The organism is Microcoleus sp. (assembly GCF_041354475.1).
Taxonomy (GTDB): Bacteria; Cyanobacteriota; Cyanobacteriia; order Cyanobacteriales; family Microcoleaceae; genus Microcoleus.
In genome coordinates this window covers 1-41,540 of the sequence record NZ_JBGJZU010000055.1, presented here as the reverse complement: position 1 = coordinate 41,540, position 41,540 = coordinate 1, and the positions used below count along the sequence as shown (strand labels likewise).

Sequence of the window (41,540 nt, the reverse complement as noted above, 5' to 3'; positions counted from 1 at the left end):
TACCGAGATTGCCTGTGGAGTAGACAAACCCTCAGAAGTCATTCTGAGACTACGCTGAAACAGGAAATAAGCATCAGAGTAAAAACATCTAACGGTGTCTAACTTTGTCTAAGTCTTATAGAGCGGATTAACGATTATTTTACCCCGGTCATTCCCAAGTCCTACCCAAAGGTGAGGGTTGGGTGGAATTGCCCGCCACTATCGGTGAGAATGTGACTCAAGTCACAAAGAAACTCTATTTGGATCACTTGCCAGCACCCAAAATAATCACCTTCCTATCCTTATCAATGTCACCGCTGTTTTCGGGAAATAGGGAGATGATGTATATATCGAATTCAACCGTACTGCCATGAATCCCGTACAACTCCTCCCCGGCGCTATCTCTGAAATCCTCGCTTCTGTAAGCGACACAGGTGTTTTGACTCTAGCCGATCGCTACGGTTTGATGGCGGCCACCTTTGACGAGTCTCTGAATGAGGAAGAGAGAGGCTGTGTCAACCGCTTGCTACGGGCTGTCAGAAAAGGCAAAGTCAAAATCGTCAACGAATTTTCCGCAGCATTCTGATCGGGATTGACAATTTTGTTCGGAATCCAAAGTCACTCAACGGTAGATCCCAAGGACGGTGAAAATAGGCGGTAACTCCAGCAGCGGTAATTTGAATTCGATTGAAAGTTTTCTCCTGTGACTGAACAACGGTTTTTTTCTATAAGCAGCCTGTAAAGGTTGCTTTTTTTGTGACGTAGAGTTTAACGGTGCGGCCCAAAGATTACAAATTTTCTTGGATCATTCTATAACATTCATCTATAGTGGCTCTTTTTTCCATGGCTGTAACTAGAGATTCGTAGGCTAATTTATGGCTTTCGATGAGATTTTTGGCTTGGAGAGCACCCCAGTTTTGCTTGAGTTGAATTTCGGAACTTGGACGCCGGAGTTGTGTGAAAATTGCATTGATTTTAGTGCGGTCTTCTGCTCCGCCTTCAGCATTGCCATAGACAAAATTTTCAGCGACTATTCCCGCCATCCAAACGGCGCAGTATCGGTCTAAAAGTTGGGCGGAAAGTGTGCCATTTTGCAGTTGCAAGGCTAATTGTTCGTCTTCAAATCGAACGCCTCCTTGGGCGGATTGGCCTTGTTTAAATGCTTCCCAAGCGTTGAGGGCGTAGCCTGTGACGGGAATTCCTAATAGGTGCGCGACTAGGAAGTGTCCGGCTTCGTGATGGAGGATGCGATCGCGCCTTTGTTTGGAAGTGCCCGCGAGCAAGTCTAATAAAATTGTCCCGCCTTGACCTTGCCACTGGAAAGTGTCTAAGGTGGCGAGGCCCAAAAGACAAAAAGTGGCGATCGCCGGTACGGCCTCTGGCAAATTAAAAAGGGGTCCTAATAAGATTGAAACAGTGATGGCAAATATAGAAATAGCGATAATATTCACAGAAGTTTCTTTCATAAAATGGTTATTAGTTATGGGTGATTAGTTATGGGTTATTACTTATTAGTTATTTGTGCTTTATGATTATACCAAAAACCAGCAACTGAGTAGTGACTCATCTTTAGTTTGGTAGGTCGATCGCACTTTTGACCAAAATCGACACCAGCCGGATGGCGCACGGGAGGGGACTTGAGCTTAAAATCCTATATTCCAGTGTGATTGAAAATTACCGCTCCGATGCCACCTATCTTAAAAAAGATATTAAAATAAATCAAAGTCAAATAAAAGCATAATTGGAATCCTTCATGTCAGTTTTGGCAGCGATCGCAGTTTTAGGTATCCTCATTGTCGTTCACGAACTCGGCCACTTCCTGGCGGCGAGACTGCAACACATCCACGTCAACCGCTTTTCCATCGGTTTCGGCCCCATCCTGTGGAAATACCAAGGCCCAGAAACCGAATACGCCATCCGAGCCTTTCCCTTGGGAGGTTTCGTAGGTTTTCCCGATGACGATCCCGAAAGCACTATCCCCCCAAATGACCCGGATTTGCTCAAAAATCGGCCCGTGCTCGATCGGGCGATCGTCATTAGTGCAGGGGTAATTGCCAACTTAATTTTTGCTTACTTCCTGTTAGTAGTGCAATTTGGGACTGTCGGCCTCGCATCCATGGACTACCAACCAGGAGTTAAAGTCCCAGAAGTGGCGCTAGAAGTCAGTTCAGCCGCCGCCAAAGCCGGCATTAAATCGGGAGACATCGTTCTGTCTGTGGACGGTAAGGAATTGGGGGCTTCCAGCGAAGCCATCAAATCTTTAGTCGCGGAAATCCAAAATCATCCCAACCAACCCCTAGCCTTGGAAATTCAGCGTCAAGAACAGAAATTTGTAGTAACAGTAACTCCCGAATTAACCCCTGACGGTAAAGGTCGTATTGGGGTGCAGCTAACTTCCAATGGTACTGTGGTGCGGCAGCGAGTCGGAATAGTCGAGGCCTTAACTAAAGCCTCGGCTGAATTTGAGCGGATTGTGGTGCTGACTTTTCAAGGTTTCGGGCAATTATTGAGTAATTTCAGTCAGACTGCTGAAAAGTTGTCCGGGCCAGTAGCGATTGTGGCGGTGGGCGCAGGAATTGCGCGATCGGATGCAGCGAGTTTGTTTCAGTATGCTGTGCTAATTAGCATCAATTTGGCAGTGATTAATATCTTGCCTTTACCTGCTTTGGATGGCGGTCAGCTAGCTTTTCTGTTAATCGAAGGAATGCGCGGTAAACCTTTGCCAAACCGTATTCAGGAAAACGTGATGCAGACTGGTTTGGTGCTGTTGCTGGGTTTGGGAATTTTCTTGATTATTCGGGATACAGCTAATTTGGCTGGGATAGATTTTAGATTTTTAATGAAACAATAATTCTTAGTTGTTGGTTATTGGTTGTTGGGATCGAATAACCAATAACAAATAACCAATAACAAATAACAAATGATTAAAAAAATAAGTTTAAAAAAGCGATCGCTAGAAATTTTGAATCGCCTCAAATCCCTATATCCAGAGGCTCCTTGCACTCTCGATTACGAAACTCCCGTGCAGTTGCTGGTGGCTACTATTCTTTCGGCTCAATGCACCGATGCGCGAGTTAATCTGGTGACACCAGCTTTATTTGAGCGTTTTCCCGATGCAATTGCTTTGGGAAACGCGGATTTGCAGGAATTGGAGAATTTAGTGCGATCGACTGGTTTCTATCGGAACAAAGCTAAAAATATTAAAGGTGCTTGTTGGGCGATCGCCAATAAATTCAATAATCAAGTCCCGCAGACAATGGAATTGCTGTTAGAATTGCCGGGAGTTGCGCGCAAAACGGCCAATGTAGTTCTCGCTCACGCTTTTGGAATTCATATGGGCGTGACAGTCGATACTCATGTCAAGCGATTAAGCCAGCGCTTAGGCTTGACCAAACATCCAGATCCTGCAAGAATTGAGCGAGATTTGATGCTCTTGTTACCGCAGCCAGATTGGGAAAACTGGTCAATTCGGCTGGTGTATCATGGTCGGGCGGTTTGTAATGCCAGAAATCCAAGTTGTGATGTGTGTGAACTTGCTGATTTGTGTCCTTCTGCTAATGTTTCATAGCGTCAAAATTATCGATCGGTCTTCTCTCTTCCTCTGCGTTCTGGAGCGTTCTCTGCGGTTAAATTATTTAAATTCATCCAAAATGACCAAAACATAGTATAATACTAGATTGTGATTTATCTAAGGATATCAACAGATTATGGCTAAAAAGAGCATGGTCGAGCGCGAGAAAAAACGCCAAAGACTCGTAGACAAGTACGCTGACAAACGCGCAGACCTGAAAGACCAGTTCGACCAAGCTGCGAATCAGATGGATAAAATGGCGATTCACCGCGAACTACAAAAGCTACCCCGCAGCAGTTCCCGGACTCGCTTGCGTAACCGCTGCTGGGCGACTGGTCGTCCCAGAGGTTACTATCGTGACTTCGGGCTGTCTCGGAACACGATGCGAGAAATGGCTCATGAAGGTCTTTTGCCCGGTGTAGTTAAGTCTAGCTGGTAGTAGAAAGAACGAAGGAAGAAGGAAGAAGGAAGAAGGAAGAAGAAAGAAGGAAGAAGGAAGAAAGCCCTTCGACTCTTCGACTGCGCGAAGGGGTACGAAGAAGGAAGAAAAAACTCACAATCAATTTAATGGGCAAGATTGTGTTTTGGGTAGATTCTTGTTTCCTGATTCTGAGTTAAATTTTCCTCTTTCTTGCTTCATTGTCCGCAGCATTTATCGATGCCCAGACTTTCTAGTAATAAGTCGCTGACGGCATTGGCGATCGCAAATTCGCCGTAGAAGCTTTTAGAAAAATCATAGGCTTGCATTTCGGTGACGATCGCAATTACGAGACTGCCCACATCGTTTTCGCCTTCCATGCGTTGGCGGACATAGATTTGGGCTGCTCTTTTGGCTATTTGCTGGTTGGCAGCTTCTGGGATAAACTCAGAGTCCAGCCATGCGAGCAGTGTTTGTTGGAGCCATTCACCTTCCTGTTCTGGGTTTTTGGCTGGTGGTAAGGTGATGGGTGCGATCGATTCTGACATAGTTATTCCTAATTCCTAATTGCTAATGTTGGCGGTTAACGGTCAAGTGACAAACAACAGATAAATTTATGCAATATGATATACAGTCAATTATACAAGGATATGCCCAAGGCTATTTCCTGATGGCAAATGACGGTGAAGATAGTTTGGGCTGGTATTCCAGCAGCCAGCGGGCGCTGATTCCCCTAGATGGAAGCTTTACCTATCCTAAATCCCTCCGCCGTCAAATCAATCAAAATCGGTTTTCCGTGGCTGTAAACCGCGATTTTGGAGCGGTGGTTGAGGGTTGTGCCGATCGCGAAACTACCTGGATTTCTCAAGAACTAAAACAGATATATTGGGCTTTGTATCAGACCGGTTGGGCTTACAGCTTCGAGACTTGGTATGGTGACGAATTGGCTGGGGGAATTCTCGGATTGTCTATAGGCGGCGCTTTTATTGGCGAATCGATGTTTTATCGAATTCCAGAGGGTTCTAAGGTAGCGATGGTGAAATTGGTTGAGAGATTGCGCGATCGATATTATCTACTATTCGATGCTCAAATGAACAATCCTCACCTCGAAAGATTCGGGGCTTATACTGTCAAAGAAAAGCAGTACAATGCTCTCTTGGAAGAAGCTTTGAAACGCAAGTGTTCGCTGTTGTAAATCGCAAATTCCTCGTTCTTCAGCCTGGCTTGGGAACGAAGAATTTTGCAAGCCGATTCACTACTTACCCATAAATATCATCATCTATGAGCTGTTAGTTACTAGCCAGGAGCCAGTATTTAGGTAAGAAAAATTAGGTTTGACATCCACCTAAAACTAGCTACAAAAACTGGAAATCTGAACCATTAATCGCCAAAACAAAAGGACTTGCTGTTTCAAATGAACCAGTCAGATCGAAGTTGTTATTATTCAACACGATTCCCAAAATCTGCCCATTACTGCGGTTACGAATCACCATATCGTTGACAAGTCCGTCATTGTCATAAGCAATCAGATTCTCGTCAGTAAACAGCAAACTTAATTCAGTTAAGCCATCGGTGAGACCAAGGCGATCGCCCTGGTCAAAATTAAAATCAGTAATCACATCAGCTTGAGCAACACTAAATGGTTCATCATTGCTTTTGAGCACAAATATATCACTACCAGGGCCACCAGTCAAGACATCAACACCGCGATCGCCCACGAGGAAATCATTACCTTCATTGCCCTCTAAATCATCATCTCCTTGCCCACCTCGCAGTAGATCGTTGCCACGGCTCCCAAACAAAACATCGTTACCGGCATCACCTCTAATGACATCATTACCCTCATTTCCATCAAGTCTATCGTTACCCTTGCCACCGTAAATAATGTCATTGCCGGGACCACCTGCGATGACATCATTGCCGTTATTTCCTAATAGTCGTTCGTTGCTATCCAAGGAACCTAAAATCGTATCGTTCCCATCTAATCCCCAGACTCCCCACGTAAAAGCAGACAAATCTCCCTCTGTTACATTGATATCATCGTCCGTAGCAAATCCCAAAAAACGTGGTCCCCCCCCAGCGGACACAGGAAATCCTGTTAGATCTCCGAGTAGATTGTTAATCGTTAAAACCATGGATATCTCCTTTTCAAAATGCTGATTATCCTATTATATTTTAAAATTTGCAGAGACGCTCTCAATTTGAGTAAAATTTATTTTGGAACTTTTTGGTGTAAAACCAGTCAAGCGCAACTTGCTTGCCTATTTGCCATTTCCCAGATCAAATATATTGACTAGGGCAGCTAATATTTAGCACGTATCAAGTGTTTAGCACATATAATAAGCTTAACAGGCAATGTGCTAACAACGTTAATGTAACCCTGTAACGTCGAGAGGGAAAGGTTGTTTGTCAAGAAAAGTCAAAGTTTATGGGCCCGATCGCCCTGGGAAAATAGCCAGTTTTCGATTCCCAGACAAAAGCTTTATAAACAGGCTGTAATTTCTTCACAAATCCTTAAATTCCGGCTCACCAAGATTATTATTGGCAAAATTCACTGTTTTCAGGTGTTTTACTCATGTCTACTCCTAAATCCTCATCTCGTCAAAGCAGCAATAACTCCGCCAAGTCACTCATGCCCGCAAATATAGACTCCACCGATCAAGATAATCACAGTTTGCAAAGCGAAGTTAATATGGAACAGCTACTGCAAGCTTTGGCTGCTGGAGTACCGAATGAATCTGCCGAAATTGAACGGTTGAAAACATGGAAACAAGACTTGCAGTGGGTGTTTCAATTTCTCGGCAACCGTCGCGTTTTAATAGCAGTAATCGAGCCGAGGACTTTTGCCCTGCGGTATGCTAACGCAGCTTTCTGTCGTTTGGCTGGCTGGGAAGGAACACCCCTGGGAAATGGGCCACTAGGCGGTTTGTTTGCAGGAATGGGTATTACTTTGCTCGAACTATTCGAGGAGTGGGACACCAAAACAGCGGAAAAATTATACCGCCGCCATCTTTTGCACTGGGTATTTAAACAATCTTATCAAATTGACCTCGCAGCTTTGCGAGTCCTCGACGAACCAGTGATGGCTACTGTAAAAAATCGGGTACACCCTGAACCAAGATTTGTCGAATTTTGGCTGGGTTCGGAACAGTTGCAAATTGCAAGAATTGACCCAAAGATAGATGAATTTGCGGATTTACATTTGAATTTAATGCCAGTAAACGAACGGGAAGCTTGGTTGATGCAGTCGAATCAATTGGCGATTTTAGGCGATCGCTTACAGTTGGATAATTATCAAGTAGAAGGTTTACTGGTACTCGAAGGTTTTGATGTCACCATACAGGAACAAATTCGGCGGCTGACGCAGTTATTAATCGATCGCGATTCCATGCTGCGCCCCGACAAATTTGAAAGAATAGATGGTTGTTTACGATCGCTATTTAATGCAGACGGCACTTTGCTGCTGCGCCCTGACGGCGAACAGGTACAGATATTAGTCGCTAAAGGCGGCCAACATTTGCAGCCCGTAGTTTATTCAATGGACTCCCTAGAATCTTCTCATTTTTTGAAAGCAACGGCGGCAAATCAAGTTTGGAATGTCCCCGATTTACGCCGAGAATGCGATACCGAATGCGATCGGGCTTTGCGAAAAATGGGCGTGCGATCGATGCTACTGGTACCCCTAGTGGTCAAAACTGTCACCCGCGAGGGCTGCGTGCAGCGAATTTTGGGCCTAGTAGGGATGTTGTGCGATCGGCCCAACCACTTCAACCGCATTGACTCCCAGCACGCCCAAGAACTCATTCCCGCCTTCATAGCAGCCCTGCGGCAAGCCATGCAGCAACGGTTTAGCCACATCCACAACATCCACCCCTCCGTCGAATGGCGCTTCATCCAAGAAGCAGAAAGACGAAGTTGGGGACTACCACAGGAAACAATAGTATTTTCTGAAGTTTATCCACTGTTTGGAATTTCCGATATTCGTGGTTCTAGCGAGGAGCGGAATCGAGCCATTCAAACTGATTTACTAGAACAATTTCGCTTAGCTTTAGACATAGTTGATGTCGTTTGTGAAACACAAACTACTCACCTCGGTCAGCAACTACGCCTCGATTTACTAGACTATATTGAGCATTTAAAAGAAAAAATAACAGTTGATATGGAGGTGCGAGCAGCGGAGTATTTGAACGAACATTTAGAAGTATATTTTGACTATTTTTTGCAGTGCGGGCCGAAAGTTCAGGACGCAGTGGAAGCTTACCGAGCAGCTTGTGAAAACGAACACAACTGCGTTTACTGCGATCGCACTCGCTACGACGAAATGCTACATTTAATTACTAGCGAACTCCAAGAAACTTGGACACGCTGGCAAGACCGAATGCAGAAAATTCTCCCCCACTACTGCGACATAGAATGTACCGACGGCATGGATCACATGATTTATGTTGGCAAATCTATAGATAGCAGATTCAGTCAGTTTCATCTCCACAGTTTGCGTTACGAACAACTACGAGCAATTTGCGACTGCGGGCGCACCGTATTTCGCCTGCAAGCAGATTCGCAAATTAATATGGAACTCGCACATTTAGTCTTAGTACAGAATACCACTATCGACATTTTTCACAACGAAAATACAGAAAAAATGTTTGATGTCAAAGGCACCCGCGACATCCGCTACGAACTTGTCAAAAAGCGCATCGAAAAAGCCGTTGACAAAGACGCCCAAGAGCGAATTACCCAGTCAGGAATGTTGACTATAGTTTATTCAACCGAAGACGAATGGGAAGAGTACCAGCAATATTTGCGCTACTTGTCTCGCGAAGGTTGGGTAGAGGCAAAAATTCAAACAGGGATGGTGGAATCGCTGCAAGGAGTCAGCGGTTTAAAATTTGCCCGCGTCCGTATTTTGCCGGAACCCCAATCAATTGTTCATATCAGTGAAGTTACGGTTGTCCAAGATTGAAAATATGCCATTTAAACAGCAATTCCGGTAAAGACCCTGGATGGTGTATGGGGGTCTCATCTAGGGGCAACCGGGTGTGGGATTGCCCCTACAAAAGTTAGTGCTATCTATTATTTGTGACTTAGGGCATAAAAAAAGGCGATCTATATCACATAAATATTAAAGAAATTAGCGATACTCTAGGTAAAATATAATCCTATATTACTTTAAATAAATCTATGCAAATTATTTCAAAATACCAAATTAATTCTAATATCAATGAAGGTGCAGAAACAATTATCTATCGCGCCCATACAATTCTAGACCAGACTTCCATAATTATCAAAATCCTCAAAGCCGAATATCCCACACTCGATGCCATTACTCGCCTCAAACACGAATATCAAATCCGCAAAGATTTAGACAACGAACAAATTGTCAAAGCCATGAGTATCCAAACCTTTGACAATCGATTAGGACTGGTTTTAGAGGACTTTGGTGGCGAATCTCTCGGACAAGTGATCGAAAGAGAAACGCTGAGTGTGCGAGCAATTTTAGACACCGCCATCCAAATCGTCAAAGCCTTAGCATTCCTGCACCAAAATCACATTATTCACAAAGACATCAAACCCAGCAACATCATAATCAACTCCCAAACCAAACAAGTCAAACTCACCGACTTCGGCATTGCTACTAAACTCAACAAAGAAAACCCGCAATTTAACAATCCCAACTCCGTCGAAGGCACATTAGCTTATATGTCTCCCGAACAAACCGGGAGAATGAACCGCACCCTCGACTACCGCACCGACTTTTATTCCCTCGGAATTACCCTGTATGAAATGCTCACAGGTAGTTTGCCTTTTACCAGCAGTGACCCGTTAGAAATAGTCTACAGCCACATTGCAATTCAAGCAATTTCGCCACATCAAATCAACTCAGAAATTCCCCCGTCAGCCTCAGATATCGTGATGAAGTTAATGGCAAAAAACGCCGAATCAAGATATCAAAGTGCAGCGGGATTGTTAGCAGATTTAGAAATTTGTTTGCAGCAGTTAGAAACAACAGGAAAAATAGCAGATTTTCATCCAGGTCGCTTAGATATTCTCAGCCAATTGTTAATTCCCCAAAAATTGTATGGTAGACAACAACAAGTCAACGAACTATTGGCAGCATTTGAACGTGTAGGGGCGGTTTCACCCGAATCTTTGCCACCCAACCCAAATACTGAAAAACCCGCCCTCACCAACCAAAAAAACCTTTCAATCGAATCTTTATCACCCAACCAAAACACCGAAAAATCTGCCCATTCCCAAAGCGAATTAATGCTAGTATCTGGTTATTCTGGCATCGGCAAATCTGCCGTCGTCAACGAAGTTGGCAAACCCATTACCAAGGCAAAAGGTTACTTCATCAGCGGCAAGTTTGACCAATTCAAACGCAACATTCCTTATGCCTCATTAATTCAAGCATTTAACTCCCTGCTGCGCCAGTTGCTAACCGAAAACGCTGCTTCTATAGAAACATGGCGCACCAAAATTTTAACAGCTTTAGGCACAGACGGCAAAGTAATTGCCGATGTAATTCCTGAAGTTGAATTAATCGCTGGAAAACAGCCCAATGTGCCAGAACTGGGCCGTGTAGAATCGCAAAATCGCTTTAATCGCGTATTCAAAGAATTTATTCGCGTTTTTGCCCAAAAAGAACACCCGCTAGTCATCTTTTTAGACGATTTGCAGTGGGCAGATTCAGCAACATTAAAGTTAATGCAAACACTGATAACTGACCCCGACCAACAATCTTTATTGCTAATCGGTGCTTATCGAGATAACGAAGTCAGTCCGACTCACCCGTTAATTCAAACTGTAGAAGAAATTGAAAAAACAGGGACGGTTGTCAACAATATCGTACTGCAACCACTGGATTTGGACAATGTAACTGAATTAGTTGCTGAAACACTTAACAACATCACAGAAAAAGTCGGAAATCTAGCAGAATTAATTTGTAATAAAACTGGCGGTAATCCTTTTTTCTTGACGCAACTACTCCAAGCACTTTATCAAGACAATCTTTTGAAATTCGACTTTAGTCTCTTGGAAGGTAAAGGAGGTTGGAATTGGAGTATCGATGAAATTCAAGCCATTGGAATTACCGATAAAAGCGTTGTGGAACTGGTAGCTAGTCGCATTGAAAAGCTCCCCGCAGCCACGCAAGAAGTGTTGAAATTAGCAGCTTGCGTGGGGGATAAATTTGCTCTGGATGTGCTGTCACTGGTCAGCGAAGAGTCAGCTAATGCTACAGCCACTGAACTTTATTCAGCCTTGCAAGCTGGGTTAATTCTGCCTTTGAGCGATGCTTATCGCATTCCTTTAGTTTTCGACAAATCGGAATCAATCAATCTCAAATTAGATACTTCACGGGTTAGTTACAGATTTTTACATGACCGTGTTCAGCAAGCCGCATATTCGCTAATTCCCGAAGATAAAAAGCAATCCACCCATTTAAAAATCGGTCAATTGCTGTTACAGAATACTCCAGCACAAAAGCTAGAAGAAAACATCTTTGATATTGTCAATCAATTGAATGTCGGAATTGATACGATTAGCCAGCCAGCAGACAAGACGCAGTTAGCAAAATTAAATTTAACTGCTGGACGCAAAGCAAAGGCGGCTAATGCTTATGAAGCGGCTGTGAGGTATTTGCGGGTGGCGATGGAATTATTGCCAGCGGATTGTTGGCAGAGTCAGTATGACTTAACGTTAGCAATTTACGAGTCAACGGCAGAAGCTGAATACTTAAACATCAACTATGAAGATTCAAAAAAACTGGTCGATATCGTCCTAAAACACGCGAAAACTATCCTGGAAAAAGTCAATGTTTATGAACTTCAGATTCAGTCTTTTAACGCTCAAAATAGACTTACAGAAGCATTAAATACTGGACTGGAAGTGCTGAAACTGTTAGGCATTGCTTTTCCTCAAAACCCCAGCCTGTTCAATATTGTAGCGGGATTAATCGATACAAAACTTAGCTTGGGATTGAAACGAATTGAGGATTTAGCTAACTTGCCAGAAATGACAGATCCCGATCGACAAGCAGCCATGCGGATTTTATCAGGGATTCTCAGCACTGCTATTCAAGCCCAGCCCCGACTGGTACCGCTGCTGGCATTTACCATGCTCAAGCTGTGTATTAAATACGGCAACTCGCCTTATGCAAGTATTGCCTACGTTTATTATGGCGTAGTTATGTCCAAGCTAGGGGAGATTAGTTTGGCATACCAATTCGGCCAACTGTCAATTACGATGTTAGACAAATTTCCATCCCGTTCGCTCAAAACTAGAGTTTATGCAATATTTAGTTGTTTTATCAAACATTGGAAATCGGATCTAAACTCAGTATCTGGCTATCTTATGGAAGGTTTTCAAACAGGAATGGAAACTGGGGAATTAGAATATGCAGGTTATGCTATAAGCGAATACTGCAATTACAAACTATTGATGGGAGAGCCTCTAGAGTTGGTTGAACAGGAGAGTGGTAAATATGTGAAATTAATGGATAAACTAAAATTAGAAATCGCTGTACAGTGTATAAGTATATGGAGGCAGACAGGCTTAAATTTCGGCGGAAAAGCTGTCGAATCATGTTATTTAGTCGGCGATAACTTTAATGAAGTCGAAACGCTCCCCGCTTTAATAAAAGCTAAAAATTTTCTTTTAGTTTGTTTGATTTATAACGCCAAAGCTCAGCTTAATTTTTTCTTCAAAAACTACGCCCAAGCCTTGGATAATTCGAGGTTGTTTGAGAAACATGAAGAAGCAGCCGCCGGATTTTATGTAGTTTCTCTCAGTAAGTTCTACTACTCTCTCACTCTCCTCTCTTTGTATCCCCAAGGTGATAAATGGGAGCAAAAACAATATTTAAAAAAAGTGGTAGACAACCAAAAAAAGATGCAAAAATGGGCATTTCATGCTCCGATGAATTATCAACACAAATACGACTTGGTGGCAGCGGAAAAAGCGCGAGTGTTGGGGCAGAATACCGAAGCAATGGATTTGTACGATCGCGCAATTGCTGGCGCAGCCAAAAACGGTTATATTCAAGAAGAGGCCTTAGCCTATGAATTAGCTGGAGAATTCTATCAATCTCTGGGGAAACAGATAGTTGCTCAAGCATATTTGACGAAAGCTTATTACGGTTATATCCGCTGGGGAGCTCTCGCGAAAGTTAAACACTTAGAGTCAATACATTCTTTCTTAGTAGCACAAACGCGGGTGGCAGAAACTCCAACTCTCGATGTCACGCGCACTACCACTGGAAGCACTACCAGCAATGGTTTGGGCGATTTCTTAGACGTGGCTACTTTTATTAAGTCTTCGCAAGCGATTAACAGTGAAATAGTTCTCGAAAAATTGTTGACAAAATTAATTAATATCCTTTTAGAAAATGCGGCGGCTCAAAAAGTCGTGCTGTTGCTGCTTAAAGGCGATGGACTCTGCATTGAAGCAGTAGGTAATTCTACAGATAGCACGGCAACTGTTTTACAATCTATGCCCTTGGAAAACAGTAAAGATTTGCCAATTTCTGTGATTAACTATGTTTTTCGCAGTCAACAGCCTCTGGTATTGGAGAATGGGACTGTTGCTGAATTTTTTCAGGCAGATGTCTATATTAGAGAATTTCAAATTAAATCAATTCTGTGTTTGCCAATTATTTATCAATCCCATCTGCAAGGGATTATTTATCTAGAAAATAAGTTAACAGCCGGAGCTTTTACCACCGACAGGGTAGAAGTTTTAAAGGTTTTAGTTACTCAAGTTGCTATTGCGATTGAGAATGCTAGTTTGTACGCTCGCGAGCAAGAAAAGTCCCAACAGTTAGAAAAGTCTTTTGTGGAACTGCAACAGGCACAGTTGCAACTAATTCAAGGTGAAAAAATGTCTTCTCTGGGCAATTTAGTTGCAGGTGTCGCCCACGAAATTAACAATCCGGTTGGTTTTATTGCGGGGAATATTACCGAAGCTACTAGGGCTGTTGGCGATTTAATTAGCCATTTACAACTGTATCGGGAAGAAGTGGTTATTCCTAGTTCAAAAATTGCAGACGATGCTGAGGATATCGATTTAGAGTATCTTATAGAAGATTTACCGAAAATGCTGGGGTCGATGAAAGTTGGGTGCGATCGCATTCGCAATATTAGCACATCTCTCCGCACCTTTTCCCGTGCGGATACCAGCCAAAAAGTATCGGCAGATATCCATGAAGGGATTGACAGCACTTTAATGATTTTACAGCATCGCTTAAAAGCTAATCCCGACCGTCCCCTGATTCAAGTGGTTAAGGAGTATGGAAATCTCCCAAAAGTTAAGTGTTATTTGGGACAGTTGAATCAGGTGTTTATGAATATTCTGGCAAACGCGATCGACTGTTTTGAAGAAGCAAATAAAGGTCGGAGTTTTGATGAGATTGAACTCGCTCCTAATATCATTACTATCAAAACTCAAATTGATGACGAGCATCAAATAGTTGTCATTAAGATTGGAGATAATGGCAGGGGAATTTCTGAGGAAGTTGTAGCGCGGATTTTTGACCATTTATTCACGACTAAAGGTGTTGGAAAGGGTACGGGGTTGGGTTTATCTATCAGTCGTCAAATTGTGGAAGAAACCCACGGTGGCAAACTGACTTGTGATTCGGTAGTGGGGGAAGGGACAGAATTTGCGATCGCCCTACAGTTGGATTAAGGGAATTGGCGTGTTTTTCAACCCGGAGATCCCCCCTAACCCCCCTTAATAAGGGGGGGACAAGAGCATTCTCTTTCGTCCCCCTTTTTAAGGGGGATTTAGGGGGATCTCTGGGGCAATCAAACACGCAATTGGCGGTTGAAACCGCGTCTACACGAACGAAGTCTGCCTCCGCAGACTAAGAGTGATTAACATATATTTAAAAATTTGTCAATGTCTAATTATCTGGGAAAAAGTCCGCTGTTTACAGTCTAGATTCGGCAGTATGCAGTTACATTGTTAGCTAAATGTCATAAGTGTATTTGATAGGAGTTTTGCCAGTGAACGCTGCCGAACAAGCTAAAAATATTGAACTTACGAGCAAAATTGCTGCGGTTGTTAATTTATTCAAATCGGAATTCCCGGATGTGAAAGTCGATTTGAAACCTTGGATGAATGACGCAGATACTAGAGAACTTGTCGATCCCGATTCCATTGACATTGGCTTTCATTTTCCAGGTAGAAGTCGCTTGTTACAAAGCCGCAGCATCCTGATTCAAATCCGATTTTACCAAGATCCGGTAGAAGGATCTCGGCGGGCGATCGGAGTTGAAGCAGCCGGCTACGATCATACTGGTCAACAGTGGCGTTTTTCTACTGTGGAAAATTGGAGTTTTCTGGGCCAAACCGAACCTGCTGCGGAGTCGGCGCAAAAACTCAAACATTTTTGCCAGGAGATATTTAATCTCTTTAATCCATCTTTTTGAGGACTAAATTCCTGACTACAAACCTGGTTTTTGAGGACTAAAGTCCTGACTAAGAACAGGTTAGTAGCAAGGATTTTAGTCCTTGCTATTATCGCAATTGTCGATCGCCCGACAGCCAATAGCATAAACTGATTTGTAAGTGGTAGAACGCTTGCCAAATAAAGTATAGCGATTATCCCGCACTTGTTCGTAAACGCGATCGCCCATCCACTTCATCCCCGGCATGGCACGGTAAGCAGCCACAAATACCTCACCTCCGGGTAATATTCGCCCGATTTCCTCCGCCGCATCGCTACCTTGCCAACGCCGTTGAGGTGTGTCACTATCTATCAAAATCATCCCCATTTCGCAGTCAGCCGAAGTTATCCCAAAATCCTCTAATTCCTGTAAATCTTGCATAGGAATATACTCAAATATCTGACCTCGATCTAAGTTTTCCAGTAGCTGCACTAAGGTGACGCAGAGATTGCAATTGCCGTCGTAAATTACATGATATTTCATAGAAATTGGGAATGGGTAATTGGGAATTTGGAATTAGTTAAGTGACTAATGACTGCTAACTATAGGAATCTCGATCGCAAATTCGGTTCCTTGACCGGGCGCTGAATAGCAATGCAACTGTCCGCCGTGCTTTTCCACCACAATTTGATAACTAATCGACAGCCCCAAACCAGTCCCTTTTCCCGGTGCTTTTGTCGTGAAAAAAGGATCGAACAGCCTTTGGTGAACTGCTGCTGGAATTCCTGGCCCGTTGTCAGCAATCCGAATTACAATATGAGTGGGATTGCGGCTAGAAGCATCATAAACAACATTGTCTCTCTCCATCAACACGTCCGGTTCATACTTTACTTCCGTACAAATCCGCAACGTTGGCGAAGGACAAGAAGGAATAAATGAATTCACATCCTCAGCCCACTGCCCAGTTTCCATAGCTTCTTCCAAAGCATCAATGGCATTGCCAATAATATTCATAAATACCTGATTCAATTGCCCAGCATAACACTGTACGCAAGGCAAATCGCCGTATTCTTTGACTAGCAAAATTTTAGGATGTCCCGGCGTTTCTTTCAGCCTATGCTGCAAAATCAACAAACTGCTGTCAATACCTTCATGAATATCTACGTGCTTTTGTCCTGCTTCATCCAACCGTGAAAAATTTTTCAGCGAGAGTACAATTTGGCGAATTCGCTCAGCTCCCATTTTCATCGAATTTAAGAGCTTTGGCAAATCTTGAAGCATAAAATTTAAATCGATATCATCTATCTCTTCTCGAATTGCTTCGGTGGGTTCCGGGTATTCTTTCTGATAAAGTAGCAGCATTTTCAACAAGTCTTGAAAGTAATCGTCAGCGTGCATGACATTGCCGTAAATAAAGCTGACTGGATTGTTAATTTCGTGAGCTACTCCGGCTACCAATTGCCCCAAGCTGACCATTTTTTCATTTTGCACCATCAGGCTTTGAGTTTGCTGCACATCCCGCAGAGCCTTGGCCAGTTCTTGATTTTTAGTCCTCAATTCACTTTCAGAAAGTCGCACTGCTTCTTCGGCTTTTTTTCTAGCAGTAATATTTTTGCGAATAGCTACATATTGATGGGGTTCTCCTTTGGCGTTTAAGCAAGGTACAATGGTAGTATCTAACCAAAAATATGTGCCATCTTTAGCTCGATTTTTCATCTCTCCCCGCCAAACATTGCCCTGGCGAATGGTTGACCAAAGCTGCTTGAAAAAATCGGCAGAATGATAGCTAGAATTGACCAGTCGGTGAGTTTTGCCAATCAGTTCTTCTCGATGGTATTTAAAGAGTTCGCAAAATTGGTCGTTGACATAAGTAATAGCGCCGAACTCGTCGGTATTCGAGACGATCGCAGATTGATCCAAGGCAAATTTTTCAAATTCTAGTTCTTGGAGGGTTTGCCACAATTCCGCTTCGGCTTGTTTGCGATCGCTAATATCAGTAATCATCCGCAAAACCCCAGAAAATTCGCCGTTGACATCAAACATCGGTGTCGCAGAGACGATCGCCCACAAGTGAGAGCCATCTTTGCGAGTAAACTGAAAATCGTGGCGTTCCCGGATACCTTGGCGTCGTCGCTGCACGTAAATATTGGCAATTTCCTTAGTATTGTCGTCAATAAATTCAAAGAGCGATCGCCCCTGAATTTCCTCCACTGTATACCCTAGCATTTCTGCCATCCGAGAATTCGCAAAAGTCGTTTTGCTTTCTGAGTCGAACATCCAAACGCCCTCGGAAGCAGTCTCCACAATGCAGCGGTAATAACTCTCCCTCTCCCTGAGTATTTCTTCTGTCTGTCTGCGATCTGTAATATCCAAAATTACCCCGTCAAAACAAACCACTCCCAACTGCGAATTAGGGATTTGGCCAGGGTAGGAAACTAAGGAATCCCGAAATTTTTCTGGTGCTTTTAACTCGGCATTTTTACCATTTTCTATTTCTGTTTTTAAATCTAATTCCCTTGGTATTTCCTGGGAATTAGATACCAAATTCGCCTCTTTTACTTGGCAATAAACAGGTTTGCCTTTTTCATAAACCCAGCTAATACCCCCGTCATGTCTGACAATCCGGTATTCCAGGATGTAGGGAGTTTTAGATACCACACTTTGCAGCAACAAAGCTTCGACATTCTTGCGGTCTTGAGGATGAATAATGCTAGCAAAATCACGGACGCGATCGTTAACAAAATCCGAGGCGGGATAGCCTGATATTTCTTGAATCGCCTCGCTCAAAAAAGCCATCCTCCGTTTACCAGCCGTGGGGCCGCTCAAGTCCCAGATACAACGGTAGATAGCACCAGGAATATTAGCTACTAAAGTTTTATATGTTTCTTCACTGTTTAACAAAAATGAATCTGCTTCACTAGGAGTTGCGCCATCCGTAACTTTAGATGAATTTGAGTAAATTTGCATATTTTTTTACGCTGGTGAGTGCGGGTTGAAATATTAAAGTAGATGGCCCATAAAAAGTGAATTTGATTAAGACAAGAATTCCTTATTAATTAATATAGTATATAATTTGTTGTTTAAACATTCAGAAAATTTGATAGCCGCTAATAGGGAAATGTATAGAGTCGGAAATACAGTGGAGGCTAGGGTTTGGGATAAACAGAGGTTTTGGCACGGGATCGATCGTCTGAGACTGGTAGCAGCGGGAAGACAGGGGTGGGGATCGAGGCAAAAACAGCGATCGACCTAACTTTAGCCTCAGTCTTCCTGATTTTTTGCTTCTGTGAAAATTCATAACTTGTATTGGGTTTAATTACCTCTATCGGGAGGGGGAAGCAGCAATAATCAAAATTATCTCCTCTCTTCCACTCCCCCTCTTTTTCACTCCCCCCCTCTCCCACTCCCCATCTCGTTACAATAAATAAGTTGCCCAGAATCGATCGCCCCTCAAAACACCATGACTCAACAACAACCCCGGATTTGCATTCTTGGCGGAGGCTTCGGCGGACTCTACACGGCCCTGCGTTTAAGTCAGTTACCCTTCCCCAAAGCCGAAAAACCCGAAATCGTCCTAGTCGATCGCCGCGATCGATTCCTGTTCGTGCCCCTGCTGTACGAACTCCTAACCAACGAACTACAAAGTTGGGAAATTGCCCCACCCTTTACCGAACTATTAGAAAACACAGGGGTGCGCTTTTGTCAAGGCACTGTCTGTGGCATCGACTTAGAAACAAAACGAGTCCAATTACACAACGGCCCAGAATTTGCGTGCGATCGCCTCGTGTTAGCTTTAGGAGGTGAAACCCCTCTAGATATGGTCAATGGTGCAGTTGAGTATGCTTATTCATTTCGCACACTCAAGGACGCTTACCGACTAGAAGAAAGACTGCGATTTTTAGAAGCCAAAAATACCGACAAAATTCGGGTGGCGATCGTCGGTGCCGGTTATTCTGGAGTAGAATTGGCTTGCAAACTAGCCGATCGACTCGGAGAAAAAGGTCGCGTGCGGTTAGTCGAACAAAGCGACATGATTTTGCGGACATCGCCGGAGTTCAACCGAGACGCAGCCACAAAAGCCTTAGAAAAACGACAAGTTTGGACCGACTTAGAAACCAGCGTAGACTCGATCGGATCAGACAGAATTTCCTTAATGTACAAAGGACAATTAGATATTCTGCCAGTAGACATAGTATTGTGGACAGTAGGAACTCAAGTTAGTCAAGCAGTGCGATCGCTCCCTCTCAAACAAAACCAACGCGGTCAACTAATCACTACCCCCACATTGCAAATAGTCGATCGTCCAGACATATTTGCCCTAGGAGATATAGCCGAATGTCACGACGCCAGCGGCCAAAAACTTCCCACTACAGCCCAAGTAGCCTTCCAGCAAGCTGACTACACAGCCTGGAACATCTGGGCTTCCCTCACCGGTCGGCCTTTACTTCCTTTCCGGTATCAGCCGCTAGGAGAAATGATGACATTAGGAATAGACAACGCCACCATGGCAGGTTTAGGAATTCAACTCGACGGACAACTAGCCCACATTGCTCGCCGCTTAGCCTATCTCTATCGAATGCCAACCTTTGACCATCAAGTAAAAGTTGGTTTCAATTGGATTAGCAGACCGATTCAAGATTTGTTAAAAACTTAATGGTTAATTGCTAATTATTAATTTTTGACAATTAACTGTATTCATTAGTCCGCGTAGGCGGACTTTGTTTGTATAGTAGCGGTTTCAACCGCCGAAGTATCTAACAACCAACAACCAACAACCAACAACCAATAACAAATAACAAATGACAAAAGTAATTTTTTTAGATGCCGCCGGTACACTATTTGACGTGCGCGGTAGCGTCGGCGAAGTCTACGGAAAATTTTCCCGCCGTTGGGGAATAACTGTTTCTAACGAAGAGTTAAATACAGCATTTTTCCAAAGTTTTGCCAACTCAACTCCGATGGCATTTCCCGGAAGAGAATCAGCCAAAATTCCCCAACTAGAATTTGAATGGTGGCAAGCAGTTTGCGCTAACGCTTTTCAAATAGCAGGCGTTTTCAATCAATTCTCAGACTTTCCAAAGTTCTTTGCCGAACTGTACGCTCATTTTGCCACCGCCGAACCTTGGTTTGTCTATCCCGATGTGTTACCTGCATTAAATAGGTGGCAGCAACAAGGAATAGAATTAGCCGTAGTCTCGAATTTTGATTCACGACTTTATGCCGTATTAAAAGCACTAAATTTAGCAGAATATTTCACATCAGTGACCATTTCCACCGAAGTTGGTGCGGCCAAACCAGACTCGAAAATTTTCACTACCGCTTTGCAAAAACACCACTGCATTGCTGAAAATGTTGTGCATATCGGCGATAGTTTCAAAGCAGATTATTGCGGTGCTATAAATGCTGGCTTAAAATCAATTTGGTTGAATCGAAAACCAGAAGCATTAGAGCTAGTAAAACAACGTTTGACCGAAACAAAAGTAGAGGAATTTTCCCGTTTAGATTTGATTGATTATTAGTTGATGTGACTAATTAATATCAATTCCTATCTTCATCGGAATTATTCATTTCTCTCTGATATCTCTGTGTTCTCTGTGTTCTCTGTGGTTAAATCATTCCGATGCAACCGGAAACGGTATAACAGCCCGCAAGCTAATTAGTTATTAGTTATTTGTTAGTCATAAATAACTAATAACTAATAACAAACAACAAATAACCAATAACAAATAACCAAGTTAAAAAAGATGAGAAAGAAACTTATAAATCAAACGAAATATCGCTGTTGCAGCGATCGCACCTAAAGCCCCCAACCACCCCACAAACAACACGCCCATGATAGTAGCACCAGGATAAATCACAGTTGCCGCCGATCGCAAAGCCGGGAAAAACACCAACAAAGCCAGAGTACCAGCGCCAATAGTCAACATCTCAGTTACTTCGAGCGTTCGGCGATATTGACCATAAATCAGCCCCCCCAGAATCATCCCCAACAATCCCATACTCAGCCCAGGAGAGGGCAGCAAACTCGTCAGGGCGATCGCCAGCAACCCTCCCTCAAAACCCGTAAACGCCGCCCCCGACAACACCTCCCAGATCGAAAAAGACCCTCTCGGCGAAGGTTGCAAGCCTCCCGGAGGAGTCCCAGGAATTACCGTAGGAGGCAGAGGCTGCGGTGCGATCCCAGGGGGCTGCGGAGTCCCTATCGGAGGCGGTGCCACGACGACTGTAGACTGTTGAGAATGTGGTTGAGGCCCCGACTTGAGAGCCACTTCCACCTGGGCCGCAGATTGAAAACGCTGGCTGGGAGCTGATAACAACATTCGATCGAGAACTTGAGCCAAACGCGAGTTAATCTGCACCCGCGAACGCCAATTCCACTCATTTCTGTAACTATCAAACAGCTCCGTCGGCTGCAAACCACTCAACAAAGTAATGCAAGTCACACCCAAAGCATACAAATCCGTTGCCGGATAAACCTCTTGGCCATTCATTTGTTCTGGGGGAGCATAACCCAAAGAATAAATCCCAGTAGAAGCTTTAGCACTTCCAGCACTTTGCGTTACCTGTTTAACCGCCCCAAAATCTAATAGATAAAGCCTACCATTTTTCCCCCGCATAATATTAGCAGGTTTAATATCCCGGTGAATCGAACCGCGAGAGTGAACAAAATCGAGAACCTTCAAAATTTCCCGCAATACTTCCACCGTTTCCGATTCCGAAAACTTGCCTTTTACAGCCAGTTCCTGCTCCAAATTTTCACCATCAATAAATTCTTGAACCAGATAGAAAAACTGATCGGTTTTCCCCGCCTGCAAACTGGGAACAGTCAACTCAAAAAAAGCCAGCAGACTCGGAATTTGCGGGTGTTCGTTGCCCAGTTCTTCCAAAACCGCCGCTTCCCGTTCAAACAGATTCTGAGCGATTGTTAGTTGTGCCGGAGTCAGACTCACCGACGGTTGCAACAGTTTAGCAACGCACTGACGCATCGCCGGAGTATAGCGATCGCGAGCCAGAAAGGCAGCCCCAAAACCCCCTTGACCCAAAAGCCTGACCGGCAAATAGCGGCCGCTCAGAATCAGGGGCATTCCACAGGTTTTGCAATACCTTTGCTGCACAGTTTTCAGCAGCGAACTGTCATCGAGATCGGGAAAATAGTTTTGAGGGCGCGGACATCCTGGGCGCGTGCAGTAAACTTCCATTATCAATTTTAGATTTGAGACAAAAGAATTGAAGAATCGACCCTTAGCTATTCAACCTCATGGTGAGGAGAAGCATTCTCACTACCAAATCAGACCGGGATAGACACAACAATCTAATAGACATCGACCATATTTATTGTGCAACAGACCAGAAAGCCTGTTCAAGACTTACTTTTTTAAAGAAGTCTAATCAACAGTCGCGCCTTTAAATTGTATACTTAAATCCTTGGGGAAAAAAAGTAAAATTCAATCCCCCTCTCCCTTTGTACCCCTGTGTCCCTCCCAAATCAACAAACACTTGAGATGGCTACCCGCCACCCATCGCGCCCCAGTCCACAGATTAACTACCCGCCGAGTTGGGAGATAGAATCTCTCTAGGATCGAACTCAAAGCCGGGAGATTCTTTTATCTCCTTGATACCAGAATAAGTAGCAAAGGAAGGCAAAATTTCATTACTGAAAGCCTCGGCAGCTTTAGAACGATAGCGGTTCGGGTTGCAAATCAGCGACAAAACCCTAGTCACCACCACTTCCTCCATTTGAGATTTGTGCAAAACACCCATCAGCAACTCTTTTTCGATCGCCGAAACCGACACAAATGCAGCACCCAACCCCGACTGCACGGCATTTTTAATCGCCTCGATGGAATTGAGTTCCATCTCAATTTTCAGGCGGCGAGTATCAATGCCGCTGCGAGACAACACCTGATCGATAACTTTGCGGATAGTAGACTGGGAATCCAGGGAAATAAACTGCAATTTGTAAAGGTCTTCCTTTTGGATGGTTTCTTGTTGTACCATCGGGTGAGACGGAGGGAGAATCAGAGCCAATTCGTCCTCAGCATAAGGAACAACATCCAAAGCCTCCAGAAGTTCCGTAGGAATTTCTCCACCCACAATCGCCAAATCGATTTGTCCGTTAGCCACACTCCAAGCAGTACGACGAGTCGAGTGAACGTGAAGTTGTACCGCCACATCCGGGTATTTTTGCCGAAACATCCCGATCATCCGAGGTAGCAAATAAGTCCCAGTAGTTTGAGATGCCCCCACAATCAAGGTGCCACCTTGAAGATTTTGCAAGTCTTCCAGAGCTCGACAAGTTTCTTGACAAAGCGATAAAATTTTCTCGCCGTAACTCAGCAGCAGGTGTCCCGCTTCCGTGAGTTGAGCCCTACGCCCCCCTCTATCGAACAGCGGCACGTCCAACTGTCTCTCTAAGTTTTGCACCTGCAAGCTAACTGCTGGCTGGGATACATAGAGGCTGTCAGCGGCGCGTTTGAAGCTACCTTCAGAAGCGATCGCCTTGAGAATACGTAACTGGTCTAAAGTGAAAGGAAGGTCAGACATATATCTAATTGTCAGTGGTCAGTTGACGGTTGTCAGTTGTCAGTTGACGGTTGTCAGTTGACGGTTGACGGTTGACGGTTGACTGCCATCAGCAAACAGCGAACAGTCAACAGCGAACAGTCAACAGCGAACAGTCAACAGCAAACAGCAAACAGCAAACAGCGAACAGCGAACAGCGAACAGTCAACTGTCAACCGTCAACCGTCAACTGACCACTGAATGCTCCCATAGATACTTTGTGACACAAATTGGCCACGAATCAATAACTTTTCTTAATATTTACATTGACATCCTCCCCGGCGTGAACGCATGGGGATTCCCAAACCTTACGATTTAGGTTTCTGCTTCTGTCCCTGACGGGGTTTCGCACCAGCCTTCACAGATTTACTCTGTTCGGGTCTTACGGTCGCTCCACAGACTGCAACGGCAAGCCCTGCCGCCAAAATGTTCTTTGCTGCATTGATGTCTCGGTCATGGTGCGTCCCGCAATTAGGACAATCCCATTCCCGGATATTCAACGGCATCTTTTCAACGATGTGGCCACAATTGCCACATCGTTTTGAACTCGGAAACCATCGGTCAATCTTGATTAAAGTACGGCCGTACCACTTGCACTTGTATTCAAGTTGTCTGACCAATTCACCCCAACTTGCATCACTGATAGCTAGGGCGAGTTTCCGATTTTTAACCATGTTTTTCACAGCTAAGTCCTCAATGGCAATTGTTTGGTTTTCGCGCACCAGTTGAGTGGTTAGTTTGTGAAGGTTATCTTTTCTTGCATCAGTAATTTCTTGATGCACTCTCGCTACTTTGAGTCGTGCTTTGTGGCGGTTGTTAGACCCTTTTTGCTTTCGGCTTAAAGATTTCTGCGCTCTCCTGAGTTTTCGATACTTTGCCTTAAATCCTTTGGGATTGGTAATTTTTTCACCAGTGTCCAGAGTGAGTAAACTCGCAATTCCTAAGTCAATGCCAACTTGATTGTCGCAGGAGGGTAACGTCTTAATCTCAACATCTACCAAGAGAGAGACTGACCACCTACCAGACGGTGCAAGCTTCACACTTAAGGTTGATGGTGTCGCACCGCTCGGCAGTGTTCGACTCCAGCGAATAGGCAGTGCTTGCGCGCACTTTGCTAAGTAGACTTGTCCGTTTTTAAACTTAAAAGCAGATTTGGTAAACTCTGCGCTACCGCCATTCCGCTTTTTCTTAAAATTGGGGTATTTCGCTCGCCCATCAAAGAAGTTAGTATAAGCTGTTTGCAGGTGTCGCAAACATTGCTGCAATGGCACGCAGCTAACTTCATTAAGAAAATCCAGTTCTTCCGTTTTCTGACCTTCGGTTAACATACTAGAAGTTTCAGCATAGCCGATTCTCTTTTGATCTTCATACCATCCTTGGGTCCTTGCGACTAAAGCACGGTTATAGACCAAACGGGTACAGCCCAGTGTGCGTCGCAACAAACTTTCTTGTTCTGGCGTTGGGTAGAATCGATAGCTGAAGGCTTTTAGTGTCATGCTCACCTTGAGCGCGTTACTTTCACACTCTAGCAAGTCCCGTGTGAAATAGCAGGTTTTAACAAAACTTCAAGTAAAGCCGTCCTAAAAGGACGGGGTTTCTACCCATTTTTCTGATGACGATCGACTTGGCGCTCAACTCCCACTTAATTATTCTCGGACTTTTACTCGGTTTTGCCTCCGCCCACAGCGGTTTAGCAGCCCTCCGCCCCAAAGCTGAAAAGCTCATAGGGGCAAGACTTTACCGCGTTTTATTTGCCCTAGTCAGTTTGCCCCTAGCAGTCATTCTGATTGTCTACTTTTTCAACCACCGCTACGACGGTATACAGCTTTGGCAGCTACAAGGCATCCCCGCTATCAAACCTCTAGTTTGGATACTTTCGGCAATTTCTTTCCTGTTTCTATACCCAGCAACTTTCAATCTCCTCGAAATTGCCGCCATCCAAAAACCCGAAGTTCACCTCTACGAAACCGGCATCATCCGCATCACCCGCCACCCGCAAATGGTGGGACAGGTGATTTGGTGCATAGCCCATACCCTCTGGATTGGCACTAGCTTTACCCTCCTGACTTCCATTGGTTTGGTACTTCACCATTTGTTTGGAGTATGGCACGGTGACAGGCGACTTCAGGCCCGTTTTGGCGAATCCTTTGAAACCATCAAATCTCGGACATCAATTTTGCCATTTTTGGCTATCTTCCAAAAACGTCAAAGCCTTGATTTGCTTGAATTTTTGCGCCCTTCCTATGTAGGTGTAGTCATTTTTACTACCCTGCTGTGGAAAATTCATCCTTTTTTGATGCGTGCGACTGGGAACATATACTGGTAGCATGATCCCTAGGATAGAAAAAATTTATTAATTTTTGAGGGATCATGGTGTTGTCCGTTAGCGAACGCACTTTTGCACAAGAGGTTTTTCAAGCGTCTACCCCCGTTTTAGTTCATTTTTGGGCGCCCTGGTGCGGTCTGTGCCGCGCGATCGACCCTACGCTCACAACATTTGAGACACAGTGGGCAGGAAAAGTCAAGCTCCTAGGGGTGAACGCCGATGAAAGTTTGAAATTAGCCAACACTTATCGCCTGACAAGTCTCCCGACGCTGATTTTGTTTGAAAGGGACAAAGTTCGATTTAGATTTGAACATTACCAAGGACGGGAGGAACTGCGCCGGACTCTCGACTCCTGGATGCTGGCGACCTCTGGGGTATCTGCCCCAACTCAACGGCTGCAACCCCAGGAAGCAGTCAACAGGTAGCATTTTTAAGTGCCATAGCGATTATATCCCCGAATTATTAAAAACTTCGGGGATATAATTTCTATTGTGCAGTTAATATCAATTCCCGTTGCACCGGAGCAGCATCGATTAGCAGCTTAATCCATCATGTCTAATTTAGTTAACCGCCGAAATCCCCACATTAACCGAAGCGGTATATCGATAATACCCCCTACGCAGGATACTTCTAAAAAAATCAAGCATTTTTACCCATTCATGCAGGCTTGTGTGACAATTGTTTACAGTTTTGTCAATCTAGTAGAAACTTTAAACTTCATCAGTCATGGAACTGCTTTATCAATACGCTTGGCTGATTCCAGTCCTGCCACTGGCAGGCGCAATGCTAGTAGGTCTAGGCTTAATCACCTTTAACCAAGCCACCAACAAACTCCGGCAAGGGAATGCGATACTAATCGTCTCCACGCTCGGAGGGTCAATGGTACTCTCTTTTGCATTGTTGTGGAGTCAACTACAGGGTCACGCACCCTACACCCGCACTATTCAGTGGGCTTCTGCTGGGGACTTCTCGCTGAATATGGGCTACGTCATCGACCCCCTGACCTCGGTCATGTTGGCGATCGTCACTACGGTCGCCTTTTTAGTGATGATTTATACCGATGGCTACATGGCTCACGATGACGGGTACGTGCGTTTTTACGCCTACCTCAGCATCTTCAGCGCCTCGATGCTAGGTCTAGTAGTCAGCCCCAACATCGTTCAGATTTATATCTTCTGGGAACTCGTAGGTATGTGTTCCTACCTGCTAGTAGGCTTTTGGTACGATCGCAAACCCGCTGCTGACGCCTGCCAAAAAGCCTTCGTCACCAACCGCGTCGGCGACTTCGGCCTGCTGCTGGGCATCCTCGGCATTTACTGGGCCACCGGCAGCTTTGAATTTGACGTAATGGGCGATCGCCTGCACTCCTTAGTCGAATCAGGAGCCCTGAGCGCCACTTTGGCCACCATCTTCGGAGTCCTGATATTTTTGGGACCAGCCGCCAAATCCGCTCAATTCCCCCTCCACGTCTGGCTCCCAGACGCAATGGAAGGCCCAACACCGATTTCGGCCCTGATCCACGCCGCGACAATGGTAGCCGCCGGTGTCTTCCTGATTGCTCGGATGTACCCAGTGTTTGAAGGGTTGCCAGCAGTCATGAATTTAATCGCCTGTACAGGCTGTTTTACAGCATTTATGGGCGCTTCGATCGCCATTACCCAAAATGACATCAAAAAAGGTCTAGCCTACTCCACCATCTCCCAATTGGGCTACATGGTGATGGCAATGGGTGTGGGTGCTTATAGTGCCGGACTGTTCCACTTGATGACCCACGCTTACTTCAAAGCGATGCTGTTCCTGTGTTCCGGTTCAGTTATTCACGGTATGGAAGATGTCGTCGGCCACAACCCCGCACTCGCTCAAGATATGCGAGTCATGGGCGGCTTGCGGAAATATATGCCGATTACGGCAACTTGCTTTTTAATCGGAAATTTGGCAATCTGTGGCATTCCGCCCTTTGCTGGTTTTTGGTCAAAAGACGAAATCCTCGCTCAAGCTTTTGAAGCAAATCCTGCTTTGTGGGCTGTGAGCTGGGTGACAGCCGGGATGACCGCGTTTTATATGTTCCGGATGTATTTCAGCACCTTTGAGGGCGAATTCCGGGGTAATGACAACGCGATCAAACAGCAACTTCTGCAACCAGGTTTGGTTTTCGGCCCTGGGGCGATGAATGTTAAGGAATTGGCCACAACTGGGGAAAGTCATGACGCACACGATCATTTCCCTCACGAATCTCCGCTGACAATGGCTCTGCCTTTAGTGGTTCTGGCAATACCTTCGGTGTTAATTGGTTTTGTCGGTACGCCATTTGCTAATTATTTTGAGCAGTTTATCCATGCTCCTGGTGAGTCTCTGGAAGAAGTATTGGAACACGCCGCCGAGTTCGATTTGACGGAATTTCTAATCATGGGCGGCAGCTCTGTGGGTATTGCTTTGTTGGGCATTACTTTGGCTTCTCTGATGTATTTGAGCCGGAAAATTGATGCTGGGGCGATCGCCCAAAAAATCAAACCGCTTTACGAATTCTCCCTCAACAAGTGGTATCTAGACGACATCAACGAATTTCTGTTTGTCAAAGGCAGCCGTCGTTTAGCGCGGCAAGTCATGGAAGTAGATTTGCGAGTTGTCGATGGTGTGGTCAATTTGACTGGTTTTCTCGCCCTGGTAACAGGCGAAGGATTGAAATACATTGAAAACGGTCGCGCTCAATTTTATGCCCTGATTGTGTTTGTTGCAGTTCTGGGTTTTGCGATCGTTTCTGGAGTTAGTTGAATCTGTAGGGACGCGACATTATCCATTAGTGTCAACTTAACGTCAAACCAACCGTATCTTTTGTTTGTCTCGAAGTCTAGATCCCCCCTAACCCCCCTTAATAAGGGGGGAAAAAGAGTATTCTCTCAAAGTCTAGATCCCCCCTAACCCCCCTTAATAAGGGGGGAATAAGAGTATTCTCTCAAAGTCCCCCTGATGGAAAAAGAGTTTTCTCTCAAAGTCCCCCTTCCCCCCTTGGGGGGGGCTAGGGCGTGTTTTCAAACCCAAAGATCCCCCCCAGCCCCCCTTAAAAAGGGGGGGGAAAGAGTCTTTAAGTCCCCCTTTTTAAGGGGGATTTAGGGGGATCTAAATCTTAAGGAGTAGTTTGAAAACACGCCCCAGCCCCCCCCCCAAGGGGGGAAATTCAGAAAGAAGGAAGAAGATCGATGTGAAGAAGGAACAAGTCACCCCCAAGGGGGGAATAAAGAAAGAAAGAAAGAATAAAGGAAGAAATTAACCGGAACTGATTATGATATTCTCGTAAATGCCATACCTGCATAAAATTAGCAATTTAGATGACCGCAACAGATTCTACTAAGCACCAAAAATCCAAAGCCCTGAAACCGGGTAGTCGCCGCCCTGCGAAAGAACTTTGCAGCGAGTGCGGTTTGTGCGATACATATTATATCCATTATGTCAAGGAATCTTGTGCTTTCTTAACACAGCATATCGCGGAACTGGAAGCAGAGATTCACGGGCGATCGCGCAATCTCGATAATCCAGACGATTGGTATTTCGGAGTCAGTCAAAACATGATGGCGGCTCGGAAAAAAGAGCCGATAGAAGGCGCTCAATGGACGGGAATCGTCAGCACAATTGCGATCGAAATGCTCGAAAAAGGGATTGTAGAAGGCGTTGTTTGCGTCCAAAATACTCAGGAAGACCGCTTTCAACCGATGCCGATAATTGCTACAAATCGCGAAGAGATTCTGGCAGCAAAAGTCAACAAACCGACTCTTTCTCCCAACCTTTCTGTATTGGAACAAATCGAAAAATCTGGGATGAAGCGGCTGTTAGTAATTGGGGTGGGATGTCAAATTCAAGCTTTGCGAACTGTTGAGAAAAAACTGGGTTTAGAAAAGCTCTATGTTTTGGGAACTCCCTGTGTGGATAATGTCAGTCGCGCTGGGTTGCAAAAATTCCTAGATACGACTAGCCGTTCTCCAGAAACAGTTTTGTCCTATGAGTTTATGCAAGACTTTAATGTTCACTTCAAACACGAAGACGGTTCGGTGGAAAAAGTGCCGTTCTTTGGATTGAATACTAAGGAATTGAAGGATGTTTTTGCTCCTTCTTGTTTGAGCTGTTTTGATTATGTCAATTCCTTGGCAGATTTAGTTGTGGGCTACATGGGTGCACCTTTCGGCTGGCAGTGGATTGTGGTGCGAAATGATACTGGACAAGAGATGTTAGACTTGGTAACGGATCAACTAAATACTCAGTCGGTGATGTCTCAGGGAAACAGAAAAGAGGCTGTGCAGCAAAGCATTCCGGCTTATGAAAAAGGGGTGACTTTGCCGATGTGGGCGGCGAAGTTAATGGGAGTTTTTATTGAGAGAATTGGACCGAAGGGTTTGGAATATGCTAGGTTTTCTATTGATTCTCATTTCACTCGCAATTATCTGTACGTGAAGCGGAATTACCCAGATAAATTGGATGCTCATGTACCGGAATATGCTAAGCGGATTGTGGGTCAGTATAAGTTACCTGACGTTTAGTTGATGAGGGTGTCAAGGATGGAAGTATCCGAATCATCCAGGGTGCATCTCAATGAGTGCAAATATATTCGTAGGGGCGAAGCATGACGGCTGTAAATCTTTGGTGATCACTAATAATATCGTTTCCGGTTGCATCGGAATTATTAGCCGAAATTAGGACACGGTAGTACCCATAGGTCTCAACAATCGCCTAAAACCCTTGGTATCTCTCGTTCATAGCAAAGTCTAGATCCCCCTAAATCCCCACCCCCCCCTAGCCCCCCCCAAGGGGGGAAGGGGGACTTTGATCAGACTCTTGTCCCCCCCTTCTTAAGGGGGGCTAGGGGGGATCTGGCCTTAATCGTTAAACAACAGTCTGTGACTGGGTTTGACCTTAAGTTGACACCAATGGGTAGTACCGTGTCCCTACCCAAAATAATCTTGTAGGGAAACGGCACTGCCGTGTCCTCTATATCATTCCGGTGTTACCGGAATTGATATAAATTGTCTGCGGTCATGCTTCGCCCTTACACAATCGGGATGCTCCCATCATCCAAATAAAAGTAGGGTGCGTAGCCTGAAACAATGATGGCGATGTGCCGGGATTCAGTAGCGACGCACCTTACGGAATTAATATGATTTGCTATGAGCCGCCGGCAAAGACAACTGAGGTGGAATTTTAGGATAGTTTGTTTCCCCGGAAATCACTACCGGTTCTTGGGAAAGTAAAAACTCACGAATTACCCTAGCCACGACTCTTTGAGCTAAACCGCCGACTACTTGTTGGCCCATATTCTGCACTTCTGGTTTCACTAACAACTGGGGAAGTAGTTGTAATACTTTCATGCTGTCAAAACCGGGAGTTGATTGCAAAATATCCCAAATCCGTTTGATGTGTTCTAGGTTTTTTTGTTCCGTTTGTGAAACCATCGGTGGATGTGGTTTGACTCCAAACCATTCGCCGACTACTGATTTAGCATTAGCAAAGGCGTTGTTGGAAAGGGTATCGAGACTTTTGATTAATTCCAGGACAATGCGATCGCGAATAAAGTCTCCTCTTTGAGAAAATAAATAGTCTAATGCTTGGTTCAGGATTTTGCTGATGTCGTAGTCTTCGCTATCGCGGGCATTGTTGAGTAAGTTTTCTAACCGATTCCAGCGGAATTCTCCTTGTTTGAATAACAACTCTTGCAGAGATGTTCTCAATTCTGGCGCGGGGTCGCTCAACAGCCGTTTGGCGACGTAGGGATAGGCTTTGCTGAGAACTTTAAATTCGGGGTCAACGTTGATTGCAATGCCTTCTAAGGTGACGAGCGATCGAATAATCAAAGCATAGTAGGCTGGAACTCGGAAGGGATATTCGTACATCACTGCCGATAGTTCGTCTGTAATGCTTTTGAAATTGAGTTCGGCGACGCTAGCACCCAAAGCATTGTTAAACACTCTAGCCAAGGCGGGAATAATTGGTGTTAAATCGGTGTCGGGTGTTAAAAAATCTAACTTTACATAATCTTTGGCTAAACCTTCAAAGTCGCGATTTACTAAATGCACCACAGCTTCTAATAGGCCGTATCTTTGATATGGTTTAACTTCGCTCATCATGCCGAAGTCGAGATAAGCTAACTTACCGTCGGGAGTTGCCAAAAGGTTGCCTGGATGGGGGTCAGCGTGAAAAAACCCGTGTTCCAAGAGTTGTCTTAGGGAGCATTGCACGCCCACTTCAATTAAGTAAGGAGCGTCGATTCCTTGAGCTTTGACGGCTTCTAAATTGGTGAGTTTGATGCCGGTGATCCACTCCATTGTCAAGACGCGGCGGCGGGTATATTGCCAGTAAATACTGGGAACGTAAATATCTTTAAGGTGGCCGTAGAGTTCTCTAAAACGTTCGGCATTTTGTCCTTCGTGGGTGTAGTCCATTTCTTCGTAAATGCGTTCGCCCAATTCGTCCATAATTCCTGCGAGGTCGCTGCGAATCATTTTGAAGTTGTTTTGTGCCCACAGTGCGACGCGCCGCAGGATGTAGATGTCTAAACCAATGTTTTCGGCTAAGCCTGGTCGTTGGACTTTGATCGCGACGGTTTCTCCGGTTTTGAGTTTGCCTTTGTAGACTTGTCCGAGAGATGCTGCGGCGATGGGATCGGGGCTGATTTCTGCGTAGATTTCTCTGGGGTGGGCACCCAATTCTTCTTCTATAAATCTATATGCTACTTCGTTGGGAAAGGGTGGTAATTGGTCTTGCAGTGTTGTGAGTTCTTCTAAATATGCTGGCGGTACTAAGTCTGGTCTTGTTGAGAGTGCTTGTCCGATTTTGATGAAAGCTGGGCCTAGTTGACTGAGAATTTCTCGTAGTCTGGCGGCGCGACGCTTTTCGTTGGTGGCGGTGCGGCCTGTTTTGCCGTCGAACCACAAACTGAAGGTAAAGCCGAAAAATGTCCAAATCACACTCAGTAGTCTTCCCCAGACTTCTAGAGGGCGATTTTTGTATTCGGCTGCGATCGCGACTGGATCGTATCGAACAGCTTCTCCGGCTAACTCGAAAGCTATGTCTCTGGCTGATTTGAGGACTTCGGAGGTTACGGTGTCTGTCTCTATTGCTACTGGTACTGCTGGCAGGGGAATGGTGTTTGCATCTTTGAGATTGCCGAGTACAGGCTGAGTCGCAGAATTTGCATAAGTTGGCGGGGAGGCTGGCGATACAGTCTTGACATTCATAACTCAGACCTAGTGTGAAGCATTGTAAACATATTGTAACAATTTAAGGATGAAGGAAGACGGAAGAGTCAAAAAGGAAAAGGAAAAAGAAGATTTTCGTAACTGCTACTCGTTGCTTATGTTGACGAGTCGATCGCGAATTCCTGAGAGTTGCAATTGGGTGCTGACTGGCGATCGAGGTTGAGGTATTTCCGTATTGGGCCAGTGGGCTAAGTCGTTACAGGGACAGCACTCGGCGGGCATTCCCGAATCCCGCAAGGGTACGGGCATGGCACAACGGGCGCAGGGACTCATTTCCCAAGCAGGTGTCAGTAGTTCGCCTATGGTTTCCTTTGTGCCTTCGAGATAACAGTCTCCGCTGTCGGGGGAGACTATTTTTTGCCAGCATTCTTCAAATTCTTGGCTGTAGCGATCGCCCGCAATTACTGGTTTGGGCAGCAATGCTTCGGAACCGTTGCCAATTAATACTTTTTTGCCTAGCTGAAACCAGTAAGCAATATATTTTCTCACTTCATATTCTGATGCCATAGCTTTTATTAAACCTTTCAAGCAATTGTTTATTTTAGACTTTCCTACTTAATTTTTTACCTATTTTATAAACTAGAAAACTTCCTCCTTAAGGGGGATGTCGGGGGGAGCATCCCGATTTTGCATAGGCGAAGCATGACCGCAGACAATTTATTAGCGATCACCAAAGATTTACAGCGGTCATGCTTCGCCCCTACGAATATATTTGCCAAACACAGATGCACCCATGTCTGGAAACAAAATATCGATTTTGTTTGGGAATTTAGGTGGTGGGGGTAGGTAGATATTTTTTTAGGGATAATTATCTAATTGAGAGTTTTTTGTGAATGGGGAGAATATACTAAATTGTAACTCATTTTGTGGAGTTTGAAACTTATATTTTCTCTAAAGTCGATCGCCCGCCGGAGTGTTATTTGGTAGTTGGAAGCCTTGTGCCCAGAGCCGTGAGATTCAAGGCGTAACCTCCGGTGGCGAGATAAACACCATCGGCGATCGCCCCGATGTGGCGGACAAGAGTGCCGAGGCGATCGCGAAATAGCCTTCCCGCTGGATAAGCAGGCACTACTCCCCATCCGGTTTCCTCTCCTACCAAAATTACATCAGCCATGGCGGAGTGCAAACTAGCAAGCAAATCTTGTTGTGTCTGTTCCCAAACAGTGGCTTCTTGTTCCAAAAGATTTGCCGTCCAAGTTCCGAGGGAATCAATTAACAAGCAATTTGAGCGATCGGTCGATCGTACAACTGCTGACAAGTCCTCGATCGCTTCTACAGTTTTCCACTCAGGGGGACGGCGATTTTTGTGGCGCTCAATGCGATTTTGCCATTCCCGATCTGCCTGGTCAATCTTACCTGTAGCCACATAAATTACAGATTTTCCTGAATCTGCTGCCATAGTTTCTGCTAATTCACTTTTGCCGGATCTGGCGGGCCCTGTTACTAAGATTATTTGTCTTGAACTACGGATTTTAGTCATTAGTTAATTGTTATGTATGGGTGGTTATTTGTGGGTGGTTATTTGTTAGTCTAATTTACCTTGACCAATTCCCAAGAGTCATTTTTAAGGGATAATAACATTAATGAGACAAGATCAGACTAACTCGATCGACAACCCTAGCAATTGGGACGCTGTTATGTCAAAACCTCAGATATCAGCAATAATTTGTACCCACAATCGTCACAGCTATCTAGGTGCGGCGATCGACAGTTTACTGGTGCAGGATTTTCCTGACAACTTTGAAATAGTGGTAGTGGATAACGCTTCTAGCGATTTTGAAACTCCTGGTAGCTCAAAAACGCGAACCCGCCAAGTGGTAGAAGCAAGACTCCCTAATCCCCTACTCAAGTACATTTGGGAACCAGAACTAGGTTTGTCAGTAGCCCGCAACAGGGGCGCGAAGGAAGCTGGGAGTGAAATTTTAGCCTATCTCGATGACGATGCCGTGGCCGAGTCCGATTGGCTCAGGGTGCTATACAGTGCCTATCAAAGCAATCCAAAATTGGCCGTAGCCGGTGGTAAAGTCAATTTGCTGTGGCCTTCTGGAGTCAGCCCTCCCAACTGGCTGTCCGCCGGATTGGCCCAAAATTTGGGAGCCTATGATTTAGGAGAAAAGTGCATCTACATAACGGTGGCCGGATTAACTCCCAGGGGTGTAAACTACTCAATCCGACGCTCTTTTTTACAACAAATTGGCGGTTTTGATGTCAAACTCGGTAGAATCGGCAACAAATTGTTGTCAAATGAAGAATTGCGGGCCACAGAACTAGCATTAGAGCTAGGTTGGCAAGTAATCTATGTACCGGAGGCTTTAGTGCTTCACAATGTAGATCCCTCGCGGCTGCACAAAGCTTGGTTTATCGAGCGCGGGTGGTGGCAAGGCATCAGCGAGTGTTACCGGGAACAATTGTGCGATCGAGCCGGTATTGTTCAGCTTTGGCGCGGGGGCGAAAGAATACTCAGGGGTGCGTACAAGTCTTTTAAATACATTAAAAACCCAGGACTGCGCTTTGAAAATTTTGTTTTTGTCTGGGGTCAAATTGGTTATTTAAGTGCAGCCGTCCGTGGCATAATTTTTCCACCGAAATCGACCCAGAGGCATTAGGCTATAGGCAATATCCCTTGCTGTGTAGGGTCCCGCGGCGATGCCGATCGCACATACTTCATCCACAACAACTCGACCGAATTCAGGTTCAAGCACTCGATTATGACCTCTAGTTCATCCAAGATTCCGGTTTCAGTTCTCATTCCGGCAAAAGACGAAGAACTTAATCTACCTGCGTGTCTGGCGAGCATTGCCAGGGCCGATGAAGTTTTTCTAGTTGATTCCCAAAGTAGCGATTTAACGGTAGAAATCGCCATCAGTAGTGGCGCAAAAGTCGTGCAATTCTACTTCGATAACCGCTGGCCCAAAAAGAAAAATTGGTCTTTAGACAACCTGCCCTTTCGTAACGAATGGGTATTAATTGTCGATTGCGACGAGCGGATTCCCCCAGAACTTTGGGACGAGATTGCCCAAGTCATTCAAGACCCCAATTTTGAGGGTTACTACCTCAATCGCAAAGTTTTATTTTTAGGACAATGGCTGCGTTACGGAGGTAGATATCCAGACTGGAACTTGCGTTTGTTCAAGCATCAAAAAGGTCGTTACGAAAATCTGGGGACTGAATCCGTACCCAATACTGGCGACAACGAAGTTCACGAACACGTAATTTTAGCAGGTCCAGTGGGATACTTAAAAAATGATATGATTCACGAGGATTACCGCGATTTATTTCATTGGATAGAAAGGCACAACCGCTATTCTAATTGGGAAGCTCGTGTTTATTACAATATTATTGAAGGGCGAGACGACAGTGGCACTATTGGTGCTAACTTATTTGGAGATGCAGTGCAGCGTAAGCGATTTCTCAAAAAAGTTTGGGTGCGGCTGCCTTTGAAACCAATGCTGAGATTTATTTTATTTTACTTTATTCAGTTCGGCTTTTTGGATGGAAAAGCTGGCTATATTTATGCAAGGTTATTGAGTCAGTATGAGTATCAAATTAATGCAAAACTTTACGAATTGCGTTGTTGTGGGGGCCAGTTGAATATGGCAGAACCCCAGCCTAATTTGTCACCGCCGGTAGTTAGAAGTCAGGAGAGTGAAGTTAAATCGCCGTAGGCATTTCTTTTTTAAATTCGGCGGTTTCAACCGCCCGGTTCATGATTTGATACTTCCTCGGCTTGCTGCAAGGTATTATTAACTGGTTGACTTGGGGAATCGGGTAATTGTGCAACGGATTTACGGCCAAACAATCTCAATCTACCATTAATTTTCGATGTCCCATTAATCAAACCAACAACTCCAGCCACAATTACCACAGCTAGGACACTCCATAATAGGCTGGCTATAGCGGGATGAATGCGATCGCCCGTTTGAGGTATCCTGAACACTATGGGCGTCTCAACATAAGCAGAAACAGCAGACACCACAATGCCTCCAGCCCCCAAGCCAGCACCTAATATTTCAATTTTTCTTTCTAAGGAGCGATCGCATTCCGCTTGTTCAATATCAACAATCCCTCCCACTAACTCCACCGCAATCTTAATCAAATCAGTGCCATGTTTGAAATAGCCTAAATCGCCCTTAATTTGTTCTTGAAAATACCGACAAGTTCTATCAACAAAAAAATTGAATGCTGTCAATTCATCAGGTATTAGCTGCGATTTATCACCAATTTGCAACAACTTTTCTTGATAGTTATAAACATGAATATTAATCGTGTTATTAAAATCTTCTAAACATTCCAAGGCTCTTTCATAATTCAAACTTTCTCGAAGTAACTCTTTGAGTTTGATTTTTAGATATTTCAACGATTCATCTATATCAACACTTTTCACCAAATCAACTTCAGTTGGCAATTCAATCCGACTTACTTCGGTGATTTTGGCTTCCAAGTTTTCGATTGTTTGCTCAATTTCTAAATATCGTTCCTTAAGTAGATGGTAATTTCTGCGACTATCAATAAAAGCTTTGATGATTTTATGGCGGTGATAAAACAGTTCAAACAAAGGTTGAATAATCTTCCCTAATTTTCCCTCAATGTCATCATCAACCAGATAAACAAACACCTGTACTTGACTTTTGGGAGAACTATACTCAAACATCGAAGAATCGAATAACTTAGTATCACGGTAAAAAGGTGGACGCACAGACTCTTCTGGGAAAAGATGTTTTAAACATTCATCTGCAACTTTGCGAAAGTCATTGTCACTTGGCTGTTGATAAGTTTCTGATTTGTAAGTAATCAAAAGAGTTTGTCCCAGCCAATTTTCATGACTCTCAGCAACCAGCAGATTATTAACATTAAATTGTGTTAATGCTGCTGCGATTTCTAGGTCTTTGTTTTCGTCAGTTTCTGGGCTGCCAATTCTTGCTAAAATGCCTTCGCTATCATCGATACAGCAAAATTTGAAGGAACCATCGATTTGATTTGAATGGGTGAACTTAGTCGCTTTCGTCAGGGGATAACTGAGGTTTGCTTGAGAAAAAACTCGACTTTTGTCCTGACTAAAATATTGCCAGAGACTATTTGCCCAAGTCCAGATTGAGTCAACATCGGTTTTGCTGTCGGTGCTGAGTTGGTAGCTGTAGATATAGACTTGGGGATGGTCAATTTTTAGCATCTGGTGCGGGGGGATTTGAGGCTTTTTGAATGCGTTTTTTGAAGTTTGCTTCTAGCTTTTTGATATCAGGATGGGTATTAGTGATTGTTTCATAGCCCGGTGTGACTTCCGGTTCTGCGTCATCGAGATTTTTGCGTTTAAGAGCCTTTATTTCGTCTCGGACATCTTTAAACTGGCGATAGAGTAGATTGATAGCATTTTCTACGGTATCGTTATCAGCACCAGATTCTGCCAAGGGTAGAATTTTGGTGATTAATTCTTCGACAAATGGGGGAGTAAGAATTGCAGGCGCGGTGGTAATAGCTGCATAGATTTGGGACAAAATATCGACTTCATTTTCATTCATAAATTTACCTCAAAAATGGATTTACAATGTCAAGTGCTGTAGGGGCGATTTTTACCAGCAATAATTGCCAAAAATCAATAATTTCGTAAACCCGCCCCCGCCCTTTGATTAATTTTGTTCAGCTTGTTCTTGTTGAGATTGAGTGATAATCTCTGCTACTTCAGTTATCGGCAAGTCAAAGACTCTAGCAATATCTTCTGTCGTTAATCCTAGACTAACCATTCTGAGGATTGCAGATTTTTCTCGCTGTTTAACTTCCGCTTGAGCTTCAGCTTCAGCTTGTAATTGAGCTTGTAATTGAGCTTGTAATTGAGCTTGTAATTGAGCTTGTGCTTGCAATTGAGCTTGTGCTTCAGCTTGTCCTTCCGCAAAAACATCTTGATAGAATCTGGTTTTCTTTAACTCACTGAGATTAAACATGGCGGCAATCTCCTCTCTGGTTTTTTGGGGTAACTTGTAAACAATGATAGTTTCTAGTAAGTTGATGAAGCTCTCTCTGACTGCGATATTCGGTATTTCGGTTTCGGCTTGTCTGGCTAAATCTATAGCCAAATCTGAGGCCGTGTTTTCTGGTTCGATTACCAGTTTAAGTAATTTTATCGGTAGAGATGCTGTTTCTGGTTCGGTAAGTTCATTCAGGTAAATGCGGGTGATTTTTGGGAGTGCCAGCATTTCCTGAAAGTGGATGTCACATTCTCTTTCTGTTTGCCGATTTGGGTAAATGACTACCAATTGCCAAGGGTGGGGCGGTTGGTATTGTTTGAGATAGATGAATAGTTCGGCAAATAGACGATAGTACAGATTTGGGTCTGGTTGAAATTGGACTTCCACAATGTAGAATGGTAGTTGAGAATCTGCGACAATTGGCAGAAATAAACCATCTAGGCGAAAGGCTAATTGTTTAACTTCTTGGGATGTGAATTGGTATTGGTTTGTAGCATCGGCAGGTATGCCCAGCAGGGCAAAGAAAATAAACGGGAATTCTTGGAAGATGCTGTAAAATAGGCTATCGGTTTTCATGAATTAGATTTAATAGTCAGAGTTTCGACTACGCTCAACCACCGGAGTTTTTTCCAGAATACTTCGTTACAGGCCGCATCAACAGCAAAAACCTGCTGGTTGAGCGAAGTCGAAACCCGGTTTCTTCGGTTTTTATGCGTCCAGGACTATGTTAAATACATTATAAGCCTATGGCACAAAACGCTCCCCAATGATAAACATCACCGTAGGGTTTTACGGTCGGTTTATAACGTCCCAGATATTCCGTAACATCTTCCTTTTGCTCTCCATCGAAACTCTCCGAACCTTCCACCCATTCTAGCAAATCTGAAGTGGTAGCAGACTTAAACCAGCGCTGGGTATCATGGAGCGCTTGACCAATGCTAACTCCAGGTTTTAGTACCTCATAGAATTTTACCATCATCAAGGCAGTCGAGAGGTCATTGACAGCCCAAAGACTGGCCAAAGTTCCCATTGCTCCCGCGTAGAGAAATCCCGTCGGTAATCCAATATAATCGGAGCGATTCTGCGTATCAATTAGCGCGGTTTCGCAGGCGGAAAGCACGACTAGGCGGCATTGTTTGAGTCGCAATCCGAAAATTTCAGCCAAAGTCAGGCATTTGTCAATATCCGCTGTTTTGCCCTCGCGCCATTCCACATAACGCTCAGATGCACCTAAATCCGATCCCCCTAAATCCCCCTTAAGAAGGGGGACTTTGAGAACCTCTTGCTCCCCCCTTAAGAAGGGGGGCTGGGGGGGATCTCCGGGTTCAACAAGAGGCGCTTTGAGCTCTTGTTGCTCCCCTAAATTCGATCCCCCTAAATCCCCCTTAAGAAGGGGGACTTTGAGAACATCTTGCTCCCCCCTTAAGAAGGGGGGCTGGGGGGGATCTCCGGGTTCAACAAGAGGCGCTTTGAGCTCTTGTTGCTCCCCTAAATTCGATCCCCCTAAATCCCCCTTAAGAAGGGGGACTTTGAGAACATCTTGCTCCCCCCTTACCAAGGGGGGCTGGGGGGGATCTCCGGGTTCGACAAGAGGCGCTTTGAGCTCTTCTTGCTCCCCTAAATTCGATCCCCCTAAATCCCCCTTAAGAAGGGGGACTTTGAGAACCTCTTGCTCCCCCCTTACCAAGGGGGGCTGGGGGGGATCTCCGGGTTCGACAAGAGGTGCTTTGAGCTCTTCTTGCTCACCTAAATCCGATCCCCCTAAATCCCCCTTAAGAAGGGGGACTTTGAGAACATCTTGCTCCCCCCTTAAGAAGGGGGGCTGGGGGGATCTCCGGGTTCGACAAGAGGTGCTTTGAGCTCTTCTTGCTCACCTAAATCCGATCCCCCTAAATCCCCCTTAAGAAGGGGGACTTTGAGAACATCTTGCTCCCCCCTTAAGAAGGGGGGCTGGGGGGGATCTCCGGGTTCGACAAGAGGTGCTTTGAGCTCTTGTTGCTCCCCTAAATCCGATCCCCCTAAATCCCCCTTAAGAAGGGGGACTTTGAGAACATCTTGCTCCCCCCTTAAGAAGGGGGGCTGGGGGGGATCTC

31 protein-coding genes and 1 pseudogene are annotated in these 41,540 nt (G+C 44.7%); 16 read left to right on the top strand and 16 right to left on the bottom strand.

Annotation, left to right across the window (positions count from 1 at the left end; all coding sequences use genetic code 11):
- Nucleotides 1-349 precede the first annotated feature (349 nt).
- Nucleotides 350-565, top strand: coding sequence for a hypothetical protein (locus ACBR23_RS19385; RefSeq protein ID WP_341732576.1), 216 nt, complete (start codon nucleotides 350-352; stop codon nucleotides 563-565).
- A gap of 202 nt (nucleotides 566-767) precedes the next feature.
- Here ACBR23_RS19385 and ACBR23_RS19380 read toward each other — a convergent pair whose 3' ends face one another.
- Nucleotides 768-1,445: an ATP-dependent Zn protease gene (locus ACBR23_RS19380; protein WP_371120505.1), complete on the bottom strand. Its 678-nt coding sequence runs from the start codon at nucleotides 1,443-1,445 to the stop codon at nucleotides 768-770.
- 287 nt (nucleotides 1,446-1,732) lie between these two features.
- Between ACBR23_RS19380 and rseP the strand changes: the two genes are divergently transcribed.
- The 3 genes from rseP to rpsN all read left to right on the top strand — a co-directional run bounded on the left by rseP (nucleotide 1,733) and on the right by rpsN (nucleotide 3,989).
- The gene (gene rseP, locus ACBR23_RS19375) at nucleotides 1,733-2,830 is read left to right on the top strand and encodes an RIP metalloprotease RseP (protein ID WP_371120506.1); all 1,098 of its coding nucleotides are present in this window, start codon (nucleotides 1,733-1,735) and stop codon (nucleotides 2,828-2,830) included.
- 69 nt (nucleotides 2,831-2,899) lie between these two features.
- Nucleotides 2,900-3,547 (top strand): endonuclease III, encoded by a 648-nt coding sequence (gene nth / locus ACBR23_RS19370; protein WP_371120507.1) that lies wholly within the window; start codon nucleotides 2,900-2,902, stop codon nucleotides 3,545-3,547.
- A 139-nt stretch (nucleotides 3,548-3,686) separates the two neighbouring features.
- On the top strand, nucleotides 3,687-3,989 hold the full coding sequence (gene rpsN / locus ACBR23_RS19365) for a 30S ribosomal protein S14 (RefSeq protein ID WP_341738125.1): 303 nt from the start codon (nucleotides 3,687-3,689) through the stop codon (nucleotides 3,987-3,989).
- Between the two features lie 197 nt (nucleotides 3,990-4,186).
- Here the strand turns inward: rpsN and ACBR23_RS19360 are convergent, their stop codons facing one another.
- A complete protein-coding gene (locus tag ACBR23_RS19360) occupies nucleotides 4,187-4,516 on the bottom strand; it encodes a hypothetical protein (RefSeq protein WP_340518710.1) in 330 nt (109 codons plus the stop codon).
- Between the two features lie 68 nt (nucleotides 4,517-4,584).
- On the opposite strand from ACBR23_RS19360, the gene aat reads away from it, so the two are divergent.
- Entirely contained in the window at nucleotides 4,585-5,163 is a 579-nt protein-coding gene (aat, locus tag ACBR23_RS19355) for a leucyl/phenylalanyl-tRNA--protein transferase (RefSeq protein ID WP_371120508.1), read from the top strand.
- Between the two features lie 160 nt (nucleotides 5,164-5,323).
- Here the strand turns inward: aat and ACBR23_RS19350 are convergent, their stop codons facing one another.
- Nucleotides 5,324-6,103: a calcium-binding protein gene (locus ACBR23_RS19350; protein ID WP_371120509.1), complete on the bottom strand. Its 780-nt coding sequence runs from the start codon at nucleotides 6,101-6,103 to the stop codon at nucleotides 5,324-5,326.
- A 440-nt stretch (nucleotides 6,104-6,543) separates the two neighbouring features.
- On the opposite strand from ACBR23_RS19350, the gene ACBR23_RS19345 reads away from it, so the two are divergent.
- From ACBR23_RS19345 to ACBR23_RS19335, 3 genes are all read left to right on the top strand, one after another.
- On the top strand, nucleotides 6,544-8,931 hold the full coding sequence (locus tag ACBR23_RS19345; protein WP_371120510.1) for a GAF domain-containing protein: 2,388 nt from the start codon (nucleotides 6,544-6,546) through the stop codon (nucleotides 8,929-8,931).
- A gap of 218 nt (nucleotides 8,932-9,149) precedes the next feature.
- Entirely contained in the window at nucleotides 9,150-14,654 is a 5,505-nt protein-coding gene (locus tag ACBR23_RS19340) for an AAA family ATPase (RefSeq protein WP_371120511.1), read from the top strand.
- 320 nt (nucleotides 14,655-14,974) lie between these two features.
- Nucleotides 14,975-15,400, top strand: coding sequence for a hypothetical protein (locus ACBR23_RS19335; RefSeq protein WP_340518706.1), 426 nt, complete (start codon nucleotides 14,975-14,977; stop codon nucleotides 15,398-15,400).
- Between the two features lie 75 nt (nucleotides 15,401-15,475).
- Here ACBR23_RS19335 and ACBR23_RS19330 read toward each other — a convergent pair whose 3' ends face one another.
- Together ACBR23_RS19330 and ACBR23_RS19325 are read right to left on the bottom strand one after the other, a co-directional pair.
- Nucleotides 15,476-15,901, bottom strand: a complete 426-nt coding sequence (locus tag ACBR23_RS19330; RefSeq protein WP_371117690.1) for a thiol-disulfide oxidoreductase DCC family protein — start codon at nucleotides 15,899-15,901, stop codon at nucleotides 15,476-15,478.
- Between the two features lie 45 nt (nucleotides 15,902-15,946).
- Nucleotides 15,947-18,325 carry a PAS domain S-box protein gene (locus ACBR23_RS19325; protein ID WP_371120512.1) on the bottom strand — a complete coding sequence of 793 codons (2,379 nt, stop codon included), beginning with the start codon at nucleotides 18,323-18,325 and terminating at the stop codon, nucleotides 15,947-15,949.
- Nucleotides 18,326-18,818: 493 nt separating this feature from the next.
- On the opposite strand from ACBR23_RS19325, the gene ACBR23_RS19320 reads away from it, so the two are divergent.
- Both ACBR23_RS19320 and ACBR23_RS19315 read left to right on the top strand, forming a co-directional pair.
- Nucleotides 18,819-20,012 (top strand): NAD(P)/FAD-dependent oxidoreductase, encoded by a 1,194-nt coding sequence (locus ACBR23_RS19320; RefSeq protein ID WP_371120513.1) that lies wholly within the window; start codon nucleotides 18,819-18,821, stop codon nucleotides 20,010-20,012.
- 145 nt (nucleotides 20,013-20,157) lie between these two features.
- Entirely contained in the window at nucleotides 20,158-20,877 is a 720-nt protein-coding gene (locus tag ACBR23_RS19315) for an HAD-IA family hydrolase (RefSeq protein ID WP_371120514.1), read from the top strand.
- Between the two features lie 216 nt (nucleotides 20,878-21,093).
- Here the strand turns inward: ACBR23_RS19315 and ACBR23_RS19310 are convergent, their stop codons facing one another.
- The 3 genes from ACBR23_RS19310 to ACBR23_RS19300 form a co-directional block, all read right to left on the bottom strand.
- Nucleotides 21,094-22,557 carry a protein kinase gene (locus ACBR23_RS19310; protein ID WP_371120515.1) on the bottom strand — a complete coding sequence of 488 codons (1,464 nt, stop codon included), beginning with the start codon at nucleotides 22,555-22,557 and terminating at the stop codon, nucleotides 21,094-21,096.
- Nucleotides 22,558-22,897: 340 nt separating this feature from the next.
- The gene (locus ACBR23_RS19305; RefSeq protein WP_371117695.1) at nucleotides 22,898-23,902 is read right to left on the bottom strand and encodes a LysR family transcriptional regulator; all 1,005 of its coding nucleotides are present in this window, start codon (nucleotides 23,900-23,902) and stop codon (nucleotides 22,898-22,900) included.
- A 326-nt stretch (nucleotides 23,903-24,228) separates the two neighbouring features.
- Nucleotides 24,229-25,416, bottom strand: coding sequence for an RNA-guided endonuclease TnpB family protein (locus tag ACBR23_RS19300; protein ID WP_341738137.1), 1,188 nt, complete (start codon nucleotides 25,414-25,416; stop codon nucleotides 24,229-24,231).
- 116 nt (nucleotides 25,417-25,532) lie between these two features.
- Here ACBR23_RS19300 and ACBR23_RS19295 point away from each other — a divergent pair, with 116 nt between their 5' ends.
- The 4 genes from ACBR23_RS19295 (at nucleotide 25,533) to ACBR23_RS19280 (ending at nucleotide 30,775) form a co-directional block, all read left to right on the top strand.
- Complete coding sequence (locus ACBR23_RS19295; protein WP_371120516.1) at nucleotides 25,533-26,246, top strand: NnrU family protein; 714 nt, start codon at nucleotides 25,533-25,535, stop codon at nucleotides 26,244-26,246.
- 44 nt (nucleotides 26,247-26,290) lie between these two features.
- Nucleotides 26,291-26,671, top strand: coding sequence for a thioredoxin family protein (locus tag ACBR23_RS19290; RefSeq protein WP_371117697.1), 381 nt, complete (start codon nucleotides 26,291-26,293; stop codon nucleotides 26,669-26,671).
- A 301-nt stretch (nucleotides 26,672-26,972) separates the two neighbouring features.
- A complete protein-coding gene (locus ACBR23_RS19285; protein WP_371120517.1) occupies nucleotides 26,973-29,018 on the top strand; it encodes an NAD(P)H-quinone oxidoreductase subunit 5 in 2,046 nt (681 codons plus the stop codon).
- Between the two features lie 554 nt (nucleotides 29,019-29,572).
- A complete protein-coding gene (locus ACBR23_RS19280; protein WP_371116443.1) occupies nucleotides 29,573-30,775 on the top strand; it encodes a Coenzyme F420 hydrogenase/dehydrogenase, beta subunit C-terminal domain in 1,203 nt (400 codons plus the stop codon).
- Nucleotides 30,776-31,384: 609 nt separating this feature from the next.
- On the opposite strand, the gene ACBR23_RS19275 is transcribed toward ACBR23_RS19280, so the two are convergent.
- From ACBR23_RS19275 to cobU, 3 genes are all read right to left on the bottom strand, one after another.
- Nucleotides 31,385-33,466 (bottom strand): ABC1 kinase family protein, encoded by a 2,082-nt coding sequence (locus tag ACBR23_RS19275; protein ID WP_371120134.1) that lies wholly within the window; start codon nucleotides 33,464-33,466, stop codon nucleotides 31,385-31,387.
- A 105-nt stretch (nucleotides 33,467-33,571) separates the two neighbouring features.
- Nucleotides 33,572-33,994 (bottom strand): hypothetical protein, encoded by a 423-nt coding sequence (locus ACBR23_RS19270; protein WP_371120135.1) that lies wholly within the window; start codon nucleotides 33,992-33,994, stop codon nucleotides 33,572-33,574.
- 409 nt (nucleotides 33,995-34,403) lie between these two features.
- Complete coding sequence (gene cobU / locus ACBR23_RS19265) at nucleotides 34,404-34,967, bottom strand: bifunctional adenosylcobinamide kinase/adenosylcobinamide-phosphate guanylyltransferase (RefSeq protein WP_371120136.1); 564 nt, start codon at nucleotides 34,965-34,967, stop codon at nucleotides 34,404-34,406.
- Nucleotides 34,968-35,124: 157 nt separating this feature from the next.
- Here cobU and ACBR23_RS19260 point away from each other — a divergent pair, with 157 nt between their 5' ends.
- Both ACBR23_RS19260 and ACBR23_RS19255 read left to right on the top strand, forming a co-directional pair.
- A complete protein-coding gene (locus ACBR23_RS19260) occupies nucleotides 35,125-36,093 on the top strand; it encodes a glycosyltransferase family 2 protein (protein WP_371120137.1) in 969 nt (322 codons plus the stop codon).
- Nucleotides 36,094-36,195: 102 nt separating this feature from the next.
- Nucleotides 36,196-37,152, top strand: coding sequence for a glycosyltransferase family 2 protein (locus ACBR23_RS19255; protein ID WP_371120138.1), 957 nt, complete (start codon nucleotides 36,196-36,198; stop codon nucleotides 37,150-37,152).
- Between the two features lie 26 nt (nucleotides 37,153-37,178).
- Here ACBR23_RS19255 and ACBR23_RS19250 read toward each other — a convergent pair whose 3' ends face one another.
- The 5 genes and pseudogenes from ACBR23_RS19250 to ACBR23_RS19230 all read right to left on the bottom strand — a co-directional run.
- A complete protein-coding gene (locus ACBR23_RS19250) occupies nucleotides 37,179-38,657 on the bottom strand; it encodes a hypothetical protein (RefSeq protein WP_371118078.1) in 1,479 nt (492 codons plus the stop codon).
- Nucleotides 38,644-39,003 carry a hypothetical protein gene (locus ACBR23_RS19245; protein ID WP_371118077.1) on the bottom strand — a complete coding sequence of 120 codons (360 nt, stop codon included), beginning with the start codon at nucleotides 39,001-39,003 and terminating at the stop codon, nucleotides 38,644-38,646. Before ACBR23_RS19245 ends, ACBR23_RS19250 begins: the two co-directional genes overlap by 14 nt.
- 108 nt (nucleotides 39,004-39,111) lie before the next feature.
- Nucleotides 39,112-40,023 (bottom strand): Rpn family recombination-promoting nuclease/putative transposase, encoded by a 912-nt coding sequence (locus ACBR23_RS19240; protein WP_371120139.1) that lies wholly within the window; start codon nucleotides 40,021-40,023, stop codon nucleotides 39,112-39,114.
- A gap of 160 nt (nucleotides 40,024-40,183) precedes the next feature.
- Entirely contained in the window at nucleotides 40,184-40,660 is a 477-nt protein-coding gene (locus ACBR23_RS19235; protein ID WP_371125673.1) for a CHAT domain-containing protein, read from the bottom strand.
- Nucleotides 40,661-41,256: 596 nt separating this feature from the next.
- Nucleotides 41,257-41,540: pseudogene (locus tag ACBR23_RS19230) on the bottom strand (hypothetical protein); the annotation flags it as partial.

Bases quoted from the DNA above. Each gene is read 5' to 3' on its own strand.
- ACBR23_RS19280 (WP_371116443.1), top strand. From the start codon at position 29,573: ATGACCGCAACAGATTCTACTAAGCACCAAAAATCCAAAGCCCTGAAA.
- ACBR23_RS19310 (WP_371120515.1), bottom strand. From the start codon at position 22,557: ATGGAAGTTTACTGCACGCGCCCAGGATGTCCGCGCCCTCAAAACTAT.
- ACBR23_RS19275 (WP_371120134.1), bottom strand. From the start codon at position 33,466: ATGAATGTCAAGACTGTATCGCCAGCCTCCCCGCCAACTTATGCAAAT.
- ACBR23_RS19385 (WP_341732576.1), top strand. From the start codon at position 350: ATGAATCCCGTACAACTCCTCCCCGGCGCTATCTCTGAAATCCTCGCT.
- rseP (WP_371120506.1), top strand. From the start codon at position 1,733: ATGTCAGTTTTGGCAGCGATCGCAGTTTTAGGTATCCTCATTGTCGTT.
- ACBR23_RS19300 (WP_341738137.1), bottom strand. From the start codon at position 25,416: ATGACACTAAAAGCCTTCAGCTATCGATTCTACCCAACGCCAGAACAA.
- ACBR23_RS19360 (WP_340518710.1), bottom strand. From the start codon at position 4,516: ATGTCAGAATCGATCGCACCCATCACCTTACCACCAGCCAAAAACCCA.
- ACBR23_RS19260 (WP_371120137.1), top strand. From the start codon at position 35,125: ATGTCAAAACCTCAGATATCAGCAATAATTTGTACCCACAATCGTCAC.
- ACBR23_RS19290 (WP_371117697.1), top strand. From the start codon at position 26,291: ATGGTGTTGTCCGTTAGCGAACGCACTTTTGCACAAGAGGTTTTTCAA.
- ACBR23_RS19315 (WP_371120514.1), top strand. From the start codon at position 20,158: ATGACAAAAGTAATTTTTTTAGATGCCGCCGGTACACTATTTGACGTG.
- ACBR23_RS19340 (WP_371120511.1), top strand. From the start codon at position 9,150: ATGCAAATTATTTCAAAATACCAAATTAATTCTAATATCAATGAAGGT.
- ACBR23_RS19350 (WP_371120509.1), bottom strand. From the start codon at position 6,103: ATGGTTTTAACGATTAACAATCTACTCGGAGATCTAACAGGATTTCCT.
- ACBR23_RS19245 (WP_371118077.1), bottom strand. From the start codon at position 39,003: ATGAATGAAAATGAAGTCGATATTTTGTCCCAAATCTATGCAGCTATT.
- ACBR23_RS19305 (WP_371117695.1), bottom strand. From the start codon at position 23,902: ATGTCTGACCTTCCTTTCACTTTAGACCAGTTACGTATTCTCAAGGCG.
- ACBR23_RS19270 (WP_371120135.1), bottom strand. From the start codon at position 33,994: ATGGCATCAGAATATGAAGTGAGAAAATATATTGCTTACTGGTTTCAG.
- ACBR23_RS19285 (WP_371120517.1), top strand. From the start codon at position 26,973: ATGGAACTGCTTTATCAATACGCTTGGCTGATTCCAGTCCTGCCACTG.
- ACBR23_RS19330 (WP_371117690.1), bottom strand. From the start codon at position 15,901: ATGAAATATCATGTAATTTACGACGGCAATTGCAATCTCTGCGTCACC.
- ACBR23_RS19295 (WP_371120516.1), top strand. From the start codon at position 25,533: ATGACGATCGACTTGGCGCTCAACTCCCACTTAATTATTCTCGGACTT.
- aat (WP_371120508.1), top strand. From the start codon at position 4,585: ATGCAATATGATATACAGTCAATTATACAAGGATATGCCCAAGGCTAT.
- ACBR23_RS19320 (WP_371120513.1), top strand. From the start codon at position 18,819: ATGACTCAACAACAACCCCGGATTTGCATTCTTGGCGGAGGCTTCGGC.
- ACBR23_RS19345 (WP_371120510.1), top strand. From the start codon at position 6,544: ATGTCTACTCCTAAATCCTCATCTCGTCAAAGCAGCAATAACTCCGCC.
- ACBR23_RS19325 (WP_371120512.1), bottom strand. From the start codon at position 18,325: ATGCAAATTTACTCAAATTCATCTAAAGTTACGGATGGCGCAACTCCT.
- rpsN (WP_341738125.1), top strand. From the start codon at position 3,687: ATGGCTAAAAAGAGCATGGTCGAGCGCGAGAAAAAACGCCAAAGACTC.
- nth (WP_371120507.1), top strand. From the start codon at position 2,900: ATGATTAAAAAAATAAGTTTAAAAAAGCGATCGCTAGAAATTTTGAAT.
- ACBR23_RS19250 (WP_371118078.1), bottom strand. From the start codon at position 38,657: ATGCTAAAAATTGACCATCCCCAAGTCTATATCTACAGCTACCAACTC.
- cobU (WP_371120136.1), bottom strand. From the start codon at position 34,967: ATGACTAAAATCCGTAGTTCAAGACAAATAATCTTAGTAACAGGGCCC.
- ACBR23_RS19380 (WP_371120505.1), bottom strand. From the start codon at position 1,445: ATGAAAGAAACTTCTGTGAATATTATCGCTATTTCTATATTTGCCATC.
- ACBR23_RS19240 (WP_371120139.1), bottom strand. From the start codon at position 40,023: ATGAAAACCGATAGCCTATTTTACAGCATCTTCCAAGAATTCCCGTTT.
- ACBR23_RS19255 (WP_371120138.1), top strand. From the start codon at position 36,196: ATGACCTCTAGTTCATCCAAGATTCCGGTTTCAGTTCTCATTCCGGCA.